52 protein-coding genes, 1 tRNA gene, 2 pseudogenes and 1 riboswitch (1 of these 56 only partly in view) are annotated in these 56,227 nt (G+C 72.2%); of the genes and pseudogenes, 26 read left to right on the top strand and 29 right to left on the bottom strand.

Annotated elements, in window-relative coordinates; genetic code table 11:
- Window positions 1–63: 63 nt before the first annotated feature.
- On the top strand, window positions 64–606 hold the full coding sequence (locus CP984_RS28405; RefSeq protein ID WP_003984237.1) for a GNAT family N-acetyltransferase: 543 nt from the start codon (window positions 64–66) through the stop codon (window positions 604–606).
- 43 nt (window positions 607–649) lie between these two features.
- Here the strand turns inward: CP984_RS28405 and CP984_RS28400 are convergent, their stop codons facing one another.
- Window positions 650–2,701 (bottom strand): MDR family MFS transporter, encoded by a 2,052-nt coding sequence (locus CP984_RS28400; RefSeq protein WP_003984238.1) that lies wholly within the window; start codon window positions 2,699–2,701, stop codon window positions 650–652.
- A gap of 273 nt (window positions 2,702–2,974) precedes the next feature.
- Between CP984_RS28400 and CP984_RS28395 the strand changes: the two genes are divergently transcribed.
- Together CP984_RS28395 and CP984_RS28390 are read left to right on the top strand one after the other, a co-directional pair.
- Window positions 2,975–4,030: a peptidoglycan-binding protein gene (locus CP984_RS28395; RefSeq protein WP_050498777.1), complete on the top strand. Its 1,056-nt coding sequence runs from the start codon at window positions 2,975–2,977 to the stop codon at window positions 4,028–4,030.
- A 156-nt stretch (window positions 4,031–4,186) separates the two neighbouring features.
- Window positions 4,187–4,849 (top strand): HAD-IA family hydrolase, encoded by a 663-nt coding sequence (locus tag CP984_RS28390; RefSeq protein WP_003979670.1) that lies wholly within the window; start codon window positions 4,187–4,189, stop codon window positions 4,847–4,849.
- 47 nt (window positions 4,850–4,896) lie between these two features.
- Here CP984_RS28390 and CP984_RS28385 read toward each other — a convergent pair whose 3' ends face one another.
- Both CP984_RS28385 and CP984_RS28380 read right to left on the bottom strand, forming a co-directional pair.
- Window positions 4,897–5,478, bottom strand: a complete 582-nt coding sequence (locus CP984_RS28385; RefSeq protein ID WP_003979671.1) for a TMEM165/GDT1 family protein — start codon at window positions 5,476–5,478, stop codon at window positions 4,897–4,899.
- Between the two features lie 240 nt (window positions 5,479–5,718).
- Window positions 5,719–6,477: an ABC transporter permease gene (locus CP984_RS28380; RefSeq protein WP_003979672.1), complete on the bottom strand. Its 759-nt coding sequence runs from the start codon at window positions 6,475–6,477 to the stop codon at window positions 5,719–5,721.
- Window positions 6,478–6,708: 231 nt separating this feature from the next.
- Between CP984_RS28380 and CP984_RS28375 the strand changes: the two genes are divergently transcribed.
- The 3 genes from CP984_RS28375 (at window position 6,709) to CP984_RS28365 (ending at window position 9,905) form a co-directional block, all read left to right on the top strand.
- Complete coding sequence (locus tag CP984_RS28375; RefSeq protein ID WP_003979673.1) at window positions 6,709–7,353, top strand: HNH endonuclease family protein; 645 nt, start codon at window positions 6,709–6,711, stop codon at window positions 7,351–7,353.
- A 229-nt stretch (window positions 7,354–7,582) separates the two neighbouring features.
- Window positions 7,583–9,253 carry an alkaline phosphatase D family protein gene (locus tag CP984_RS28370; protein ID WP_003979674.1) on the top strand — a complete coding sequence of 557 codons (1,671 nt, stop codon included), beginning with the start codon at window positions 7,583–7,585 and terminating at the stop codon, window positions 9,251–9,253.
- A gap of 178 nt (window positions 9,254–9,431) precedes the next feature.
- On the top strand, window positions 9,432–9,905 hold the full coding sequence (locus CP984_RS28365; RefSeq protein WP_003979675.1) for a DoxX family protein: 474 nt from the start codon (window positions 9,432–9,434) through the stop codon (window positions 9,903–9,905).
- A gap of 91 nt (window positions 9,906–9,996) precedes the next feature.
- On the opposite strand, the gene CP984_RS28360 is transcribed toward CP984_RS28365, so the two are convergent.
- Entirely contained in the window at window positions 9,997–10,767 is a 771-nt protein-coding gene (locus CP984_RS28360; RefSeq protein ID WP_226048710.1) for a superoxide dismutase family protein, read from the bottom strand.
- Between the two features lie 295 nt (window positions 10,768–11,062).
- On the opposite strand from CP984_RS28360, the gene CP984_RS28355 reads away from it, so the two are divergent.
- A complete protein-coding gene (locus tag CP984_RS28355) occupies window positions 11,063–11,722 on the top strand; it encodes a DedA family protein (RefSeq protein ID WP_030180907.1) in 660 nt (219 codons plus the stop codon).
- A 202-nt stretch (window positions 11,723–11,924) separates the two neighbouring features.
- Window positions 11,925–12,461, top strand: a complete 537-nt coding sequence (locus CP984_RS28350) for a GNAT family N-acetyltransferase (RefSeq protein ID WP_003979678.1) — start codon at window positions 11,925–11,927, stop codon at window positions 12,459–12,461.
- A gap of 62 nt (window positions 12,462–12,523) precedes the next feature.
- Here the strand turns inward: CP984_RS28350 and CP984_RS28345 are convergent, their stop codons facing one another.
- Window positions 12,524–13,510: a universal stress protein gene (locus CP984_RS28345; RefSeq protein ID WP_003979679.1), complete on the bottom strand. Its 987-nt coding sequence runs from the start codon at window positions 13,508–13,510 to the stop codon at window positions 12,524–12,526.
- A gap of 147 nt (window positions 13,511–13,657) precedes the next feature.
- Here CP984_RS28345 and CP984_RS28340 point away from each other — a divergent pair, with 147 nt between their 5' ends.
- Complete coding sequence (locus CP984_RS28340) at window positions 13,658–14,878, top strand: methyltransferase (protein WP_003979680.1); 1,221 nt, start codon at window positions 13,658–13,660, stop codon at window positions 14,876–14,878.
- A gap of 63 nt (window positions 14,879–14,941) precedes the next feature.
- Window positions 14,942–15,601, top strand: coding sequence for a nucleoside/nucleotide kinase family protein (locus CP984_RS28335; protein WP_003979681.1), 660 nt, complete (start codon window positions 14,942–14,944; stop codon window positions 15,599–15,601).
- Window positions 15,602–15,619: 18 nt separating this feature from the next.
- Here the strand turns inward: CP984_RS28335 and CP984_RS28330 are convergent, their stop codons facing one another.
- Entirely contained in the window at window positions 15,620–17,170 is a 1,551-nt protein-coding gene (locus tag CP984_RS28330; protein WP_003979682.1) for a glycosyltransferase family 39 protein, read from the bottom strand.
- Between the two features lie 136 nt (window positions 17,171–17,306).
- Here CP984_RS28330 and CP984_RS28325 point away from each other — a divergent pair, with 136 nt between their 5' ends.
- From CP984_RS28325 to CP984_RS28310, 4 genes are all read left to right on the top strand, one after another.
- A complete protein-coding gene (locus tag CP984_RS28325) occupies window positions 17,307–18,602 on the top strand; it encodes a glycosyltransferase family 87 protein (protein WP_003979683.1) in 1,296 nt (431 codons plus the stop codon).
- Window positions 18,603–18,774: 172 nt separating this feature from the next.
- The gene (locus CP984_RS28320) at window positions 18,775–19,332 is read left to right on the top strand and encodes a MarR family winged helix-turn-helix transcriptional regulator (RefSeq protein ID WP_003979684.1); all 558 of its coding nucleotides are present in this window, start codon (window positions 18,775–18,777) and stop codon (window positions 19,330–19,332) included.
- Window positions 19,329–20,219, top strand: coding sequence for an alpha/beta fold hydrolase (locus CP984_RS28315; protein WP_003979685.1), 891 nt, complete (start codon window positions 19,329–19,331; stop codon window positions 20,217–20,219). The genes CP984_RS28320 and CP984_RS28315 overlap by 4 nt, the downstream gene beginning before the upstream one ends.
- A 61-nt stretch (window positions 20,220–20,280) precedes the next feature.
- On the top strand, window positions 20,281–21,048 hold the full coding sequence (locus CP984_RS28310) for a hypothetical protein (RefSeq protein ID WP_030180895.1): 768 nt from the start codon (window positions 20,281–20,283) through the stop codon (window positions 21,046–21,048).
- A gap of 205 nt (window positions 21,049–21,253) precedes the next feature.
- On the opposite strand, the gene CP984_RS28305 is transcribed toward CP984_RS28310, so the two are convergent.
- Window positions 21,254–21,451, bottom strand: a complete 198-nt coding sequence (locus tag CP984_RS28305) for a zf-HC2 domain-containing protein (RefSeq protein WP_003979688.1) — start codon at window positions 21,449–21,451, stop codon at window positions 21,254–21,256.
- Window positions 21,452–21,512: 61 nt separating this feature from the next.
- Here CP984_RS28305 and CP984_RS28300 point away from each other — a divergent pair, with 61 nt between their 5' ends.
- Window positions 21,513–22,121, top strand: a complete 609-nt coding sequence (locus CP984_RS28300; RefSeq protein WP_003979689.1) for a sigma-70 family RNA polymerase sigma factor — start codon at window positions 21,513–21,515, stop codon at window positions 22,119–22,121.
- A gap of 69 nt (window positions 22,122–22,190) precedes the next feature.
- On the opposite strand, the gene CP984_RS28295 is transcribed toward CP984_RS28300, so the two are convergent.
- From CP984_RS28295 to CP984_RS28285, 3 genes are read right to left on the bottom strand one after another with little or no spacing between them, the layout of a single operon-like run.
- Window positions 22,191–22,682: a copper chaperone PCu(A)C gene (locus CP984_RS28295; RefSeq protein WP_003979690.1), complete on the bottom strand. Its 492-nt coding sequence runs from the start codon at window positions 22,680–22,682 to the stop codon at window positions 22,191–22,193.
- Window positions 22,683–22,713: 31 nt separating this feature from the next.
- On the bottom strand, window positions 22,714–25,200 hold the full coding sequence (locus tag CP984_RS28290; RefSeq protein ID WP_003979691.1) for a heavy metal translocating P-type ATPase: 2,487 nt from the start codon (window positions 25,198–25,200) through the stop codon (window positions 22,714–22,716).
- Entirely contained in the window at window positions 25,197–25,418 is a 222-nt protein-coding gene (locus tag CP984_RS28285; protein ID WP_003979692.1) for a hypothetical protein, read from the bottom strand. Before CP984_RS28285 ends, CP984_RS28290 begins: the two co-directional genes overlap by 4 nt.
- Window positions 25,419–25,808: 390 nt before the next feature.
- On the opposite strand from CP984_RS28285, the gene CP984_RS28280 reads away from it, so the two are divergent.
- Both CP984_RS28280 and CP984_RS28275 read left to right on the top strand, forming a co-directional pair.
- Window positions 25,809–27,242, top strand: a complete 1,434-nt coding sequence (locus CP984_RS28280) for a cytochrome P450 family protein (RefSeq protein WP_003979693.1) — start codon at window positions 25,809–25,811, stop codon at window positions 27,240–27,242.
- Complete coding sequence (locus CP984_RS28275; RefSeq protein ID WP_003979694.1) at window positions 27,239–28,249, top strand: L-tyrosine/L-tryptophan isonitrile synthase family protein; 1,011 nt, start codon at window positions 27,239–27,241, stop codon at window positions 28,247–28,249. The genes CP984_RS28280 and CP984_RS28275 overlap by 4 nt, the downstream gene beginning before the upstream one ends.
- Here the strand turns inward: CP984_RS28275 and CP984_RS28270 are convergent.
- From CP984_RS28270 to CP984_RS28260, 3 genes are all read right to left on the bottom strand, one after another.
- The gene (locus CP984_RS28270) at window positions 28,219–29,004 is read right to left on the bottom strand and encodes an ABC transporter ATP-binding protein (protein WP_030180889.1); all 786 of its coding nucleotides are present in this window, start codon (window positions 29,002–29,004) and stop codon (window positions 28,219–28,221) included. The two genes, CP984_RS28275 and CP984_RS28270, sit on opposite strands and share 31 nt — an antisense overlap.
- Window positions 29,005–29,087: 83 nt before the next feature.
- Window positions 29,088–30,317, bottom strand: a complete 1,230-nt coding sequence (locus tag CP984_RS28265; protein ID WP_003979696.1) for a FecCD family ABC transporter permease — start codon at window positions 30,315–30,317, stop codon at window positions 29,088–29,090.
- Window positions 30,317–31,414: an ABC transporter substrate-binding protein gene (locus CP984_RS28260; RefSeq protein WP_003979697.1), complete on the bottom strand. Its 1,098-nt coding sequence runs from the start codon at window positions 31,412–31,414 to the stop codon at window positions 30,317–30,319. Before CP984_RS28260 ends, CP984_RS28265 begins: the two co-directional genes overlap by 1 nt.
- Window positions 31,415–31,617: 203 nt before the next feature.
- A riboswitch (cobalamin riboswitch) is annotated at window positions 31,618–31,830 on the top strand.
- Here CP984_RS28260 and nicT point away from each other — a divergent pair.
- Complete coding sequence (gene nicT / locus CP984_RS28255) at window positions 31,829–33,046, top strand: Nickel transporter NicT (protein WP_043977738.1); 1,218 nt, start codon at window positions 31,829–31,831, stop codon at window positions 33,044–33,046. (Overlaps the previous riboswitch by 2 nt.)
- Before the next feature lie 115 nt (window positions 33,047–33,161).
- Here nicT and CP984_RS28250 read toward each other — a convergent pair whose 3' ends face one another.
- From CP984_RS28250 to CP984_RS28235, 4 genes are all read right to left on the bottom strand, one after another.
- Window positions 33,162–33,662, bottom strand: a complete 501-nt coding sequence (locus CP984_RS28250; RefSeq protein ID WP_003979699.1) for a VOC family protein — start codon at window positions 33,660–33,662, stop codon at window positions 33,162–33,164.
- Window positions 33,663–33,728: 66 nt separating this feature from the next.
- A complete protein-coding gene (locus CP984_RS28245) occupies window positions 33,729–34,280 on the bottom strand; it encodes a DoxX family protein (protein WP_003979700.1) in 552 nt (183 codons plus the stop codon).
- A gap of 169 nt (window positions 34,281–34,449) precedes the next feature.
- Window positions 34,450–34,674 (bottom strand): hypothetical protein, encoded by a 225-nt coding sequence (locus tag CP984_RS28240; RefSeq protein ID WP_030183481.1) that lies wholly within the window; start codon window positions 34,672–34,674, stop codon window positions 34,450–34,452.
- A 188-nt stretch (window positions 34,675–34,862) separates the two neighbouring features.
- Window positions 34,863–34,934, bottom strand: a tRNA-Val gene (locus tag CP984_RS28235).
- 187 nt (window positions 34,935–35,121) lie between these two features.
- Between CP984_RS28235 and CP984_RS28230 the strand changes: the two genes are divergently transcribed.
- The 5 genes and pseudogenes from CP984_RS28230 to CP984_RS28210 all read left to right on the top strand — a co-directional run bounded on the left by CP984_RS28230 (window position 35,122) and on the right by CP984_RS28210 (window position 40,455).
- Window positions 35,122–36,516: a coiled-coil domain-containing protein gene (locus tag CP984_RS28230; protein WP_031024279.1), complete on the top strand. Its 1,395-nt coding sequence runs from the start codon at window positions 35,122–35,124 to the stop codon at window positions 36,514–36,516.
- A 495-nt stretch (window positions 36,517–37,011) separates the two neighbouring features.
- Window positions 37,012–37,671: a DUF4383 domain-containing protein gene (locus tag CP984_RS28225; protein WP_003979702.1), complete on the top strand. Its 660-nt coding sequence runs from the start codon at window positions 37,012–37,014 to the stop codon at window positions 37,669–37,671.
- Between the two features lie 113 nt (window positions 37,672–37,784).
- Window positions 37,785–38,930 carry a galactonate dehydratase gene (gene dgoD / locus CP984_RS28220; RefSeq protein WP_003979703.1) on the top strand — a complete coding sequence of 382 codons (1,146 nt, stop codon included), beginning with the start codon at window positions 37,785–37,787 and terminating at the stop codon, window positions 38,928–38,930.
- A pseudogene (locus CP984_RS28215) lies at window positions 38,924–40,294 on the top strand (sugar kinase). Before dgoD ends, CP984_RS28215 begins: the two are co-directional and overlap by 7 nt.
- The gene (locus tag CP984_RS28210; protein WP_030183475.1) at window positions 40,243–40,455 is read left to right on the top strand and encodes an FmdB family zinc ribbon protein; all 213 of its coding nucleotides are present in this window, start codon (window positions 40,243–40,245) and stop codon (window positions 40,453–40,455) included. Before CP984_RS28215 ends, CP984_RS28210 begins: the two are co-directional and overlap by 52 nt.
- Before the next feature lie 159 nt (window positions 40,456–40,614).
- Here the strand turns inward: CP984_RS28210 and CP984_RS28205 are convergent, their stop codons facing one another.
- Genes CP984_RS28205 through CP984_RS28195 form a run of 3 tightly spaced genes read right to left on the bottom strand, consistent with a single transcriptional unit; the run spans window position 40,615 to window position 43,067 of the window.
- Window positions 40,615–41,274, bottom strand: a complete 660-nt coding sequence (locus CP984_RS28205; protein WP_003979705.1) for an O-methyltransferase — start codon at window positions 41,272–41,274, stop codon at window positions 40,615–40,617.
- A 9-nt stretch (window positions 41,275–41,283) separates the two neighbouring features.
- Entirely contained in the window at window positions 41,284–41,940 is a 657-nt protein-coding gene (locus CP984_RS28200; RefSeq protein WP_003979706.1) for a response regulator transcription factor, read from the bottom strand.
- Window positions 41,931–43,067 carry a sensor histidine kinase gene (locus CP984_RS28195; protein WP_030183472.1) on the bottom strand — a complete coding sequence of 379 codons (1,137 nt, stop codon included), beginning with the start codon at window positions 43,065–43,067 and terminating at the stop codon, window positions 41,931–41,933. The genes CP984_RS28200 and CP984_RS28195 overlap by 10 nt, the downstream gene beginning before the upstream one ends.
- A 108-nt stretch (window positions 43,068–43,175) precedes the next feature.
- Here CP984_RS28195 and CP984_RS28190 point away from each other — a divergent pair, with 108 nt between their 5' ends.
- Window positions 43,176–43,805 carry a DedA family protein gene (locus CP984_RS28190; protein WP_003979708.1) on the top strand — a complete coding sequence of 210 codons (630 nt, stop codon included), beginning with the start codon at window positions 43,176–43,178 and terminating at the stop codon, window positions 43,803–43,805.
- On the opposite strand, the gene CP984_RS28185 is transcribed toward CP984_RS28190, so the two are convergent.
- The 3 genes and pseudogenes from CP984_RS28185 to CP984_RS28175 form a co-directional block, all read right to left on the bottom strand.
- Entirely contained in the window at window positions 43,768–44,589 is an 822-nt protein-coding gene (locus CP984_RS28185; protein ID WP_003979709.1) for an HAD family hydrolase, read from the bottom strand. The genes CP984_RS28190 and CP984_RS28185 overlap by 38 nt on opposite strands.
- A pseudogene (locus CP984_RS28180) lies at window positions 44,586–47,225 on the bottom strand (phosphoribosyltransferase domain-containing protein). The gene CP984_RS28185 and the pseudogene CP984_RS28180 overlap by 4 nt, the downstream one beginning before the upstream one ends.
- 72 nt (window positions 47,226–47,297) lie before the next feature.
- Window positions 47,298–48,470 (bottom strand): HpcH/HpaI aldolase/citrate lyase family protein, encoded by a 1,173-nt coding sequence (locus tag CP984_RS28175; RefSeq protein ID WP_003979710.1) that lies wholly within the window; start codon window positions 48,468–48,470, stop codon window positions 47,298–47,300.
- 219 nt (window positions 48,471–48,689) lie between these two features.
- Here CP984_RS28175 and CP984_RS28170 point away from each other — a divergent pair, with 219 nt between their 5' ends.
- Window positions 48,690–49,994 (top strand): TerD family protein, encoded by a 1,305-nt coding sequence (locus tag CP984_RS28170; RefSeq protein ID WP_003979711.1) that lies wholly within the window; start codon window positions 48,690–48,692, stop codon window positions 49,992–49,994.
- 216 nt (window positions 49,995–50,210) lie between these two features.
- On the opposite strand, the gene CP984_RS28165 is transcribed toward CP984_RS28170, so the two are convergent.
- The 6 genes from CP984_RS28165 to CP984_RS28140 form a co-directional block, all read right to left on the bottom strand.
- Window positions 50,211–50,948: a TerD family protein gene (locus CP984_RS28165; protein WP_003979712.1), complete on the bottom strand. Its 738-nt coding sequence runs from the start codon at window positions 50,946–50,948 to the stop codon at window positions 50,211–50,213.
- A gap of 176 nt (window positions 50,949–51,124) precedes the next feature.
- The gene (locus CP984_RS28160; protein ID WP_003979713.1) at window positions 51,125–52,282 is read right to left on the bottom strand and encodes a DUF475 domain-containing protein; all 1,158 of its coding nucleotides are present in this window, start codon (window positions 52,280–52,282) and stop codon (window positions 51,125–51,127) included.
- Between the two features lie 55 nt (window positions 52,283–52,337).
- Window positions 52,338–52,913 carry a TerD family protein gene (locus CP984_RS28155; RefSeq protein WP_003979714.1) on the bottom strand — a complete coding sequence of 192 codons (576 nt, stop codon included), beginning with the start codon at window positions 52,911–52,913 and terminating at the stop codon, window positions 52,338–52,340.
- Window positions 52,914–53,167: 254 nt separating this feature from the next.
- Window positions 53,168–53,743 carry a TerD family protein gene (locus CP984_RS28150; protein WP_003979715.1) on the bottom strand — a complete coding sequence of 192 codons (576 nt, stop codon included), beginning with the start codon at window positions 53,741–53,743 and terminating at the stop codon, window positions 53,168–53,170.
- Window positions 53,744–53,922: 179 nt separating this feature from the next.
- Window positions 53,923–54,381, bottom strand: a complete 459-nt coding sequence (locus CP984_RS28145) for a peroxiredoxin (RefSeq protein ID WP_003979716.1) — start codon at window positions 54,379–54,381, stop codon at window positions 53,923–53,925.
- A 205-nt stretch (window positions 54,382–54,586) separates the two neighbouring features.
- Window positions 54,587–55,027, bottom strand: a complete 441-nt coding sequence (locus CP984_RS28140) for a DUF3052 domain-containing protein (RefSeq protein ID WP_003979717.1) — start codon at window positions 55,025–55,027, stop codon at window positions 54,587–54,589.
- Window positions 55,028–55,496: 469 nt separating this feature from the next.
- Between CP984_RS28140 and aceE the strand changes: the two genes are divergently transcribed.
- A protein-coding gene (gene aceE / locus CP984_RS28135) for a pyruvate dehydrogenase (acetyl-transferring), homodimeric type (protein WP_003979718.1) crosses the window boundary here: on the top strand, window positions 55,497–56,227 show its 5' end (the start). 2,002 nt of this gene lie beyond the right edge of the window; 731 of the gene's 2,733 nt are visible here — the first part of the coding sequence; the start codon lies at window positions 55,497–55,499; its stop codon lies beyond the right edge, outside the window.

The raw sequence follows: 56,227 nt of genomic DNA, 5'->3' as shown, positions 1-56,227 counted from the left end.
TGAGCAGTGGGTACCGGAGGATATTCGGGCGCGCCGCCCGCGCACCACCGGCACAATGCCGCCATGACCGACACCGCGACCCCGCGCCACCCCGAGACCGGGCGCCGGTCCGAGACCTGGCAGCTCTCGGCCGTCCCCGACGACTCCCCCGTCGCCACGGCCCTGTTCCGCGAGTACTACTCCGAGGTCGCGGCGCGCTACCACGTCGTGCACGGGTTTCCGCCGATCACGCCCGAGGAGATCGACGAGGGCTTGGCGGAGTACCCGGTGGGGCAGTTCGTGCCGCCGCGCGGCGAATTGTTCATCGTGCGGCAGGGCGGGGAGGCCGCCGGGTGCGGCGGGCTGCTGCTCCTCGACGGCGGGCGTACGGCGGAGCTGAAGCGGGTGTTCATCCGCGAGCCGTGGCGTGGGCGGGGAGCCGCGGGCGCCCTGATGCGCGGCCTCGAACGGCGCGCGGCGGAACTGGGCGCCGAACGGCTCCGGTTGGACACCCGGAGCGACCTGGTGGAGGCCGTCGCGATGTACCGGGCGTACGGGTACGGGGAGATTCCCGCGTACAAGGAGGACCCGTATTCGGACCTCTTCTTCGAGAAGGCGGTGTCCTGAGGTTCGCTTCTTCGAGAAGGCGGTGGCCTGAGGCGCGCGCCGCTCAGCGTGGCGCCGCCCCCGGCCGCCATCTCCAGGGCTCCGCGCCGTGCGGGCTCTCCGCGTCCGAGCCGCACAGTTCCGCCGACAGCTCGTCGACCAGTTCCGTGAGGTCGGTCGGCCGGTCCTCGGTCCACCAGTCGCCGAGCAGTTCGGCCAGCGAAGCGCGGCGGGCGGCGGACAGCCGTTCCGCGACCGCGCGTCCCCGGTCGGTGAGGACCAGCGGCAGTCCCTCCCGTACGGCCAGGCCGCGTTCCTCGATCTGCCGGGTCGCCTCGGCGATCACGCGGAGCGGCACGATGCTGCGCTCGGAGAGCAGGGCGGGCTCCACCGAGCCGTACCGGTTGATGCGCAGCAGCATCCAGCTGGCCGCCGGTTTCAGGTCCAGGCCGGCCGTCTCGGTGATCCGCTCGTACACCGCCTTGCGGCCCTCCAGGCTGCCGAGCCTGGACAGCGCGCGGCAGACCTCCTCGTAGGAGGAGCGCTGTACGGGGTTGGGGGACAGCACCTCGGAGTTGTCGGGCGCGGTGACGCCGCGGCGCAGCGGTTCCTCGCGCAGGAACCAGGCCAGCACGAAGGCGATCAGCACGACCGGAACCGCGTAAAGGAAGACGTCGGTGATGGAGGTCGAGTACGCGTCGAGCACGCCGGACGCGGCGTCGGGCGGCAGTTGCCCTACGGTACGCGGGTCCTCCGCGATCTTCGACGGGTCGGTGCCGGGCGGCAGCCGCTGTCCCGCGAGGGCGTCGGCGATCCGCGGCCCCAGCTTGTTGGCGAAGATCGTGCCGAAGATCGAGACGCCGAAGGAGGAGCCGATCGAGCGGAAGAAGGTGGCGCCCGAGGTGGCGACGCCGAGGTCCTCGTAGGCGACGGCGTTCTGCACGATCAGGACCAGGACCTGCATGACCAGGCCGAGCCCGAAACCGAAGACGAAGAAGAACACGCTCATCACGGCGGTGCCGCTCGACAGGCCCAGCTGGTGCAGGAGCAGCAGGCCGACGGCCGTGACGGCGGTGCCGGCGATCGGGAAGACCTTGTAGCGCCCGGTGCGGCTGACCAGCTGCCCGGAGCCGGTCGAGGACAGCAGCATGCCGATGACCATCGGCAGCATGTGCACACCGGACATGGTCGGCGAGACGCCCTTGACGACCTGGAGGAAGGTCGGCAGGTACGTCATCGAGCCGAACATCGCGAAGCCGATGACGAAGCCGATCACGGCGGTGAGGGTGAAGGAGCGCAGCCGGAACAGGCGGAGCGGCAGGACCGGTTCGGCGGCCCGGCGCTCGACGGCGATGAACACCGCCAGCAGGACAAGCCCGAGCACCCCGAGGCCGATGATCTGCCAGGAGCCCCAGCCGTAGCTGACGCCGCCGAGCGAGGTCATCAGGACGAAGCACGCGGCGACCGCGGCGATCAGGACGGTGCCCGGGTAGTCGATGCGGTGCGGGGTACGGCGGGCCGGGATGTGCAGCACCGCGGCGATGACGGCCAGCGCGACGATCCCGATGGGCAGGTTGATGTAGAACACCCAGCGCCAGCTGAGGTGGTCCACGAACAGGCCGCCGAGCAGCGGCCCGAGGACGCTGGTGGCGCCGAAGACCGCGCCGAACAGGCCCTGGTAGCGGCCGCGGTCGCGGGGCGGCACGATGTCGCCGACGATCGCCATGGACAGCACGATCAGGCCGCCGCCGCCCAGGCCTTGGACGGCGCGGAAGGCGATCAGCTGCGGCATGTCCTGCGCGATGCCGCACAGCGCGGAGCCGATCAGGAAGATCACGATGGCGGTCTGGAAGAGCCGTTTGCGTCCGTACTGGTCGCCGAGCTTGCCCCACAGCGGGGTCGCGGCGGTGGAGGCCAGCAGATACGCGGTGACCACCCAGGACAGGTGGTCCAGGCCGCCGAGGTCGCTGACGATGGTGGGCAGCGCGGTGGCCACGATGGTCTGGTCGAGTGCCGCGATCAGCAGGCCGAGCAGCAGCGCGCCGATCGCGACGAGGACCGTCCGCCGGGATTGGCCCTCACCGGGGACGGCCGGAGCGCCGGTGTCCTGCGCCATGAGCGTCTCTCTTCGTGCGGGCGGGAACGGGCTGCCGCGAAGCCGGACCGACAGGGCCTGGCCGCGCGGCGTGGGGCGAGGCCGGGCCTCGCGGGGCCGGGCCGCCACGGGACGGGTGCCCGCGTCGGCCTCTTCTCCATCCTGTTCGTTTTGGACGGATACGGCCTGCTGAGGACCGTGGGGCCCGTTGGCGCCCGGCTGCTCCCTGTGCAGGAAGGGGCCGAACCCGGATAATCACTGACCGATCGAGGGCTTCAGGAGGGGGAATCGCTCGTGACGGCTGAGACCTGCCCGCACTGCTCGGCACCCGCGCGCGCCGACGGCCGGCCGAGGTGCCTGTGCGAGGCGGCCGGTGCCGAGGACTTCGATCCGCTGCGGGTACGCCCGTACGTGCGGCTGCCGGAGGGGGCGGACGCCACGGACGCGACGCCGGGCGGCACGGCGGAGGCGATGCGGCCCGATCCGCGCCCCGCGCCGCGGTTCGGCTCCCGTACGGTGCCGCCGGCCGGATCGCGGACGGGGGCGCGTGCCGGGTCCCGCGCGGGGCCGCGCTCCGGGGCACGGGCGAATTCGCACGCCGGTTCGCATGCCGGTGTGTACGGCGGACCGCACGCCGGATCGCAAGGTGGCCCGCACGCGGGCGCCCGTACCGGTTCCGGGGCGGAGGGCGGAACCGGGGCGGAGGACGAATCCGGCGCGTACGACACCGGGCGCCGGCGCTGGAGGCAAGCGGGCCTGGCCGCCATGGCGGTCTCCGCGGCGGCCCTGGCGGCGGGCGCGGTCATGCTCAGCGGCGCGCTGCTCTCCGACTCGGACCAGGACCGCGCCCTGCCGGAAGACCACCGGCACCTGCCCTCCGTCGCCCGGACGTCGGACGGCGGCAGCGCCCACGCCCCCGGAGGAGGCGGCACACCGGGCCACCGCACCGCGGCCCCCTCCGCCGCCCCCACGCACGCGCCGTACCGGGCGTCCCAGGCACCGCCCGGCCCGTCCGGCACCCCGTCCCCGTCACACGCCCCGTCGTCGCCCCCGGGCACGGCCACGGCGTCCGGCAGCATCACCAGCGCCCCGGAGAGCCGTACGCCGAGCAGTCCGCCGGACGGGCCGATCGTGCTGCGGGAGGGGGCCAGCGGGCCGGAGGTGCTGGAGCTGCAACGGCGGCTGGAGCAGATGGCCGTGTACCCGGGTCCCGAGGACGGCCGCTTCGACCGGGCCGTGCGCGAAGCCGTCATCGCCTTCCAGCGCACCTTCGGGCTGCGGGAGGACCCCGCAGGCGTCTACGGCGTACAGACCCGCAGGTCACTGGAGGCTCGTACGGTCGAGCCGTGAGCCGGGGCACACGCCTGGGCGGCCGGTGAACCGGGGGGCGGTTGGCCTCTCACCGGGGGCTCTTTGTATCGTGTAGGAACAAAGTGGTTCCGCCCGCACTCCCTGACCGGCGGGCGGAGCCGCTTGACTCTTTCCCCAGCGCCCAGGAGCCCGCCGATGCCGGCCACCACCCCGCTCATAGCCCGCGCCCTGCTGCTGGACATGGACAGCACCATCGTGAACTCAGAGGCCGTCGTCGAGCGCTGCTGGCGCCGCTGGGCCGCCGAGCAGGGGCTGGACGCGGACGAGGTCCTCAAGGTGGTGCACGGCCGGCAGGGCTGGGCCACGATGGCCGCGCTGCTCCCCGACCGTCCGATGGAGCTCAACCACGAGGACAACCGGCGGATGCTGGAGCAGGAGACCGCGGACGTGGAGGGCGTCGTGCCGGTCCCCGGCGCGCCCGCCTTCATGGCGGCGCTCGCCCAGCTCCCGCACGCCCTGGTGACCTCCGCCGACCGCGCCCTCTCCGACGCCCGGATGGGCGCGGCCGGGCTGCCGATGCCGGACGTACGGATCACCGCGGAGTCCGTGAGCGCCAGCAAGCCGGACCCCGAGGGCTTCCTCAAGGGCGCCGCCGAGCTGGGGTACGCGCCCGAGGACTGCGTGGTCTTCGAGGACTCCGAGGCGGGCATCGCGGCCGGTCGCGCCGCGGGCATGCGCGTGGTGGGCGTCGGCGAGCGGGCCGCGGCGTTCGGCCCGGACGTCCACGTGCGCGACCTGCGCGAGGTCCGGGTCGAGGCGCTCGCGGACGGGTCGATCGCGCTGCACATCGCGGCCTGAGAAGCCGCACGCTCCGGGGCGGACCGTCCGGCCCGCCCCGCCCGCGCTCAGCCGGTGATCGCCTCGTACAGGCTGAACCCGGCCATCAGCACCATCACGGCCGCCGCCACCTTCGTGATCAGCCCCAGCGGTACGTACTTCATCAGGGTGCGCCCGCCGAGGATGCCCAGCCCGGCCACGGCCCACAGGGCCAGCACGGCGCCGACGCCGACCGAGAACGGGTCGTCGTAACGGGCGGCGAGGTTCGCGGTCATGATCTGGGTCAGATCGCCGAACTCGGCGACCAGGATCATCATGAAGCCCGCTCCGGAGACCTTCCAGAAGCTCTGGTCGGCGGGCTTCTTGACCTCCTCCTCGTCCTCGCCCTTGCGGAAGATCAGAACGGCCGCGCCCGCGAGGAAGAGCACGCCCACGACCGCCTGGACGAGGCGGTGCGGGAGCAGGGACAGCACGCTGCCCGCGGCGATGGCGAGCGCGACGTGCACGGCGAAGGCCGCGGCGACGCCGGCGAAGACGTACGAGGCGCGGTAGCGGGTGCCGAGCACCAGCCCGGCCAGTGCGGTCTTGTCCGGAAGTTCGGCGAGGAAAACGACGCCGAAAACGACGGCGGCGACGGTGAAACTGAACACGGGGTGTCTTACCTCGATCGGTCGGGCCGCGCCGAGGGGCCCGGAAAAGGGGTCGCTTCGGCACGGCAGCGTCTCTTGCGCAGACGTACGTCTGCGCAAACACTGCGGCCGAAGGTCTCGCTGGCGTGGCAGGGACACCGGTCACCTGCCGCGCTCCGGGCGCCGGCCCACCTCGGGCGGCCGGTCACCTGGGCGGTGGCGGCCGTCGGGCGGGCAGTATGTCGACGGTCCGGCGAAGAGCTACTCCCCTTCTGCTGTGGGCAAGGGTACGCGGTGCAGGCGCCCGCGGGCCACCAGCTCCAGCACCACCGCCACGGCCGCCGCCTGTACGGCCAGCAGCGCCACCAGGACGAACAGCTGCACCGCGCCCGCCTGAACGGGTGAGGCGCCGCCCAGCAGCATCCCCACGAAGGCCCCGGGAAGTGTGACAAGGCCCACGGTGCGGGTCTGGTCCAGGCCCGGCAGCAGCGCGTCGGACGCGGCCGGACGGGCGACCTCCAGCCGGGCCTCCCGGTCGAGCAGGCCCAGCGCCAGCCCCGCCTCCACCTCGCCGTGCCGCGTCGTCAGCTCGTCCAGCGCCCGCCGCCCGCCGAGAACGGTGGCGGTCAGGGCGCCGCCGATGAGGATGCCCGCGACGGGGATGAGGGTAATGCCGCGCGGCGGTACCAGGCCGGTGAGCACCAGGGCGCCGACGACCGGCACGACGCCGGCGGCGAGCGGGGCGGCCGCCCACCACCAGGTGCGGTTCGGGGTGAGACGGCGGCCCGCGGTCCGTACGGCGACGACGAACATCAGTACGAGAAAACAGAGCAGCCAGGGCACGGACCGCACGACCCAGCCGATGAGGTACGAGACGGCGGCGAGCTGGAGGGCGGCGCGCACGCCGGCGAGGGCGATGGCCCGCGCGTCATCGAGGCGCGCGAGCGCGGCGACGGCCACGGCGGCGGCCAGCAGGACGGCGAGAACGACCCCGAGGGTGGCGTTGACCGGCAGCAGCACGCGATCACTGTAGGCCCGGCCACCCGCCGGCGGGGCCCGTTGCCGAGGGGCGCACGCGCCCGCGCGGGCCACACCCCGGCCCGCCGGGGGAAGATGACGTCATGTCAACCCCTTGAAGTGACGTGAGCATGTCGCCACTCTGTTACCTGAGGACCGCCCCCTGGTAACCCCACGGCATCACCATGGGGCCCGTCCCGCACGTCAACTTCCCCCCACAGCAAGGGAGTTCCGATGCCCAAGGTCTACGCGCGTCGTGTCACGGTCGCCGCCGGGTCGGCCGCCGCACTCGTCTGCACGCTGGTGCTCGGCACCCAGCCCGCCCAGGCGGCACCGCCCACCCCGCCGGACACCGCGACGGCGCGTACGTACCTCGCCCAGCTCACGGAGCAGGCCGAGGGAACGCTGGACGGCTACAGCCGCGGCAAGTTCCCGCACTGGTCCGACCAGGGCAACAACTGCAACACGCGCGAGGTCGTGCTCAAGCGGGACGGCGAGAACGTACAGACCGACGGCAAGTGCGCGGCCACCAGCGGCACCTGGAAGTCGGCCTACGACGACGGCGTGTGGACCAAGGCGTCGGACGTGGACATCGACCACGTCGTGCCGCTGGCGGAGGCGTGGAGGTCCGGGGCCCGGCAGTGGACCACCGCGCGCCGCGAGCAGCTGGCCAACGACCTCACCCACTCGCAGCTGATCGCCGTCACCGACAACGTGAACCAGGCCAAGGGCGACAAGGACCCGGCCAAGTGGCTGCCGCCGAAGACCTCGTACCACTGCACGTACGCGCGGATGTGGGTGTCGGTGAAGCATGTGTACGGGCTGACGGCCGACAAGACCGAGAAGGCGGCGCTGAAGAAGATCCTGGACCGCTGCTGAGCACCGCCGTTGCCATGAGTGCCGCCACCGCCGTCGCCGGGCGGGACGGCGGCCCGGCGGGCGTTTGATCACTCCTGACCGTCCTGCGACCGAGTGGCGCAACCGTACGACCGGACGGCTCCGTCTTTCTCCGATGAGGAGGCCGGAGCCGTCCCCTCGCCCTGTGGCCGGCTCCTATTCTCTGAGCACATACGTACGGGCACCGGCCCCGTGCGGGGGAGGATCGCCGATGGCCGTGCTGCGCCTGGGGCCGCTGCTGCGGTACGTGGACGAGATCAGCGCGACGGTGTGGGTGGAGACCGACCGGCCGTGCGAGGTGCACGTGCGGTGCGAGAGCGGCGCGGGCGGCGCCGAGCGCACCTGGCAGGTGGCCGGGCATCACTACGCGCTGGTACCGGTCTCCGGGCTGACGCCGGACAGCGAGACCCCGTACCGGGTCCTGCTGGACGGCGAACAGGTCTGGCCGCTGCCCGGCAGCCGCTTCCCGGAGAGCACGATCCGCACGCCCGCCGCGCCGGGCGGCGACCCGGACGAGCAGCGCCTGCGGGTCGCGTTCGGCTCCTGCCGCTGGGCGGCGCCGCCCACCGACGCGCACGACCCGGTCGGCCCGGACGCCCTGGACACCCTCGCCGCGGCGCTCGCCGCCGACCCCGAACACCAACGCCCCGACCTGCTCGTCCTGTTGGGCGACCAGGTCTACGCCGACCAGACCTCGGATGCCACCGCCCGGCTGCTCGCCACCCGCCGCGACACCTCCGAGCCGCCCTGGCGGCAGGTCGCGGACTACGAGGAGTACACCCACCTCTACGCCGAATCCTGGCTCGACCCCGAGGTGCGCTGGCTGCTCTCCACCGTCCCCAGCTGCATGATCTTCGATGACCACGACGTCATAGACGACTGGAACACCTCCGCCGCCTGGCTGACCCGGATGCGCGCGACTTCGTGGTGGCGTGAGCGGGTACTGGGCGGCCTGATGTCGTACTGGGTGTACCAGCATTTGGGCAATCTTTCCCCCGCCGAGCTGGAGAAGGACGAGCTGTACGGGCGGGTGCGCGCGCTGCCGGACGGCACGGGCCTGGTGCGTGAGTTCGCCGCCGCCGCCGACGCCGATCCGGTCTGCGCGCGCTGGAGCTACCGCCGCGACGTCGGCCGCGTACGGCTGGTCATGGTCGACACCCGCGCCACCCGCGTCCTGGACGAGGGGAGCCGGGCGATGCTCGATCCGGCCGAGGCCGACTGGCTGCGCGAGGCGGTGCTGGCCGATCCCGGCGCGTACGACCACCTGCTGATCGGCAGTTCGCTGCCGTGGCTGCTGCCGAACCTGATCCACGACGCGGAGGGCTGGAACGCGGCCCTGTGCGCCGGGGCGCGCGGCGCGCGCTGGGCGCGCTGGAGCGAGTCGCTGCGGCAGCGCGCGGACCTGGAGCACTGGGCGGCGTTCCCGGATTCCTTCGCCGCGCTCACCGACCTGCTGGTGGAGGCCGGTTCGGGGGACGCGGCACCGGCGACGGTGTGCGTGCTGTCGGGCGACGTGCACCACGCGTACGTGGCCGAGCCGCACTGGTACGACGGCACCCGCCCCACCAGCAGGGTGCTCCAGCTCACCTGTTCGCCCGTACACAACAGCATCCCCGCCTCGATGCGGGCCGGTTTCCGCTTCGGGTGGAGCCGGCTCGGCCGCCGCCTGGGGCACGCGCTGGCCCGGCACGGACGGCTGGCCCGCCCCTCGATCGGCTGGCGCCGCACGGGCGGCCCGTGGTTCGGCAACCAGCTGATGACCCTGTCGCTGCACGGGCGCGCGGCGCGGCTGCGGCTGGATCAGGCGGTGCGCGGACAGGGCGGCGGCGCGCGGCTGGCGGCGGCGTGGGACGAGCGGCTGACGGGTGGCCGGGGCGTCTAGTCGCGCTCCGGAGGCCGGGATTCCGGCGTGACTGCGGCCGTACGGGCGGCACTTCGCGCCATGACCACTTTCAGCCAACGGCCGGATATGGCCAGATGTTGAACTTGCAAGTACCTATTAGGTCTCCCTAACCTGTCACCTTGTCGGTTCCCGTCCCCGAAACCGCAGGAGTTCCACCATGTCCGCTCAGTCTCCGGTGACCGAGTTCACCGAACGATTCAGGCCGCACGTCCTGTCCCTGTTCCGCATCGTCGTGGGGCTGCTCTTCGCCTGCCATGGCGCGTCCTCGCTGTTCGGCGTCCTCGGCGGCGCGATGGGCAAGGGGCTGACCGTGCCCGCGGGCAGCTGGCCCGGCTGGTACGCGGCCGTCATCCAGCTCGTCGGCGGCGTCCTGGTGATGGTCGGCCTCGGCACCCGCAGCGCCGCCTTCATCAGCTCCGGCTCGATGGCGTACGCGTACTTCTCGGCGCACGCCGGCACGGCGCTGTGGCCGCTCCAGAACGGCGGCGAGCTGTCCGCGCTGTTCTGCTGGGCGTTCCTGCTGCTCGTCTTCACCGGTCCCGGCGTCTGGTCGCTGGACCGCCTGTTCTTCGGCGCCCGGCGCCCGGCGGAGGCCGGCGCGGGCACCCCGCGCGAGCCGAGCGCCGTCTGACGGCAGCGCCGCGGCCGCCGGGCCGCGAGACGGCGAGAGCGGCGGCCTCCGGAGTTCTTCCGGGGGCCGCCGCTCTTCCGCACGGCCGCAGTCAGAAGATCTTCGACAGCACGCCCGCGACGGCCTTCCCGGCCTCCTTGGAGTTGTTGAACGGCACGCTGTAGCACGCCACCACCCGGCCGGCGGTCCCCGCCACTCCGGGCCCGGTCGCGGTGCGCCGCTCGTGGATCGCCACCGACCGCGCCTCGCCGGGCCGGAAGCTCCAGGCATGCCGGGACTCGGCCGAGCCCTCGCCGTTCGCGTTGGTCGTGAAGTCCAGCCAGACCTCGTTCTTCGGGTTGGCGTAGGCCGGGTCGACGGACGGCGAACGCGGGTCCTTGCGGTGCTGGTAGTGCACGCCCGCGTCCGTGGGGCGGACACCGCAGGCGCCGGTGTGGACGTGCGCCCCGTACGTGCGGTTCGCCGGCAGGTCGGTAACCCGCAGGCCGACCCGGGTCTGCTTGCTGTCGGAGCGCTCGCTGACCGTGACGTGGGACCCGACGGGCACCAGCTTGGGGTCGTAGGTGAGCGCGCTGCTCAGCATCTGCGCGTTCGGCCGCGCGAACTGCGCGGCGATCGCCACGGAGTACTGCGGGTCGACGGTGTTCTTCTGGACCTTGTCGTCGTCCGCCGCCATGGCCGCCGGGGCGAGCAGGAGCGCGCCCGCCGTGGCGAGGACCGCCGCGCAGGCGCCCGCCGCCCTGGTGGTCGTCCGCACCCGCGCCGCGCCGCCCCCGGCCCGCCCCTCGTCGGCGGCCGGTTCGGCCGCGCTCCCCGGCGTCGTCGATGACCCCCTCGTCGATGACTCCCTCAACGTCTGCATCCATGTCTCCATTCGTGTGCCGTTCCGCTCCGGAGCATCCTGTTCACGCGATCACAGAGCGCGCATTTCGGCATATAACGTTCCCTAAGCCGCGCTCTTTTGCGCCACGGCCGCAGCAGACGGGTGACGGCCGTCGCGGGGACGGTTCCGGGCCGGTTACGGCGGATGTGAACCCAACAACACCGTGCGCCCCGGAACGTCACCGTGCGCGCGCCAGGCGTACGCTGTATGGCGGTACAGCCGCCCCAGCCGCCGATGCGACGTCGCGGCCAGGGGTCCGGACGGGAGAAGGACGTTGTTGGAAAGCCTGGGGTCGTTGAGCGACACCCCTTGGGTCTACGCGATCGTCGGTCTCTCCGTACTCCTCGACGTCTTCGTGCCGATCCTGCCCAGCGGCGTCCTGGTGATCACCGCGGCCACCACGGCGGCGGGCACCGGCACCGCGGCCGGCGCCGTCTCCGGCACGGTGCGCGGCGACGTGCACATCGCCGAGATGCTGGCCCTGGTGCTGTGCGCCGCGACCGCCTCGGTCCTCGGCGACCTGGTCGCCTACCGGCTCGCCTGGCGCGGCGGCGACCGCTTCGACCGCGCCATCGCCCGCTCCCGCCGCCTGACCGCGGCCCAGGAGCGCCTCGGCGCGGCCCTGACCCGGGGCGGCGGCGGCATCGTCGTACTGGCCCGCTTCGCGCCCGCCGGACGCTCGGTGGTCAGCCTGGGCGCGGGCGTCGCGCACCGTACGGCCCGGGAGTTCCTGCCGTGGTCCGCGCTGGCCGGGCTGGCCTGGGCCGCGTACGGAGTGGCCCTGGGCTATGTGGGCGGCCAGTGGCTGGGCGCGTCGTGGATCAGCGCCGCCGTCTCGGTGTTCGCGCTGTTCGCGGCGGGGTCGGCGGCGGTCTTCCTGATGCGGCGGCCCGAGCGCCGGGCGGCGGCGTTCGCCGCGACGGGTACCGACTGACCTGCGTCTCGCCGGGACCGCGCACGGTGCGACGGGGACCGGCCACGAACCGGCCGACCGGATTCCGCCCAGAACACGGAGGGGCGGGGTGAAGTGGACTGGTCGGTTGAAGCGCGGGGAAACAAGCTGATCGGAGCCGGGGTGGCCCGCGGCGCGGGGAAACCCGGGGCTGGTTGTCAGACCCCGGTGCGACCATGACGGCATGAACATCTGGCAGTGCCGTCCCGAGACTTCCGAGGACATCCCGGCCGTCCGCCGGGTCAACCTCGCCGCCTTCGAGACCTCCGGCGAGGCCGACCTCGTCGACGCGCTGCGGCGTGACCCGGCGGCCTGGCTGCCCGGCTTCTCGTACGTGGCCGAGCCCGCCGCCGGGCCCGCGGGTTCTGGCCCGGCGCCCGCGCCCGTCGCCGCGTACGCCCTGCTCACCCGCTGCCACATAGCCGGCGAACCGGCCGTCGCGCTGGCGCCCTGCGCCGTGCTGCCCGAGTACCAGAAGCAGGGCGCGGGCAGCGCCGTCACCCGGGCGGTGCTGGACGCGGCCCGTGCCGCCGGCGAGCGGACGGCCATCGTGCTGGGCCATCCGTCGTACTACCCCAGATTCGGCTTCGGCCCCGCCTCCCGCTTCGGCATCCTGCCGCCCCAGAAGTGGCCGGACGAAGCATTCCTGGCCCTGCCCCTGGACGGCGGCACACCCCCGCGCGGCACGGTGCGCTACGCGGAGGCATTCGGCATCGGCTGACGCCCCTTCCGGGGCCACGCCCCGGCCGCTTGCCCTTCCTCGGCCCGTTGCTCACCCTCGCCCTACTGGCCCGACTGGTCTTCCGCCGCCCCGTCGGGCTCACCGGTCCGCTCCGGCTCCCCGACCTGCTCCGGCTCCCCGGCCCGCTCCGGCTCCTCCGGTACGACCGCGATCGGGCAGACCGCGTGCAGCAGTACGGCGTGGGCGACCGAGCCGAGCCGACGGCCGATGGGCAGGCGCCTGCGGTGTCGGGCGACCACGACCAGATCGCTGGCCTTGGACGCCTCGACGAGTTGTCCGGCCGCGTCCGCGTTGCGCAGTTCGACCGTCACCGGCACCTCGGGGTGCCGTTCGCGGTGCGGGGCGAGCGTCCGCGTCAGCTGTTCGGCCAGCGCGTTCTCGTACTCCTGCTGGGTGCCGTCATAGGCCGCGATGTACTCGAACGACGGCGGGGTCATCATCGGCCAGGAGAAGCCGGAGACCACCAACAGGCGCGCGTCGCGGCGGCTCGCCTCGGCGAAGGCGAAGCCGATCGCGCCGGGCTCGTCGGAAGAGGCGTCCACGCCCAGCGTGACCTGCGACGGGGTGGGGCGGACCAGCTCGCCGTCCGGGCCCCGTTCCGCGTCGCCGCGGTCCGGGCGGGGGACCACCACGACGGGCCCTTCCGAGTGCGCCGCGCAGGCCATGCCGTTCGAACCGAGCAGCAGGCTGGCGAAGCCGCCGCGCCCGCGCGAGCCGAGCACGAGCAGCTGCGCCTCGGCACCGAGGGCGGGCAGCAGCGTGTCGGTGAGCCCGCTGAGGCTGCGGAATTCGACGCCCGGCAGCCCGGCCGTGCCGGCCTGCCCGTCCAGCTTCTTGCGCAGTTCGTCCAGGACCGGGTCGCCGATGCCGGATTCGGCCGCCGCGCGGCCCTCCGTGGTGACGTACGGCCAGACGTGCACGATCTGGAGCGGCGCGGAGCGCAGCCGGGCCGCCTCGATCGCCCAGCGCAGGGCCCGTTCGCTGTCGGGGGATCCGTCCACCGCGACGATGACCGGCAGGGTGTCCATGTACGCCTCCATACGACCAACAGCGTGTGCTATGCCCAACTATTTCCATACTCCTACCCCGCGCGGCCCCGGCGACAGGGGACGAAGGTCCCCGCCGGACACGGAGTAGAGTCGAACGTCACTTCTCAGCCCCTTACCTGGGACGCAATGAACACACTTCAGGCCCCGCAGTCCGTCGCGTGGACCGAGGCCGGCGCGGCCCGCTCCGCGCGCTGGCGTTCCGAGAGCGGCGCGCCGCCGCCCCGCCGCGTCGCCGTGGCGGACGACCGCACGAAGGCCGACGACGCCTACAAGCTCGCCTGCGAGGGCACCGCCCTGCTGTGGCGCGGCGACTTCCACAACGCCCGCCAGCTGCTGACGGCGCTGGCCCGCCGCATCGACCGCCGGCCCCGCAAGCGGCCGCCGGCCGACCCCGCGCAGGCGTTCCACCTGCACCGGGCCGCGCAGAACCAACGCGCCCGCATCCTGGGCATGCTGCTGGTGTCCCTGGAGCCCGGATACGACCTCGTGCTGCGCCGCGCGCCCGACGTACGGGAGGCGTGCCTCCAGGCGTACGGTCCGGACGACGCTGGGAGCCCGGCCGACGGGGCGGCAGCACCCGCCGGGACGCACCCCGCCCTCCCCCAGCTCGTCTCGCTGCGCGAACTGCTCGGTGTGATCGGCGCGTACGAATGGCGCAGAAAAGGTGTCGCGATACCGGCGCTCGGCGGTGACCGCGTCCACCCGTATTACGGCGTCTTCTCGCCGGTGCGCGGCGAGTACGTGGACCTGGTGGCCGAGGCCCCGCTGCCGTCCGTCCCGGGCCCGGCGTTCGACATCGGCACCGGTACCGGCGTGCTGGCGTCGGTGCTGGCGCGGCGCGGTGTGTCCCGCGTCGTGGCCACCGACCAGGACCCGCGGGCGCTGGCCTGCGCGCGGGAGAACGTCGCCCGGCTCGGCGTGGCCGACCGCGTGGAGGTCGTGGCGGCCGATCTGTTCCCGGCCGGACGCGCGTCGCTGATCGTCTGCAACCCGCCGTGGGTCCCCGCGAAGCCCACCTCCCCCGTCGAGTACGCGGTCTACGACCCGGGCAGCCGGATGCTCCGCGGCTTCCTGGACGGCCTGGCCGCGCACCTGGTCCCGGGCGGCGAGGGCTGGCTGATCATGTCCGACCTCGCGGAACACCTCGGACTGCGCTCCCGTACCGAGCTGACCGACGCGTTCGAGGCGGCGGGCCTGACGGTGCTGGACCGGCTGGACATCCGTCCGCGTCACGGCCGCTCCCACGACACCGCCGACCCCTTGCACTCGGCCCGCACGGCCGAGGTGACCTCGCTGTGGCGGCTGGGCGCGGCGCAACCGGTCGACGGCATACGCAACGCCCCGTAGATCGGTCTCGGCAAGCCGTCGAGCCGCAACCGGCCCCGGACCAGGAGGATCAGAACCGCGACCATGGAACCGCAGCAACTCATCGCGCGTGCCCGGCGTCTCGCCGCCACCGCGGGCCCGGACCGCCGCCGCCTGCTCGGCATCACGGGGCCGCCCGGCGCGGGCAAGTCCACCCTGGCCGCCCATCTGGTGTCCGAACTGGCCGGATCGGCGGCGCTCGTCCCCATGGACGGCTTCCACCTCGCCGAGGCGGAGCTGCGCCGCCTGGGGCGTACGGACCGCAAGGGCGCTCCGGACACGTTCGACGCGTCCGGGTATGCCGCCCTGCTCGCCCGGCTGCGCTCCCCCGCGCCGGACACCGTCGTCTACGCCCCGGCCTTCGACCGCCGCATCGAGGAGCCGGTGGCCGGCAGCATCCCCGTCCCCCACGACGTGCCGCTCGTCGTGACCGAGGGCAACTACCTGCTGCTCGACGACCCCGCGTGGGCACGGGCCAGGGAGTGCCTGGACGAGGTCTGGTACGTGGAGCTGGACGCCGCGGAACGGGTACGGCGCCTGGTCGACCGGCACGAGCGCTTCGGCAAGCCCCGCGCGCAGGCCGAACGTTTCGTCCACGCCTCGGACGAGGCCAATGCCCGCCTGGTGGCGGCGGGACGGGAGCGCGCGGACCTGGTCGTCACCTTCCCGCCGGACGCGGCACCGGTGCCGTACGACGGAGGGTGAGCCCCGGGAGGCAGCAGATCACCGCACCTTCTCGTACACCTCCACCCGCCGCCCGACGCTGTCCGTCCGTTCGGTGAGCTTGAAATGGCGGGCGAGGACGCGAAGCTTCTCGGCCTCGCGGGCGGGTGCGGGCGGCGCGGCCCGGCGGGTGTCGGTGACGACCACGATGCGGTGCTCGGCCAGCATGGCCGCGCGTATGTGCTCCGGGCTGCCCTCGACGCCCTTGATGGTGCCGGAGGACACCGGGTCCCGGGTCAGCGCGAGGTCGTCCAGACCGGTGAAGGCCGACGGCGTCACCAGCGCCGTATCGCGCCGCGCCGCCGGTACGAACAGCACGCCGTCGCCGGACCGCGCGCTCGCCGCCACCCGGTGCGCCGCCCGCAGCACGTCGTCCGCCCGGCTCGTCGGCTTGCGCAGACCGGTCTCCACCGGCAGCAGCGCCACGAAGCCCAGCGCCGTGACGCCCGCGAGCAGCACCCAGGTGCGGACCGGGAGGGCCTGGACGGCAGCGGCTACGCCGACGCCGAGGAGCAGGGCGAAGCCGATGTTCGTGTAGAGGACGTAGCGGTCGAGGTAGAGCGGCTCCACGACGACCGATGCCAGCAGCAGGCCGCACTGCGGGATCACGAGCAGCGGCAGCCCGACGGAGGCCGGTGACATGGCCGCGCGCCCGCGCCCCGGGTACGGAACCCGGGCACACACCAGCGCCACGAGCACCAGCACGGCGATCCCCAGCAGCGTGGAGACGGCGACCGGTTTGATCCACGACACCTGGCCCGCCTGGGCCCGGCTGGCCTGGATCAGCGGCAGCGCGCCCGCCACCACCACGGCGGCGGCCACCGACCACGGTGCCACCAGCGGGCGCGCGCCGCGGCGGCGGGCGACGAGGACCGTGACGGCGTGCGCGGGCAGGACGAACAGCGAGAACCAGTTCAGCAGGGCCGAGGTCAGCATGACGGCGGCGTAGGCCGCCCAGCGCGGCCAGCTGCGCCGCGCGTCGGACGACGCACCCACGAGGAGTTGGGTGGCCACCGCCACACCGGCCGTGACCAGGGCGTATGCCCGTCCCTCCTGCGCGTAGTGCTGCATGTTGGGTATCAGCGCGAGCACCAGTCCGGCGGCGAGCCCGGCCCACGGACCGGCGAGACGGCGCCCGGCCGCGGCGGTGGCGGCAGCGGCCAGGGCGACGGCCAGGACGGACGGCATGCGCAGCACGGCCGGGCCGGTGCCGAAGACCTCGAACACGCCGTGCATCAGCACGTAGTAGAGGCCGTGCACGACGTCCACCTCGCCGAGCATGTGCCAGATCTCCGCCACCGAACGCTGCCCGACCTGCCAGGTCACCGCCTCGTCCCGCCACAGGCTGTCGTCCCGCCGGATGCCCCACAGGCCGAGCGCCAGCGCCAGCAGCGCGGGGAGCGCCGGGACGGCCGGCCGCGCGAGCGCGGAAACGGATGGCGCGGCACCCGGAAGCGCGGCGGGTTGTGCGGTGCGTCGTACGGGGCCCTGTGCGGTGCGTTGCGCGGGGAGAGCTGCGGCCGGTGGGGCGGGGGCGGCTTCTACGGGCATGCGGAGGACTCTACACTGCACGTATACATCGCATGCATACTTGCGATGTATACACCCCGTGGACAGCGACCGGCCGTACGTCTCAGCAGCTCAGCGGGGTACCGCCGCCCCCGGTACGAACGGAGCCCCCGGCGCAGTGCTCGACCAGACCACGGATCGGACCACGGATCGCCCCCCGGACCGGCCCACAGACCGACCTGGTGCACCGGTCCCGCATCGGACCCCGGGCGCCCGCACCGCGACCCTCCCCCTCCTCGCCGTCTGGCTGCTCACCCGGCTCTGGCTGGTGCCGGCCGCGCTGAAGATCAGCCCGTTCGTGGGCGGGGGCGGTCTCGACCCGTCCGTGAGCAAGGTCTACACCGGCTGGTACGCGGTCCTGAGCGGCGGCAGTTTCCCGCTGCACGACGTGAGCTGGCAGTACCCGCCCGGCGCGGCGCTGCCGATCCTGGCGCCCGGCCTGGCCCCCGGCCTCGACTACGACCACGCGTTCATCGTGCTGGCCGCCCTGTGTGACGCCGCGGTTTTCGCGCTGCTCCTGTGGGCGGCGCGGCGGCGCGGCCGTTCCCTGGCCGCGCCGTGGCTGTGGACCGTGGGCCTGGCCGTTCTCAGCACCATGCCGTGGAACCGGTTCGACCTGCACGTGACCGCCCTCGCGATACTCGCCCTGGTAGCGGCCACCGCGCGGCGCGCCTGGGCGGACCGGGCCTTCGGGGCCGTGACGGCGGTCGCCGCGGTCGTCAAGGTCTGGCCCGCGCTGTTGCTCGCCGGTACGTCGCGGGGACGCCGCACCCGTACGGCCTGGACGGCCGCCGCCGTCACCGGCGCCACCGTGACCGCCGGGTTCGCCCTCGCCATGCCGAACGCCTTCTCGTTCCTCGCCGCGCAGGAATCGCGCGGTATTCAGATCGAGTCGGTCGGCTCCCTGCCGTTCCATGTGGCGCGGCACTTCGGCTGGAGCGGTACGTGGGCGGCGAAGGACGGCTCGCACGAGTTCGTCGGCCCGTGGGTGCACGGGGTCAGCATCGCGATGCAGACATCGACCGTGCTGGCCTTCGGCTGGCTGTTGTGGTGGCGGCGCCGTTCGGACCGCACCGCCGCCCGTGTGCTGCCGGACGCCGCACTGACCGCCACGCTGCTGTTCGTCGTCACCAGCCGGGTCATCAGCCCGCAGTACCTGGTCTGGCTGATCGGCCTGGCCGCGGTCTGCCTGCTGCGCGGCGACACGACCCAGCGCCCGGTCGCCCTGCTGATCCTCGCCGCCTGCCTCTTCACCACGCTGGACTTCCCGCTGCTCTACCGCGGGCTGCGGGACCACGCGTCCTGGCTGTCCATCGCCAATCTGTACGTACGCAATCTGCTGCTGCTCGCCGCCGCCTGGCTGTCCGCCCGCCGCCTGCGGCGCGGGACCGTACCCGCACGCCGTCCCGTCTGAGATATCCGGTGCGAAGCGGGAACTTCGGCGCGCCCCTATCCGTACATTCCACGCGCAGGCTTATCCGTACATACCGCGCGCACGTTTCCACACGTTCCGTGCACGGGGGCCGTGCGGGCGCACCGCGCGTGGCGTTCTTCCGAAACGACACCGTCGATGTCATCATGACACCATGAGTGTCAGTGAAGGCGGCGCGGACTCCACCGAGCACCTCGCGTACGAGGTGATCCGCCGGTTGTGGCCCCTGCACCGGACGGTCGTACGCGCCGTGGAGCGGGAACTGGCCGGTACGGGCCTGACGGCCGGTCAGCACGCGCTGCTCGACGCCCTCCGCACGCACGGCCCGCGGACCGTCCCGGAACTGGCCCGCGCCCTGGAACTGGACCGGCAGCCGGTACAGCGCTGGGTGAACCACGCGGTGGAACTGGGCCTGGCGGAGACCGTCCCCAACCCCGCCCACCGGCGCTCCCCGCTGGTCCGGCTGACGCCCGAGGGCGCCGACGTCATGGGCTCCCTCCAGGAGTCGGAGGCGGCCGGGCTGCGCCGCGTACTGGCCGGGGTGCCGGCTGCCGATGTGGCCACCACCCTGCGCGTACTGGACCGCCTCGGCGAGGAGTTCCGGGCGCTGGGCCGCAACACCCCGGCGCCCCCGGACGCCCCCGGGAACCCCTCGGCCCCCTCGAAGCCCCATCCGACCCCAGCACCTCACACAGGACGGCACGGAGCATGACCACCCAAGGAATCGCAGGACACCAGGAATCCGGCGCCTGGCCCGGGACGGAGGTCGAGAACGGCACGATCCCGATCGAGAACGGCGAGCTGTTCTACGAGGCCGCCGGCACGGGGCCCGAGGGCCCCTCGGTGGTACTGCTGCACGGCGGGATGCTCGACCAGCGCATGTGGGACGAGCAGTTCGCCTGGCTCGCCCACTCCGGCCTGCGCACCGTCCGCTACGACGCGCGCGGCCACGGCCTGTCCTCCACCGTCGACGGCGACTACGCCAACCACGAGGACCTGCGCGAACTCCTCGATCACCTCGGTATAGCCGACGCCATCCTCGTCGGGCTCTCGCACGGCGCCCGGGTCGCCCTGGACATGGCCCTCGCCCACCCCGACCGGGTCTTCGCGCTGGCCCTGGCCTCGCCCGGGATCAGCGGCCGGGCCTTCACCGACCCGTTCGTCCTGGAGCACATCAAGGAACAGGTGGCCGCCGTCGAAGCCGCGGAGGAGGACAGCGCGGAGCGCTACATCGAGCACTTCCTGCGCATGTGGGTGGACGGCCCGCACCGCGAACCGTCGGCCGTGGACCCCGTCCTGCGCGAGCGGATGCGGGCCTCGGCGGACGCCAACGTGGTCGTGCACGCGGGCGGGATGGGCGCCGGGATGCCGATCGAGGTCGGGGCGTACGAGCGGCTGGCGGAGATCCGCGTACCGACCCTGGTCCTGGACGGCGACCTGGACTGCTCCGACATCTCCGCCAACGCCCACGCCATCACCCTCGCGGTGCCCGGCGCCCAGCGGGTACGGATCCCGGGCGCGGCCCACATGGTCAACCTGGAGAACACACCGCACTTCGACCACGCCCTGCACGCGTTCCTCTCCGGCCTGCCGTACTGAGCGCCGCTCGGCCCGCCCTGCCCGTCCGGCGCGCGGGGCGGGGTGCAACGATGAGCGGGTCATGATTGCGGGGCGTGTTCTCAGGGGCTTGCGGGCCGGGGTGTTCGCGGCGGTGTGTGTGCTGCTCGCCGCCCTCGGCCACGCCCTCATGTCCGACGCGCCCGTGCCCGTATGGGTGGTGCTCGGCGCGGTCGCGGTGACGGCCTGCGGAGCGTGGTGCCTCGCCGCGCGCGAGCGAGGGCCGCTGTTCGTGACCGCGTTGACGCTGACGGCACAGGCCGCCCTGCACACCGCGTTCTCGTTCGGACAGTCGGTGGCGGCCGGAATGTCCGCCACCGGAACGGAGGGTGCGCACGCGTCCCTGGCGCAGCGGTGGGCGGCCTCGCTGGTGTGCGGCATGGGCGGCCGCCCGATGCCGCAGCACGACGCCGAACGGATGCTGTACGACGTGGGGCTCGGGCGTCGGTACGGCGAGGCGATGCATGCCGGCCACGACGTACACGCCATGTCCGGCATGCATGACATGCACGGCATGGGCGCCATGGACGGCATGGGCGGCAGCATGACCGGGATGGTCGCGGCGCACGTGCTCGTCGCGCTGCTGAGCGCGTGGTGGCTGTGCGGCGGCGAGCGGGCGGCGTTCCGCGTCGTACGGGCCGTATCCGTACGGCTCTTCGTACCGCTGGCGCTCGTCCTGCGCGCGGTACTGCCCGAACCGCCGCGCCCGGCCCGCCCGGTGCGCCGCGAACCCCGGCGCCCGCTGCGGCGGCTGCTCCTCGTCCACATCATCTGGCTCCGCGGGCCACCACGGGAGACGGCTGTCCGCTGACAGCACGGTCACACCCGGGGCTCATGCCAAAGACATATGCGAGCCTGCCCAGCCGCCAGAACGGCGGGCGGTCCGCGCCTGGCCATGGCCCTGGTCCCTGTAATCGTCACCGGCCCGGTCCGGCGTGCGTCCAGTGCGCGGCGGGGCCGGTTCTCCCCAAGGAGCTTTGATGATGACTCCTGTCCCTGCGGGCGGCTGCCGCCGCTCAGGGCCGCTCGCCGTCACCGTCCGCGTCCCTCGCCGCCCGGATGAGGCGCTGCAACCGGGCGGCACCCTCCGACCAGCGGCGGCAGTCCGCACACCCCGCCAGGTGGGCGTCGAGCCGACCGTCCGTGACGCCGGGCGGCAGCTGTTCGCCGTCCAGGCGGGCGGAGAGGGCGGTTCGTACGCGCGAGCACTGCATGGCCCCATCCTCCCCGAAGTCCGCGGCGCCGGTTCCGCGGCGGGCGGCCGGGAGGTGCGCGGTGCGCGATGACGGCGCGGTGACGGCCTGGGCCCTGGCGGCCCGTACCGGGGACGAGGCCGCCGTCGAGCGGTTCGTCCGCGCGACGCAGCTGGACGTACGCCGCTACGTCACGCACCTCAGCGGCGACGCGCAGGCCGCGGACGACCTGGTGCAGGACACGTATCTGCGGGCCCTGCGCAGCCTGCCCCGGTTCGAGGGGCGGTCGTCGGCGCGTACCTGGCTGCTGACCATCGCCCGCCGTACGGTCGCCGACCGGCTGCGGTCGCTGGCCAGCAGACCGCGGCTCGCCGGGACCGACGACTGGCAGAGCGCGGCGGAGAAGGCGCAGCCGCGCGGCGTGCCCGGTTTCGACGAAGGCATCGCCCTGGCCGAACTCCTGTCGGCGCTGCCCGCGCCCCGCCGGGAGGCGTTCGTGCTGACCCAGTTGCTGGGACTGCCGTACGCGGAGGCGGCGGCCATCGCCGACTGCCCGGTGGGGACGGTGCGTTCCCGGGTGGCGCGGGCGCGCGAGACGCTGGTGGCGTTGCTGGAGGAGGAGGCGGACGGTACGGCCGACCCGCTTTCCGTGCCGGCCGACGCCCGTGCGCTGGCGGGCTCGGCCGCCTGAAACGGTCCGGTGCCCCGGGGTTCGGTGGAACTCCGGGGCACCGGGCGCGCTGTGTGCTGCCCGGCCGCGTTACGGCTCCAGGCGTCCCGGGCGTACGGCCACGGCCTCGGCCTCGACGGCCCCGCTGTCGCGGAAGTGCAGCGTGAAGACGACCCGGTCGCCCGGTGCGAGCCGCGGCGGCGGGCTGACCATGACGTCCAGGTCCGTGGGCGCCATACGCAGCGCACCGCGCGCCGGAACGCCGATGGCCCCGGCCATCTCCATACGGTGCGCCCCTGGAGCCACCTCGACATCACGGCCGACCATGGCCCGGTGTCCGGCCGGGCCGGTGACGCCGGTCAGTTCGTCGGCGGTGGTACCCGTGTTGCTGATGGTGAAGAAGGCGGCCGTGGCTTCCGTGTTGGAGGGGACGAGGATGCGGCCCTCGGTCACCCGCACCTCGGCCGGGGTGCCCGCGTTCCCGGCGAGGGTCCAGGCGGTGAGGCAGCCGAGCGTGAGCACGCCCGCGAGGAGAGGCGCAGCGGCGGAACGGAGGGCGGTGCGTGCGGCAGAGGTGATCATGCGCTCCTCCGAGAGCTTGTGGAGGGGAGGTTCATACGCTCTCCCGGGAGGTCTCGATGGAGAAGGCGCGGCGCCCGGCCGCCCCACGCCCGGCCGTCTTGCGTCCGTCCGCCGTGCGCCGGTCCGTTCCGCGCCCACCCGGCCGCCACGCCCGCAGCCGCAGGCTGTTGCCCACCACCAGCAGCGAACTCGCGGACATCGCGGCAGCCGCGATCATCGGGTCCAGCCGTCCGACGGCGGCGAGCGGCACGGTCACCAAGTTGTAGCCGAAGGCCCACACGAGGTTGGCGCGGATGGTGCCCAGCGTGCGCCGGGCCAGCCGTACGGCGTCCGGTACGGCCTGGAGGTCGTCGCGCAGCACGGTGACGTCGGCGGCGCCGATCGCGGCGTCCGTACCGCTGCCCATGGCGATGCCGAGGTCGGCGTGGGCGAGGGCGGCCGCGTCGTTGATCCCGTCGCCGACCACCGCGACCCGGCCGCCCTGCTCCTTCAACGTGGTGACCAGCGCGGCCTTCTCCTCCGGCAGCGCGCCCGCGTGGATCTCCGTGATGCCGAGGTGTCCGGCGACCGCGCGGGCCGTAGCCGCCCGGTCCCCGGTGGCCAGCACCGGCCGCAGGCCCAGGCGGCGCAGGTGGTCGACGGCCCGGTAGCAGTCGGGCCGCAGCGTGTCGCCGACGGCGACGACTGCCTGCGGGGTGCCGTCGGCCGTGACCAGTACGGCGGTGTGCCCCGCGTCCTCCGCCGTACGGACCGCGTCCGCCAGCGCGGCGGGCAGCTCCGTCAGGTCGCCCGGCCGCCCCACGGTCACCGTCCGCCCGTCCACCTCGCCGGTCACGCCGTACCCGGCGGTCGCGGCGAAACGACGGACCGCGGGCAGCGGCCGGTGGTCACCGAGGGCCGTGCGGCGCGTGTCGCCGTACGCGGTGATGGCACGCGCCAGGGGGTGTTCGGAGCCGTGCTCGACGGCGGCGGCGAGGCGGACGGCCTCGTCGGGTGTCAGGCTTACGGTTTCCTCGGCGGCCCGGACCGCGGCTTCGGCCTGGGCGGTGTCCAGGCGTACGGCCTCGGCCTCAGCGGTGCTCAGACGTACGGCCTCGTCGGCGGCGTCCACCGCGGAACCGGTGTCCGTACGCCCCGCCACGGCCCCCGCGTCCGTACGCCCCGTAACGCCCACCACGCTCATCCGCCCGGTGGTCAGCGTCCCCGTCTTGTCCAGCACCAGGGTGTCGATGCGCCGCAGCCGTTCCAGGGCCTGCGGACCGCTGACGAGGATGCCCAACTGCGCGCCCCGTCCGGTGGCGGCCAGCAGGGCCGTGGGCGTGGCGAGTCCGAGCGCGCAGGGGCAGGCGACGACCAGGACGGCCACCGCAGCGGTCACGGCCGCCTGCGGGTCCGCGCCCGCGCCCAGCCAGAAGCCGAGCACGGTCACGGACACCGCCAGCACGGCCGGCACGAAGACCCCGGCCACCGTGTCGGCCAGGCGCTGCACCCGGGTCTTGCCGGTCTGGGCCTCCTCCACGAGGCGGGTGATCCGGGCCAGCCGGGTGTCCGCGCCGACCGCGGCGGCGCGCACTTCGAGGAGCCCGCCCGCGTTCACCGCACCGCCGACGACCGCTGAGCCCGGCCCGACCTCCACCGGGCGGCTCTCGCCCGTGACCAGCGACAGGTCGAGGGCTGAACTGCCGTCCACCACCGTGCCGTCGGTGGCCACCCGCTCCCCGGGGCGGGCCAGGAAGCGGTCGCCGACCTGGAGGTCGGCCACCGGAATCCGGCGCTCCACGGTGGCGGCGGTACCGGCGGCCCCGCCCTCGGCCGGTACCCGTACGGACACGTCCTTGCCGACCAGTTCGGCCAGCGCCCGCAGCGCCGACCCCGTACCGCGGCGCGCCCCCGCCTCCAGCCGTCGCCCGGCCAGGACGAACAGCGGTACGCCGACGGCCGCCTCCAGATAGCTGTGCGCGGTGCCGCCGCTCAGGAAGAGCGCGTACGCGGACCAGGCGAACGAGGCGGCCACGCCGAGGGAGACCAGCGTGTCCATGGTCGCGGCGCCGTGCCGCAGGCCGCGTGCCGCGAGCAGGTGGAAGGGCAGCGCGCCCCACACGGCGACCGGCGCGGTCAGCGCGAAGCAGAGCCACTGCCAGTTGCGGAACTGCCAGGCCGGGACCATCGACAGGACGAGTACGGGGACGGACAGGAGCGCGGTGACGAGGAGGCGGGTGCGGTCCGCGTCAGTGGGCCGGTCTTCGGGCGCGGTGGTTCCCCCTACGGGTTCCCTGACCGGAGCCCCGGCGGGTTCCCGTACCGGCTCCGGAAGTTGCGCCGTGAAGCCCGCGGCCTCCACGGTCGCCACGAGGTCGCTCACGGCGAGCGTGGCCGGGTGCTGGACGCGGGCCTTGCCGGTGGCCAGGTTCACCGTGGCGGTCACCCCGTCGAGGCGGCCGAGCTTCTTCTCCACCCGGTTGACGCAGGCGGCGCAGGTCATGCCGCCCACCGTCAGTACGGTGACGTGCTCGCTCATCCCATCCCGCCCATGCCGCTCATACCGTCCATGCCGCCGCCGTCCGCCGGTTGTTGCGGAGCCCCGGGGGCCTGGCCCCCCGGCCGCATCCCCGGCGCCACGGGCCCGGCGGCCGCCCCCGCCCCGTACGCGCACACGAACAGGACGACGAGCAGCGCCACGAACCCGAGCACCGGTTTCGCGGGCAGTACGGATGACAAGCGCCGGACGAGAGACATGGCCGCTCCGATACACAGACGGGGAAGGGGAGGGAGGGCGGAGGAGAGAGAACGGGTTACCGCGGCGAGCGCAGCGCAGCGCGCAGCGCGAACGGCAGCCGCACGGAACGCGCTGCTCGGCGCTGCCATCGTGGCACGCCCAACCGCCCCCGCCCCCACTCCGATCGCCTACCGGCCCACGTGAGGTTTGTCCTTCCCGCCCGCCGGAACCAGCCCGGCCGCCGCTCCGACTACCTGGGTTTCCGCCGCCGTTCCGGTCGCCCGCGCGGCCCCGTTCCGCCATCCGGCGGGAACTCGGCGCCCGCTCCGCCCGACCACTGAGTGAAGCGTGCGCCCGACCGGCACCGGGCGTGTACGCGGACACCTACCGACTGCCGAGGAGCACCGTCCATGCGCCCACCCCGCCTACCCGAACCGCTCCCCCTCTACGGGGAGGACTACAAGCGCGACCCGTACCCCCTGTACGCCGAGCTGCGCGAGCGCGGCCCCGTCCACCGGGTCAGGTTCCCGAGCGGCGTGCACGCCTGGCTCGTCACCGGATACGAGGCCGCTCACCGGGCGCTGAACGATCCCCGGCTGGGCAAGCACCACTCCCGCGGCAACGCCGCCTGGCGCGCCCGTGCCTCGATCATGCCCGAGCCGCAGCATTCGCGGCTCCAGGTCCACCTGCTGCACCAGGACCCGCCCCGGCACACCGCCATGCGGCGCCTGATCACCGACGCCTTCGCACCCAGGCGGATCGCCGGACTCCGGCCGCGGTTCGAGCGCTTGGCGGAGGCGCTGTTGGATGAACTGCCGCCCGCAGGGCCGAGCGGCGAAGGCGGTCCGGAGCGGGGCGCCCGCGCCGACCTGGTCGCCTCGTTCGCGGCGCGCTTCCCCTTCCTCGTGCTCGCCGAGGTCATCGGCCTGCCGGACGCGTTCACCGCGCGCTTCGACCGCGACTGGGGCAAGGTCGTCCAGCCCGTCGGCCCGGACGATCCCGGCCGTCCGGCGTACGAGGCCCGGCTGCGCGGCTTGCAGGGCTATATCGCCGACCTCGTACAACACAAGCGGCGGGAACGCGGCACCGACCTGCTCTCCCGTCTGGTCACCGCCCGCGACGCCGGGGAACTGGACGATGCCGAGCTGGACTCCATGATCTTCCAACTCCTCGTCGCCGGACAGGAACCCGTCACCAACCAGATCACCACAGCGCTGACCGCCCTGCTCCGGCACCCGGAACACCTCGCGCGGCTGCGCGACGACCCCGCGCTCCTCCCCCGCGCGGTGGAGGAACTGCTCCGCTACGACAGTGCTTTCGAGCTGACGACCTGGCGGTTCCTCGCGGCGGACGCGGACGTGTCGGGCACGCGGATTCCGGCCGGCGACTCCGTGATCGTCTCGCTGTGCGCGGCCAACCGCGACCCCGCCCGCTTCCCCGCCCCCGACACGCTCGACTTCGACCGTACGCCCAACCCGCATCTCGCCTTCGGCCACGGCATCCACTTCTGCCCGGGCGCCACGCTCGCCCGTACCGAACTGCACATCGCTCTGGAAACGCTGCTCCGCCGCCTGCCGGGCCTGCGCCTGGCCGTGCCGGATGCCGACTTGAGGTGGATACCGGCGGTGCTGGCGCGCGGGGTGGATGAGCTTCCGGTCTCGTACGGGGCGGTTGGCGGGGCTGCGGGCAGCGATGGCGGGGTGGGTACAGAACCGGCCGGATCGGGTACAGAACCGGCCGGTACTCCTGCGGGCAGAGGCGGCGGGTCGGGTACAGAACCCGCCGGACCGCCTCCGTACGCCTGCCCCTTCAGCGGCTCTGCCGGAGAGGCCGCCACCCGATGAGACACCCGGCACCCAGCGCACCGGCCACCATGGCCGCCGACATCCTCGCCGCCCTCCTCCCCCACCACCGCACCCTGGAGGCGACGGCCCCGGCACACGAGGCGGCGCCCACCGACTTCCCGTACCAGCTCCGGCAATTGGAGCACCTGATAGCGGCGCGCCGCCCGATCGTCCTCACCCTCCCCGGCTTCCCCTGCAAGTCCCCCAACCCCGCCAAGGTCATCGGCCACCTCCCCGACGAGGGCGAACGCCTCGCGCTGCGCTTCCTCGACGGGCTCTGCGCCCGGATCGGCGAGCGGTACGCGCCGGGCGCGCGGCTCGTCATCTGCTCCGACGGGCACATCTTCAGCGACCTGATCGGCGTCCCGGACCCGCACGTCGACGCGTACAACGACGCGCTGCGCGCCATGATCCGTACGGCCGGACTGTCCCACCTGAGCACCTTCGACCTCCGCGACGTCTACGGGGACCTGCCCTGCGACGCCAAACGCGAGCAGGTACTCCGCCGGTACGCCCCGTCCCTGGACGCCCTGCGCGCCGAGACCAGGGACACGGCGGCCCACGACGGCGAAACGCTGCGCCTGTACAGGGGCATCACCCGCTTCCTGTTCGAGGACACCACCGGCTTCGAGGGCACCCGTTCCGCGCTGCAACGCGCCTGCCGCAGCCGCGCCTACGGAGTCATCCGGCGCAGCCGCGCCTGGGGCGCGCTGATCGCCGAGCACCACCCCGACGCCGTACGGCTGTCCATCCACCCGCAGCCGCGCGGCGCGGCCAAGTTCGGCATCCGGCTGCTCGACGCGCCCGACGCCTGGATGACGCCGTGGCACGCGTGCGTACTGCGGCAGGCCGACGGCGGCGTACGGCTGCTGCGCGCGGCGGACGCGGCGCGGCTGGGGCGCCTCGTCCACCGGGACGGCCGCCCGAGCCACTACGTGGAGGGAGCTGGGCGGCCGGCGCCGGTCCGGATGACGGCTCAGGTGCCGCCATCCGCGACCCGCCGCTGATCGACGGCGATCAGCGGGTCCCCCGTCAGCGGATGGTCGACCACCGTCGCCCGTACCCCGAACACCTCGGCCAGCAGCTCCGGCGTGAGCACCTCGCGCGGCGCGCCGGACGCCACCACCGCCCCCTCGGACAGCACATGCAGCCGGTCGCAGACCGAAGCCGCCGCGTTCAGGTCGTGCAGCGAGACGAGCGTCGTGCAGGCCCGGCCGCGCAGCAGGGCCAGCAGCTCGACCTGGTGCCGTACGTCCAGGTGGTTCGTCGGCTCGTCCAAGACGAGCACGTCCGGGGCCTGGGCGAACGCGCGGGCCAGCAGCGCCCGCTGCCGCTCCCCGCCGGACAGCGCCGAGAACCGCCGCCCGCCGTACCCGGCCAGTCCCACCTCGGCCAGGGCGCGGGCCACCGTCTCCCGGTCGGCGCGGTCGTCACCCGCGAACGCCCGCTTGTACGGGGTGCGGCCCATCGCCACCACCTCGTGGACGGTGAGTTCGAAGTCGCCGCCGCGTTCCTGGGGCAGGGCGGCGATGTGCCGGGCGGTACGCGTCGGCGGCATGGACCGGATGTCCTCCCCGGCCAGCAGCACCCGGCCCGCATCCGGCCGCAGGTGCCGGTAGACGGTACGCAGCACCGTGGACTTGCCGCTCCCGTTCGGCCCGATCACCCCCGCGATCTCCCCCGGCGCGGCCATCAAGTGCACACCGGCCACCACGCACCGGCCGGCGTAGGACACGTGCAGGTCCTCGATGTCGATACGCAGGCCGGGGGTGGGGCTTTGGTCTTCTACACGGGCATCCGTGAGTGCATCCGCATCGATGTCCGCTGCCGTCACCGGTTTCCGGCTCATGCCCCCACTCCCAACCGCCGGTCCAGCACGTAGAGCAGCACCGGCGCACCGATCAGCGCCGTCACCACGCCCACCGGCAACTCCTGGCCGTCCATGGCGGTACGGCACACGATGTCGACCACCACCAGCAGCAGCGCCCCGGTGAGCGCGGCCAGCGGCAGCAGCCGTCGGTGGTCGCCCCCGACGATCAGCCGGCACAGGTGCGGCACCATCAGGCCCACGAAGGCGATGGCCCCGGACACCGCGACCAGTACGCCGGTCAGCAGGCTGGTCACCACGAACAGCAGCCGGCGCAGCCGGACGACGTCCACGCCCACGCTCGCCGCCGTCTCGTCCCCCATGGTCAGCGCGTTGAGCGCGCGGGCACGTGCCTGGAGGACCAGCAGCCCGGCGGGCACGGCGAGCACCGGCAGGGCGAGCGTGCCCCACGTGGCACCGCCGAGGCTGCCCATCAGCCAGAACAGCACGCCGCGCGTCTGCTGTTCGTCCCCGGCCTGGAGGACCAGATAGCTGGTGAACCCGGCCAGGAACTGCCCGATACCAACGCCCGCGAGCACCAGCCGCAGCGGCGCGAAGCCGCCGCCGCGCCGCGCCAGCGTCCAGACCAGCGCGAACGCGGTGAGCGCCCCGGCGAAGGCGGCCAGGGACAGCCCCAAGCCCCCGCCCAGCCCGAACGCTCCTCCCGCTCCTCCTGCCCCTCCTGTTCCGAACAGCCCGTCCATCCCGGCCATGGCCCCCGCGCCCAGCACCATCGCGGCCACCGCGCCGAGCGAGGCACCGTTGGAGATGCCCAGCAGGTACGGGTCGGCGAGCGGGTTGCGCACCAACGCCTGGGTGGCCGTACCGACGAGCCCGAGCCCCGCGCCGACCAGCGCGGCGAGCAGCGCCCTGGGGACCCGCAGCTGCCAGACGATCAGATCGTCCGTACCGGGCCGCGGCGGCTCCCCGCCCAGCCGCCGGAACACCACCGACCACACCTCGCCCGGCGCGATGTCGGTGGCACCGAGCGAAACGGCGGCGGTCAGCGCGACGAGCAGGGCGAGGAGGAGCCCGACGGCGATCCAGAGCGTGTGGGCGGGGCTTGGGGGCGTACGAGTGGGGTCCGGGGCCTCATCGGTGGGGCCCGAGGCCGTACCGGCGGGGCTCGCGTCCGTACGAGCGGGCCTCGCGCCCGTACCGGCAGGCCCCGCGTCCGTACGGGCCCGCCCCGCAACCAACCGCCCCATCAGCGGCCCGCCCCGCCGGCAGCCACGCCATCCGTGCCCTCTCCGCCGCCCAGCCGGTCCGGATACAGCGTCGCCGCGATCCGCCGTACCGTATCGGCGTTGCCGACCCCCGCGATGGTCGTCCGCTCCGAGCCGATGCGCAGGAATTTCCCTTCCTTCACCGCGCGCAGCCCCGCCGTGGCCGGGAACGTCCGGAGGAATTGCTCGGCCTCACCGAACGCCTTCTCATTGGCCGCGGCGCTGCCCCGGTTCCGTACACCGAGCTGGATCCAGTCCGGGTCCTTGCCGACCACGTCCTCCCACGAGACCCGCTGGAAATCACCCGCGCAGTCCGCGAAGACGTTCCGCGCCCCGGCCTCGGTCAGCACCGCGTTCGCCACCTGCCGGTTGCAGACGGCCACGGGCTGCTTCGTTCCCGCGTCGAAATCGAAGAAGAAATACGACGGCCGTTTCTCCGCCGGTACGTCCGCGATGGCCTTCCGTACCCCGGAAACCTTCTTCTCCATCTCCGCCACCAGCTGCAACGCCCTCGGCGATGTGCCCGTGACCTGCCCGAGGCGCCGGATGTCCCCCTCGACCGCGGACAGATCCCGCTGCGGCACCTTCTTGCGCGGCGCGCATGCGGTCGAGGCCAGATAGACGTGCTTGATGCCCGCCGCGGCGAATTCCGTCTCGGTGGGGCCGGTCGCCGCCCCGCCCATGTTGCCCATCGAAGCGAACGTGTCGATGTAGAGATCGGCCCCGGAGCCGAGCAGTTTCTCCTTCGGGATCACCGTTTTGCCCAGGACCGGCACCCGCTGCGCCCGAGCATCGAGTTCACCCGGCAACGTGCCCTTGCCCGGCGGGAATCCGGTGCCGACAATCCGGTCCTCGACACCCAGCCGAAGCAGCATCTCCAGACTCGCCGCATTGCTCGTGACGATTTTCCGCGGCGCCGTGGAAAAGGTCGTCTTCCGCCCGTCGCAATCGGTGACGGTGACCGGAAAGCCACCCGCCGCGTCGTCCCGGCTGCCCGCCCTCCCGGACTCCCGCCCGTCGGCACTGCCGCACCCCGCGGCCAGCGCGGCCACCGCCAGCACCGTCACCGCCGCCGTCACCGTCCGGCCCTTCGCCCCCAACCCCGGTCCCGGCCCCACCACGTGCCCATTCATGCGAGGACGCATATGCCCGCTCTCCCTGCCTCTCGACTGTCCGACGGCCCGCCGGCGCGGGCCCGGATCAGGTAGTCGAGCAACCGGCGCCCCGGGTTCCCGAGGCAGTGGCCCGGTGGCCGGGGCGCTGACCGGCGGCAGCGACGGCGTTAGAGTGTCCGGGCCGTGGTGTTCGGGAAGACCGGTGACGACCGTAAGGTCCAGGCCGGAGCGGCCCTCGCCACTGTGATCGGGAAGTTCCCGCCCCTGTCCGTACGCGCCCTTCGCCGTACGGAGCCACTGGCCGCAGCCCGCGGCCGGGAAGGTTGGGGCGGGCGCGCACACCCGTCAGCCAGGAGACCGGCCACGGCATCTCACGAACTGATCCACGAGGTGCTGGAGCGTGACCACCGGATGCCCCTGTCCACAGATCCCCCCTACCCTTCTTCCCCTTCCCCCACTTCGGCCGCGTCGTCCTCAGCCGCTCCCGCCTCCCCCCTGCCCGACTTCCGCTGGCGGCGGCAGGACACCGTGCGGACCGCGGGGCTGATGGCGGTCATCGCCGGGCTGCACATCGTGGCCTTCGGCGTGCTCTTCCTGCTGGTCGTGCCGCACCACTACGCGGTGGGCTCGCAGGTCTTCGGCGTCGGCCTCGGCCTGACCGCGTACACCCTCGGCATGCGGCACGCCTTCGACGCGGACCACATCGCCGCCATCGACAACACCACCCGCAAACTGATGGCCGACGGCAAGCGGCCGGTCTCCGTGGGCTTCTGGTTCGCGCTCGGGCACTCCAGCGTGGTCGTCGCCATGGCGGCGCTGGTCGCCGGCGGCGCGCAGCTCGCGGGCACCCTGCTGGACGACGATTCGCGCGCCCACCAGGTGCTCGGCACCGTGGGCACCACGGTCTCCGGCGGCTTCCTGTACCTCATCGCCGCGCTCAACCTGGTCGCGCTGGCGGGCATCTGGCGGGTGTTCCGCGCCATGCGAGAGGGCCGGTACGACGAGACGGAGCTGGAGCAGCACCTCGACTCGCGCGGCTTCATGAACCGCGTACTGGGCCGCTTCACCCGCTCCATCACCCGGCCCGGCCAGATGTACCCGCTCGGTCTGCTCTTCGGCCTCGGCTTCGACACCGCGACCGAGGTGACGCTGATGGTGATGGCGGGCAGCGGCGCGGCGGCCGGTCTGCCCTGGTACGCGATCCTGGTGCTGCCGCTGCTGTTCGCGGCCGGAATGAGCCTGTTCGACACCCTGGACGGCACGTTCATGAACTTCGCGTACCAGTGGGCGTTCTCGAACCCGGTACGCAAGGTCTACTACAACCTCACGATCACCGGCCTGTCGATCGCCGTCGCGTTCTTCATCGGCACCATCGAGCTGGTCACCGTCCTGCACGACAAGCTGGACCTGAAGGACGGCGTCACCGACTGGATCTCGTCCATCGACCTGGACAACGTCGGCTTCATCATCGTCGGCCTGTTCGTGGTCGTCTGGGCGGCGGCCCTGGCGTACTGGCGCTTGGCCGGGGTGGAGAAGCGCTGGTCGGCGCGGGCTTCGGGAGCGGAGGCCGGGGCCGGGGCCGGGGAGGGTGGCTGACGAAGGCCGGGGGGGGACGGCTGACGGGGCCTGTGCCGGGGCGGGGGTGAGCCGAAGCGCTACGGAGCCGGCGAGGCGGTACGCGGTACGCCCCACCCCCTGCCCCTCCCTCCCCTCAGGTGGCCGACCCCGCCGCCGCCCCCGTCTTCAGGTCCCGCCCCCAGCGGGCCAGCTCCGCTTCGAGGTCGAGCGGGCGGAGCCGGTCCGGTTCGTCCGGGCCCGGCCAGTCCTCGCGCGGCACCCGCCACATCACCTCGAACTCGTTGCCGTCCGGGTCCTTCGCGTACACCGACTTGGACACCAGGTGATCGGTGGCGCCGACCAGCGCGACCCGCTGCGCCAGCTCCGCCGCCACGTCCGCCAGCTCGCCGAGGGTCCCGACCTCCCACGCCAGGTGGTAGAGCCCCACCCGGCCGTGCTCGGGCCCAGGGGCCGCGGCCCCCACCGCGAACAGCCCGAGATCGTGATCATTGGCCGTCCCCTCCGCACTGAGGAACGCGGCCCGCCCCGGAATCTCCGTATCCACCCGGAACCCGAGCGCCTCGCTGTAGAAGGCCACGGCGCGCGCCACGTCCCGTACGTAGAGCACCGCGTGATTCAACCGCCGTACCGCCACGTCAATCCCTCACCTTCCGCTGCTTACCGACATCTTCCCGACGTGCCCGCCCCCGCCCCGCGCCGCTCACTTACGGATCAGCAGGAACACGAGCGCCACGACCACACCGAGCACCAGGGCGGCCACGCCGTACGCCAGCCGGTGCGCGCGCAGGACCGGCAGCAGCCGGTCGACCGCGTACCGGCCGGGGCCGGTCAGCGTGAGCGCCGCCGCGCCCGCCGTGAGCAGCAGCTCGTACTCGACGCCCTCGGGCGCGAAGAACCCGCCGCCCCACTTCACCCCCAGCGCGTTCACCATCGTCCCGACGAGCGCCGCCCCCGCCAGCGGCGTCAGCAGCCCGAGCACCAGCCCGAGGCCGCCCAGCGTCTCGCTGAGACCGGCGACGACGGCCATGGCCTTGCCCGACGGATAGCCGCTGGCCGTGAAGAACTGCCCGGTCCCGTCCAGCCCGCCCCCGCCGAACCAGCCGAACAGCTTCTGCGCACCGTGCGCGGCCATGATCAAGCCGACCGCGAGCCGCAACACCAGCAGACCGATGTCGTACGCGTGCGGGCTCGCGGCATGGCGGTCGTCGATGCCGCTGCCGTAGTCACGGAGGGGGCTGAGGGGGGAGGTCATACGAACGCTCATTTCTGTCTGTGACCGGGCGGCCACCATCGGAAGTACTTGAAGTTTCAAGTCACCCTTCGAAGATACACATCACTTGAAACCTGAACAACAGGCCCACCGGCCAACCTCACCCCCCGAACCCCCTCACACACCCCCCGTAACCACCCCCACCCCCCACTCACCCCGAAGCCACCCAGACGTCCTTGCCCCCGCCCCGCCACTCGATGAGCCCCGGCGCATCCAGATCAACATCCTCGGCATCCGGCGCCAGCCCCGCCCGCCGCAAGAACTCGGCAACATCCCCCCGCCCATGCGCCAGCCCGACGATCTGCCCATGAACCGTCACCCGACGCCCACCCGAAGGCGAGGGCGGATGAACAATCACCGGCAAATGCACACCCATACCTTCAGCCTGCACCGCCCAAAAGCACCCCGCATGTCGGCTATAGCAGGGAAGGCGACGACAGCCGCCTCCCCGCACAACGCGCGGCCTGTAGGCGTGTGGACTTCCCGCGGACCCCGAAAACGACGAAGCCCCAACCGACCTCGGTTGGGGCTTCGATCTCACCGCTCAGATGCGGCTTCTCACTGTGGGCACAACAGGATTTGAACCTGTGACATCTGCTTTGTAAGAGCAGCGCTCTACCGCTGAGCTATGCGCCCTGGCTGAGCGGACAGGCTACCTTGCTTTCCGGGCTGCACTGCAAACCCGGGTTGTGGACGGCTCGGGGCGGGGGCCGTGGCCGCGCCGGATCCTGTCCTTGATCGCGAACCAACCGGCCGCTGTGTTCGTTCCTACTGGGTGGGAGAATGGCAGCCGGGCCAGGGGCGATGCGATCGGGAGAGGGATGTGACGGCGACACACACGCAGCCGCGCAAGCAGCGAGCACGCCGTGCAGTACGCCGTCGCCCCCGGGGCGGACCGCTCCGGGACACCGTGACTCTGCTCCTGCTGCCGCTGCCGTTGCTGGCCGCCGCGGCCCCGGCCGCCTTCGCGGGCGGCGGTACGCGGCGCTGGTTCGGGCGCGGGGAGAGCCAGCGCGCGGATGCCCAGGCGGCCAAGGACGCTGCCGCGGCGGCGTTCTACGAGCTGGACACGGCCCAGCGTGACCTGCGGATCTCCATAGAGACGATCACCGCGGTCGACCGTTCCCCGGCGGCCGTGCGGGCCGCGGAGGAGTACGAGCGTTTCGGGCAGCGGATCGACGAGGTCAGCCAGGGCTACATCAGCGCCGTCGACGCCCACGACCTCGACCGGGACGACCTCGACGCCGGCGCGGCTTCGCGGGCGCGCGCCGACCTGACCCGGGCCAAGGACGAGCTGGAGCGGGTCAAGGCGGACCTCGACCGCTTCGCGCAGGGGCTGGGGCCGCTGCTGCAGACCGCGGAAACGCAGCTGGCGCGGCTCGCGCCGGCGGTCGAGCGGGCCCGGCAGGCCCTGCTGGCCGCGAGCAACGCGCTGGATGCCGTCCGCGCGCAGAACTACAAGGCCGACGGCCTGGCGGCCCGGCTGGCCGCCCTGTCGCCCGAGCTGACCAAGCTGAACCAGGGCGCCGGGCAGCACGGCGTGCAGGAGACGATCCGGCGCGCCGACGACGTACTGCGCCAGGCCGAGGCCCTACGTACCGAGGCGGAGCGGCTGCCGGAGAAGGCCGCGGAGATCGACAAGCGGCTGGTGTCGCTGCGGACCCGGGCGCAGGCCATCACGACGCGGGCGGCCAAGGTCGATCCCGTACTGAGCGAACTGCGCCGGCGTTACAGCGCGGCCTGCTGGCAGGACCTCCAGAACGTACCGGACCAGGCCGCCGACGCCGTCGCGCAGGCGGAGACCAAGGTGCGCGAGGCCCAGCAGGCCCGCGACGAACAGCGCTGGGCCGACGCCACGAGCCTGCTGGCGACCGCGCGGGCCCTGCTGAACACGACCGACGAGGCGGTCTCGGCGGCCGGTGACCGGCTGCGGCGGCTGGACGAGGTGTCCTTCGACCGCGAGAAGGAGGTCGAGCGGACGCGCTTCGCGGTACGGGACGCGCAGCGGCTGGCGATGGCCGGCCGCAGTACGCCCGACCCGCGCCACGCACGCCCGCTGGACGACGCGGTGGCGCGCCTGGAGCGCGCGATCGCCGGCCTGGAGGGACGGCACCCGGACTGGTGGCACTTCCTGACCGAGATGGAAGCGGTACGGCAGACGGCGGCCCGCGTGGTGCAGGAGATCCGCGAGGAGCGGGGTGGAGGGGCGGCGGGGTGAGGGGGTGACGGTGCCCGGCAGTGGGTTCGGGGCTGGTGCGGGTGGGGTGGTGTGCGGCGTGCGGTGGGGCGGTGTGCAGTGAGGTTGCGTGCAGCGGAGCGGCTGATCGGCTGGCGATAGGTCCCGTTGGCTCGGCGGTCTGTGGGTCGGGCGGGCCGGTGGCCCGGCGGGCCGTAAGTGCACGGCCCGCAGTGGTGCAGCGGTCAGGCGGCGATGCCGCGGGCGGCCGTGGTTGCTCCCGTCGCGCAGGCGGCGTGGCCGCAGGGCGACAGCCGTAACGATCAGTGCGTACGGGCGGCTGCCCCCGCCCCGGCGAAAGCCGAGACCCCGCAGCCCCGTCCCACGACCGGCCGCCACCCCCGCCCGCCCTCTGGCCTCCCCCTCCCCTACCCACTGACCTGGCACTTTGGCGTCCCGCCGCGGACAGGCGGATGCTGGAGTCAAGCACGGTCCAGGCGGCTCATCGGCGGCTCATCTGCGTGAAGGAGGCCGGACATGGACGCTGGCCAGGCTCTGCACGGGCCCTCCCGGACGCTGCGCGGCAAGGTGCGGCACACACGGCTCGACGAACATCTCCCCGTCGATCACCGGCTCAGCCAGATCTACCGTTTCGGCGCGGGTCTGGTGGGGCTGGTACTCGTCGCTTTCGGCATTCTCGGCCTGATCGACAAGATCGGGTTCTTCGACACGGGCGGCGACACCGTCGCCGGGCTGAACACCAACGGCGCGCTGAGCGTGCTGTCGATCATCGTGGGCCTGGTGCTCTTCGGCGGCATGGTGATCGGCGGGAACTTCGCCTCGACACTCAACATCGTGCTCGGCGTCGCCTTCCTGCTCAGCGGCTTCGTCAATCTCGCCATTCTGGAGACCGGCTTCAACTTCCTGGCCTTCCGCATCCAGAACGTTCTGTTCAGCTTCCTCGTCGGCCTGATGCTGCTGGTCTTCGGCATGTACGGTCGTGTCTCCGGCGGCCTGCCCCACGACAACCCGTACTGGCGCGCCCGCCACCCGGAAATCGCAAACCGAACCGCGCGCCCCCTGCCACCCCGAACCGGCGCACACGCGGCCCCTCGCCACGAGGCTCCCACAACCCACGGACACCGCTCCCGCTTCCGTTCCCACTCCCCGAAGCACCGCCGCCGGCACGCCATGTAGTGCACGGACTACCGCAAACAGCGCCCCCACTCCAGGCAGCCCATTGCGGTCGCTGCATCGCCCATACCGTTACGGAACGGCATTCCCCCCCCTCGTAGAAAGGGCCGCCCCGCGTGCAGATCACCCGCGTCGAAACGTTTCTGGCACCGCCGCGCTGGATGTTCGTCCGGGTGGAAACCGACACCGGCCTCGTCGGCTGGGGCGAGCCGGTGGTCGAGGGCCGCGCCGAACCGGTACGCGCCGCCGTCGAGGTCCTGGCCGAATACCTCCTCGGCCGGGACCCGTCCCGTATCGAGGACCACTGGCAGGTCATGACCAAGGGCGGCTTCTACCGCGGCGGCCCGGTGCTCTCCTCCGCCGTCGCCGGGCTGGACCAGGCCCTGTGGGACATCAAGGGCAAGGAGTACGGCGTCCCGGTCCACCAACTCCTCGGCGGCCCCGTACGGGAACGGGTCCGCGCGTACTCATGGATCGGCGGCGATGAACCGGCCGAGATACGGGACGCTCTGACCGCCCAGATCGAGGCGGGTTTCACCGCCGTCAAGATGAACGGCTGCGGCCCGATGACCCCGGTCGCCACCCGCGCCGAGATACGGGACTGCCTGCGCCGCGCCGAGACCGCACGCGAGGTACTGGGCGACGAGCGGGACTTCGGCCTGGACTTCCACGGCCGTGTGTCCCCCGCCAACGCCCGGCGCCTGCTCCCCCTGCTCGCCGAACACGCGCCGATGTTCGTCGAAGAACCGGTCCTCCCCGACTATCCGCACTCCCTTCCCGACCTGGTCAACGCCTCCAATATCCCCCTCGCGCTCGGCGAACGGCTCTTCACCCGCCAGGAGTTCCTGGCTCCTCTCCAGGCCGGCGTCGCCATCCTCCAACCGGATATCTCGCACGCGGGCGGCATCTCCGAACTCCGCCGGATCGCCGCTCTCGCGGAGACTTACGGAGCCCAGCTCGCCCCGCACTGTCCGCTCGGCCCGATCTCGCTCGCGGCCAGCCTCCAAGTCGCCTTCACCACCCCCAACTTCCTCATCCAGGAACAGTCCATCGGCATTCACTACAACCAGGACGCCGAGCTGCTCGACTACGTCATCGACCCCGCCCCCTTCCGCTTCCAAGGCGGCTCCCTCGCGCGCACCGACCGCCCGGGGCTGGGCATCACGGTCGACGAGCCGGCCGTACGTGCCGCCGACAAGAAAGGCCACACCTGGCGCAACCCCGTCTGGCGCCACGCGGACGGCTCGTTCGCCGAATGGTGAGCCGCACGCCAGGACCGGACAAGCCGGGCCAAGCCCCTCGGCCCCACGCCGAAAACGCACGGACAACCGGCACCAGCACGCGCCCGCACGCGAACACGCCCCCTCACACAGCCACCGGTCCTCCCCCGCACACAGACCAAAACACAGCGGCGAGACCACGAGCAGGCGCATCCGCATCCGCAGACCGACCCGGCGCGGGCCACCAAAGCACGAGCGCCGAAGCCACCACCCACACCTGCCCTGACACCAACACCAACACCGACGTGCTCACCTCCGGCGAGACCATGATCGCGCTGCGCGGCACCGGCCCGCTCAAGCTGGGCGGCACCATGAACGTCTCCATCGCGGGCGCCGAGAGCAATGTCGCCGTTGGCCTCGCCCGGCTCGGCCACGACGTCCAGTGGGCGGGCATCGTGGGCGACGGCTAAGCCGGTCAGCTGGTGTTCCGTACCCTGCGGGCCGAAGGGGTGGACATCTCCCCGGCCTCGTCCGATCCCGACGCCCCGACCGGGCTGATCCTCTTCGAGCCGCGGCTCCCGGACGTGACCCGCATCCACTACTACCGCGCGGGCTCGGCCGGGTCGCGCATGGCCCCGGACGTGCTCGACCGGGCCTTCGCCACCACTGCACCCCAGGTGTTGCACCTGGTCGGCATTACCCCTGCTCTGGGCCGCGCCCCGTCCACGCACGCCCTTCACCTGGCCCGCGAACGCGAGACAACGGTCTGCCCCGACGTGAATCACCGCTCCCGGCTGTGGACGGCCGACCAGGCGTCGGCGGTCCTGCGGGACTGGATCCCGTACGTGGACATCCTGATCTCCTCGACCGACGGGCTCTCGCTGTGCCTCCCACCGGGCTCGCCAGCCGACATCACCGCACAGGCCGGACAATGGCCGGCCGCAGGCGTCACCGAGATCGTCGTGAAACTCGGCCCGGACGGCGCCACCTCCTATACGCACCCAGAGCCCCACCCCGCCAACCAACGCCCGTGCCACCCGCACCACGCCATCGACGGCTCGCTGCACCAGCCCGCCGTACCTGTACAAGCCGTGGACCCAATGGGTGCCGGTGACGCGTTCGTAGCGGGCTATCTCTCCACTCTGCTGGACGGCGAGGGCGTCGTCGGGCGCCTCGAACGGGGCGTGACCACCGGCGCCTTCGCGGTGACCTCCCCCGGCGACTGGAAAGGCGCTCCCACACGTGCCGAACTGCGCCTCCTCGGCGCACCACCCGGCACGGTCGTACGCTGGCCCACTCCGTTCTCCCCCCACGTTCTGCCCCCTTTCTCCCCCTCGCGGGCTAATCTGTGGCCATGCCTCGTTACGAATACCGCTGCCGTTCCTGCGGCTCGACCTTCGAGCTGAACCGCCCGATGGCCGAGTCCTCCGCTCCGGCCACCTGCCCGGACGGGCACGAGGACACGGTCAAACTGCTGTCCACGGTCGCCGTCGGCGGCACCGCCGCTGCCCCGGCCCCCAGCGGTGGCGGCGGAGGCGGCTGCTGTGGAGGCGGCTGCTGCGGCTGACCATCGGCCGCAGCGGGTCCCCAGCGGTTCCCTCTCCTCCGACTGCCGTTACGCCGCTCTAGGGCCGTCCGATGGGTTGCGCAGCACGCGCCGGTGCGTTGCACACGCCCCGGCGGCCCTGCTCTCAGTTCGCGGCCCCGGCTACCGGCGCTCGCCTCGTCACCGCCTGCGTGCCACGGTCAGTCCGTCTGCCACGGTGAGCATCACCGCCTCCATCCGCTCGTCCGCCATGACGTGATCGTTGAATTCCTTGATCGCCGCGGCCGGTCCTTCCGCGTGCGGATCGGCCACCTTCCCGCCGAACAGGACGTTGTCCGCGACGATCAGTCCCCCGGGCCGCAGCCGCGGGACCAGTTCCTCCCAGTACGCGACGTAGTTGCCCTTGTCCGCGTCGAGGTAGGCGAAGTCGATCCGCGGCTCGGCGGGGATCGACCGCAGCGTGTCCAGCGCGGGGGCGATCCGCAGGTCGATACGGTCCGCGACACCGGCCTTCGCCCATGCCTCGCGACCGTACGCCGTCCACTCCTCGGAGATGTCGCAGGCGATCAGCGTGCCGTCCGGCGGCAGTGCCTGCGCCATCGCCAGGGCCGAGAACCCGGTGAAGGTGCCCACCTCCACGACCCGCCGCGCGCCGCACAGCCGGATCAGGAAGGCCAGCAGCGGGCCCTGCTCCTGCGCCGACTGCATCCGCGCCGCGTCGGGGAAGCGCTCCAGCGTGGTCCGTACGAGCTCCCGCTGCACGGTGTCCAGCGGCGGATTGTGCGCCAGGACGTAGTCGTACAGCGCCTCCGTGATCGTCGTGGTCTTGCTCTTGGTCACCGGTGCTCCTCAGGTCCCCAGGTAACGCAGTACGGCCAGGACGCGGCGAGAGTAGCCGGAAGTGCCGGTCAGGCCGAGCTTGTCGAAGATCGCGTTGGTGTGCTTCTCCACGGCGCTCCGGGAAATGTGCAGCCTGTCGGCGATGGCCGTGTTGGTGTGTCCTTCGGCCATCTGGGCGAGCACCTCGCGCTCACGGGCCGTGAGCGCGTTCAGCGGATCGGCGCGGCTGCTGCGGGAGAACAGGACCCGTACGACCTCCGAGTCGAAGGCAGCCCGCCCGGAGCCGACCCGCTCCAGCGCGTCCAGGAACTCGTCCACCTGCACGACGCGGTCCTTGAGGAGGTAGCCGACGCCCTCGCTGTCCTCGGTCAGCAGCTCGGTGGCGTACCGCCGCTCGACGTACTGCGACAGGACGAGTACGCCGACGTCCGGCCAGCGCTCGCGGATGCTGACCGCGGCCCGCAGTCCTTCGTCCGTGTGGGTGGGCGGCATCCGTACGTCCACGACCACCACGTCGGGCCGCTGCTCCGCCGGTGCGCGCTCCAGCACCGTCATCAGTTCCGCGGCGTCCCCCACCGCGGCCATCACCTCGTGATCCTCTTCGGTCAGAAGTCGCACCAAGCCCTCCCTCAGCAGGGTCGAGTCGTCGGCGAGTACTACGCGCACGGCAGCTCCGCGGTGATCGTGGTGGGTCCGCCGGCCGGGCTGGCCACCCGGAACCGGCCGTCCATGGCGGCGACCCGGCGGGCCAGCCCGAACAGTCCGCTACCCAAGGCATCCGCACCACCCCCGCCGTTGTCCTGGATCCGAAGGAACAGGGTGTTGTCTTCACGGTTGACGGTGACGGCTATCCGGTCCGCGCAGGAGTGCTTGACGGCGTTGGTGACCGCCTCGGATATGACGAAATAGGTGACGGTCGCCACGGCGGTGTCGGGTTCACGAGCGAGGCGGTAGTCGAGGCGGACGGGCACCGCGGAACGCTCCGCGACGGTTTCCAGAGCGGTCCGGAGCCCGGCCTCGTCCAGCACGGTCGGATAGACGCGCCAGGCGACTTCGCGCAGTTCGGTCAGCGCCTGGCGGCTCTGCTCGTGGGCCTGTCGCAGCAGTTCGACCGTGCGGGTTTCGTCCTTGGCGCGCAACGCGCGGCCGAGCAGCATGCCCAGGGCCACCAGTCGCTGTTGGACCCCGTCGTGCAGATCGCGCTCGATACGGCGGCGTTCGTCGTTGACCGCCGCGACGACCCCGGCCCGGCTGGAGGCCAGTTCCGCGACCCGCCGCTGCAACTCCTTCTCGTGCGTGGGGCCGAGGAAGTGTCGCGCCAGCCGGGCTTCCAGGGTCGCCATGCCGAAGACCGCTTGCAGGCTGAGGAAGAGCAGGAACACGGCGCCCACACCTGTCTCCGCGACGTCCACCGGGTGCTCGATGGTGGAGAACATCCACGCCGTCGACGCCCACAGGACGACGGTCGCCCCCGCGAGCGCGGAGATCACGACGCAACCGCCCAGTAGCCCCAAGGCCCAGCGGACCGCCAGGTATTTGAGCGCGCGCTCGGTGTCGTACCCATAGGAGAAGTCGGCACCGCCGAACCACAGTCGGCGGCGCGCGGACTCGGTGAGGCACCGGGCCACGGCCGTCACCGGCTCCAGCACCTTCCGTCTCCCGCGCGGCCACATGTATACGCAGAGCAGCGCGAGCCCCGAGAGCGCGATGAACGGCAGCTCGACCGCCACCATGCCCGCGCCGACCAACAATCCGACCGTGAGGCGCATCCCGCGCCGTGTCATCCCCCGCATGATCAAAACGCTAGTGGCTGCGCCATTGCCTCCACACTGCGGTAAACCACAGTGTTCCGTGCGGTTTTCCGCAATGTGCCCGCGCCCGCGGATTTCTACCGTCGAAGCATGAACGAACTCGCGGAAACAAGCTGGATCACCGGACTCATGGACACCCTCGGCGCGCCCGGCGCGGGCCTGGCGATCGCCGCCGAGAATCTCTTCCCGCCGCTGCCGAGCGAGCTGATCCTGCCGCTGGCCGGCTTCGCGGCGGGCCAGGGCCGGATGTCCCTGTTCTCCGCGCTCGCGTGGACGACGCTCGGCTCGGTGCTCGGCGCGCTGGCGCTGTACGGCGTGGGCGCGGCGCTCGGCCGGGCCCGCATGCTGGCGATCGCGGCCAGGCTGCCGCTGGTCAAGGTGTCGGACGTCGAGAAGACCGAGCGCTGGTTCCAACGACACGGCAGCAAGGCGGTGTTCTTCGGCCGGATGGTCCCGATCTTCCGCAGCCTGATATCGATACCGGCCGGCATCGAACGCATGCCGATACCGGCCTTTCTCCTCCTGACCACGCTCGGAAGTCTGATCTGGAATGCGATCTTCGTTCTCGCCGGCTACGCGCTCGGCGAGAACTGGGAGGAAGTGACCGGCTATGCGGACACGTATTCAAAGGTGGTCCTGGTGGCTGCCGGACTGGCGGTGCTGGCCTTCCTGGCCGTGCGGCTCAGCAGGAGCGGTCCGGGGCAGCGGCGGCGCGGGTGAAGGCCCGCAGGATCTCCTCGCCGGCCGCGACCCCGTGCTCGCTCAGTGCGGTGACGTGCTCGGCGTCCCACCCGGAGGACGCCAGCTCCCCGTGGCCGGGGCGCCAGCCGTGGTCCGCCGCCAGCAGCAGGTCGGCGTCCAGCAGCGAGTCCCCGGCGGCGAGTGTCTGCGCGGCCCCGGTTCGCCGGGCCACTTCCGCCACGGCGGCGCCCTTGGTGAGCGGCTTCGGTACGGCGTAGATCTTCCGGCCCTGGAGCGAGACGGTCCAGCCGCGGGCGTCCGCCCACTCGGCGAGTTCCTTGACCCAGGTCTGCGGCAGCAGCGAGCGCTCCACGACCAGGTAGGCGAAGAGGTCCTCGGCGACGCGCTCCTTGAGCAGCCAGGCCGGATCGGCACTGTGCAGCAGATGCGCACGGACCTCGTCGAGCGTGGCGCATTCCGCGGTCAGCCGCGCGGCGACGGTGCGCTGCCAGTCGCGGTCGGACTCACCGTCCACGAGCAGGTGGCCGCCGTTCGCGCAGATGGCGAAGCGTGGTGCGCGGCCCGGGAGGTGGATGCGCCCGTACTGCTCACGGGTGCGTGTGGTCGTCGGGACGAACGTGGCGGTGTCGGCAAGTGTGGCCAGCAGCCCGGCCGCCGTCTCCGTCATGTAGGAGAGCGGTTTGCGCTCGTAGACCTCGACACAGAGCAGGCGCGGCGCCTCGGCGTCGGGCATGGCCAGGTCCAGCGCGGCGGCCGAATAGATGAGGGTGCGGTCCAGGTCGCTGGCGACGAGTGTGCTCACAGCGCGGTCACCGCCTTGCCGTCCGCACCCGTCGCGCCCCGCGTGTAGCGGGGGTGGATCAATCCCACACAGGAGTAGGGCAGTTCGTCGACCTCTTCGACGGGTACGCCCCGCTGTTCAGCCAGGAGACGCACATGATCAAGGTCCGTACCGGCGCCGCGCCGGGCCAGAATCTTCCAGGGGACCCGCCGGAGCAGTACCCGCGTGGTCTCACCGACCCCCGGCTTCACGAGATTGACGTCGTGGATGCCGTACGCCTCACTGATCCGCTCGACCGCGGCCCAGCCCGCCCACGTGGGCGTCCGGTCGGCGGCGGCCAGTTCCTTCACGTCGGAGGCGACCTGCTCGGCGACCTCGTCGAAGCGCGCGACGACCGTGTCGACGAACGTCCGCGACAAGTCGGCGCCGGCCAGCTCGCGGTAGAACTTGGCGCCGTGGAAGTCGTCGGGCCCCACGAGGTCGTCGCGCAGTACGGTGCGCGAGACCAGGCCGGAGACGGTGGAGTTGAGGCAGGCGGACGGGATGAGGAAATCGTCGCGGGTGCCGTAGGTATCCACGCAGCCACCGGGATCGGCGAGGACGGCGATCCTCGGGTCGAAGCCGGGGAAGTCCCGAAGCGCTTCCGCGAGTTCGCGGGTGATGGCGCCCTTGCCCGTCCAGCCGTCGACGAAGACGACGTCCGCCGGATCGTGGTGGGCGGCCAGCCAGCGCAGGGCGGTGGTGTCGATGCCGCGGCCGCGCACGATCGAGACGGCGTAGTGCGGCAGATCGAGCCCGTCGGCGTACTGTGCCCAGCGGCGCATCAGGACGCCCACCGGGGTGCCGGCGCGGGCCAGGGAAACCAGTACCGGCCGGGGGGATCGCTCGGCGAGCACGGTTTCCGTGACGGTGCCGACGGCGCGCGCGATGCGGGCGGCGGAGGTCGCCAGGGCGCTGTGGAACAGCGCCTGGTACTGCTCGCTCGGCTGGTACTCGACGGGCAGCGATTCGGCGTAGTGGGCGCCACCGGCCTGAATCGCCTCCTCGCGCTCCTCGGTCGGCGCTTCCAGGCTGACCGAGGACAGGTCCTGGAGCAGCCAGCCGACCTCGTCGGGGGCGTAGGAGGAGAAGGCGGGGCCGCGCAGCGGCTCGGGGAGGGGCATCGGTCAGACCTGTCGTTGCGTGGCGTCGGGCGTGGGCTGCGGAGCGGGCTCCGGCGTCTGCGGCAGTGCGTACGCCGGTGTGTAGGAGGGGACGACGGCGAGCAGCAGCCGGTCGGTTTGCGGGGTGAGCTGCGCCAGGAGGCCGTCGGGACCATGGAGTTCCGGAGTGTCGCCGTGCGAGTCGGTGACGGCGACGATCGCGTCGAAGCGGCGCCGAGGGTCCGTACCTGGCGCGACGTTGTACGCGTACCGCTCCCCCGGCCCGTCGGCCGGCCTGTCGTGGGCGGGGAAGGTCAGCCAGGTGCGGATGGCGTAGCCGGGATCGTCCACGGCCAGGACCGGCGAGCGGGTGGTGGTCGAGAAGCAGACCTCGGCCGGTGTCGCGTCGTCCAGGGCGCCGGCGAGGCGCAGCGGCGCGTACATCAGCTCTTCGTTGCCGAGGACCAGCACCCGGCGGGCACCGGCGAGCCGGTCGGCGACGCGGGCCGCCATGCCGGGGAGCGCGGCTTCCAGGAGGGCCCGGTGCTCGGGCGTGAAGCCGTGCCGACCGCCGTCCGGCACGCTCTCGGGCCAGCCGAGGTCGATGCGCTCGGGGAGTGGCCGATTCGTGGGACCGACCGCGGCCGCAGTGCTGCCCGAGGCCGCGGCCCCAGCCCGAGCCGCGACTCCACCCAAGACCGGACCCCCACCGGAAGCCGCCCCCTCGGCGGAAGCGGCCACGGTCCCCGACACGCCAGACTCTTCCGTCGGCGCGGTGTCCAGGTGGGCCGCGACGAGGGCCTGGCCCCGTTCGAGTACGTCGGCCGGGAGCTGTACGCCTCCGGCGGCCAGGGATATGAGATCGACCCGTGCTCCCAGGTCGGCGGCGAACTTGTCCAAGTGGTTGCGGTCCGCCTCCGAGCGCATGTCGACCAGGGCGACGACGACGTACCGCTCGCGCGGGAAGCGGGCGTGCAGGGCCTTGATGGTGTTCAGGACCGTACGGCCGGTGGAGAACTCGTCGTCCACGAGGACCAGGGGGCCGTCCCCGGCCAGCAACGACGGGTCCTCGGGGAGCAAAAGGTGCGAGGTCGCGTGGCTGTGCTCCTCCTCGAAACCGCCCGCCTGCGCCACTCCCTCGACCGGCCGCCGCGTGGAGTGCAGATACGGCGCGAGCGCCAGCCCGTCGGCCACGCTGTGGCCGAGCCCCGTCGCGGTCTCCGCGTATCCCAGGACGACGGCGCGCGCCGCGTCCGCGTCGCCCAGCAGTTCCCGGACCCGGCGCCCCAGGCCGAGCCCCGCGCCGTGGACCGCCTCCGGCCGCTGCGGTACATGCTTGCCGAGAACGTTCGACACCAGCAGATGAGCCCGCTTGGGGTTGCGCCGCAGCGCCAGGCCCAGCAGCCGGGACAGCTCGGGCCCGCCACTCAGCGAGACCCCGAGCCGCTGCGCGACCCACTCTCCCGTCCACACCACTGCGCCCGTCTCCTTCGTCTCTTCCACCGTCGTCGTCATCGTTCGTCGCTTCCTGGGTGTCCTCGGGCCGGTGGGGCGGCAGCCGTCCCGGTGTCCGAGGCGTGCGCCGCGTCAGGTGTGCGGGAGGCTCGCCGTCAGCAGTTCCACGAAGCCGACACCTTCGCGGGCCACACCGAACGCCTCGGCCCGCAGAAGGGTCCGTTCGGCCCAGGCCCGATGCGGTTTGATCTCGTTCATCTTGTTCGTGTACGCGGAGCGCAGGACTCCGCCGGCGCCGCGCTCGGGCCGCAGGATGTCCACCGCGTCGCTGAACTCCTCGTGGCTGACGACCGAGAGCGCGTGCACCGGCGCCACGTGCGAGGGATGGATGCAGGTCTTGCCCTGCAAGCCGTTGGCGCGGTCCAGTTCGATCTCGCGCAGCAGACCGTCCATGTCGTGCTCGATCAAGGCCGTCCGGAGTTCCTCCGCCCGGCCCAGGAAGGGGCTTTGCCGCAGCTGCGGCTTGAACATCCGCTCGTGGAGGCGGAAGTACTCCCACACCGGACCGGTGACCGTGAACCCGGTGCCGTCCGCCCGTCCGAGCACGTTCACCACATCGGCGATCACGGACGCGACGATCTGCACGTCGTACGCGGTCATGTCGGGGGCCCGGCGCAGGCCGTAGGCCGAGCAGAAATCCGTGACGCCGAGGCGCAGGGCCAGTATCCGGTCACGGTATTTGTCCACCGTGCGCGCTATGCCCCGCAGTGTTTCGCCGCGGCTCTCCAGGTGGAGCAGTTCGGGCGACTCCAGCACCGGCATCGCGAACAGCCGCCGCCCGCAGTCCGCCTCCGCGCCGGCCAGCGCCTCCAGGAACGGAACGCCCCGCTCCTCGGTGAACTTCGGCAGTACGAATCCAGACAACAGCCGCACGGCAGGGCCCAGTCGGCCCACCAGGTCCGGTATCTGGGCTGCCGCGCGGACCCGTATGAAGAGCAGCGGGAGGTCCGTACCGTCCCCCGATTCCTCGGCGAGAACCGCGAACTGCCGCACGAGGTTCTCCTCACCGGCCACCACATCGGCGTCGCTGATGGAGTCCTCCAGGCAGAGCACCATGGACACCACGCCCCGGCCTGCCTGTTTGACGATGTCCTCGGCGAGCTTGGGGCGGGTGGCGGGGCTGTAGAGCGTCGCGCCGAGGGCCACCGAGAGCGTGCCGGGCGGGGAGTCGGCGGTGAACTCGACCGGCTCCTTGTGGAACAAAGCGTTCCGGATATCGGGCGCAAGGTGCCCAAAATGACGCATAGAACTCCCCGTGAGCAGGCGGGGCCGGGGCCACCCCGCGGCGACTCGCTGTCTGGATCCGGCCGGTAATCGTACGTGTGGCCGCGACGGGAAAGTTCCCGCCGGGGTGAAAAGCACGTAACCCGCACGCGACGGCCGGGTGCCGCGGAGACCGGCCGGGCCACGCCGGTGAGGCCCCCGCGTTGTCCCTCCGACCTCCGGGAAGGCAGGATTACGGACATGACGCACGCGATGCTGAAAGGGTCGAACGTACCCCTCGACACCACGGCGGTACGGGCCGTAGTGCGCTGGACGCCCGGCGCCGGAGTGCCCGATGTCGATGCCTCGGCCCTGCTTCTCGCCGCCGACGGCCGCGTGCGTTCCGATGCGGACTTCGTCTTCTACAACCAGCCCCGCCACCCCAGCGGCCTGGTGCGGCACCTGCCGAAGACGCGGCTGACCGACGGGCTGGCCGACACGATCGAGGCGGATCTGTCCGCCCTCGAAGCGTCGGTGGACCGTGTCATGCTCACCGCGTCGGCGGACGGCGGAACCTTCGCCCATGTGCGGGACCTGCGCGTACTGCTCTACGACGCCTCCTCCGGGGACGACGAGCCGATCGCGGTGTTCGACGTGGTGCCGGAGACGGGCAAGGAGACGGCCCTGATCTGTGGCGAGTTGTACCGGCGCGGTGATCGGTGGAAGTTCCGTGCGCTGGGGCAGGGGTACGAGCAGGGGCTGAACGGCCTGGCCACCGAGTTCGGGATCTCGGTGGAGGAGGACGACGCTGCCGCGTCCGCCGACACCGGCACGGCCGCCTCCGCGCCGTCCGCCCCGAGCCCGGCCACGACGCCCGCGGGCGCTACCGGCACGCCCGCAGGCACGCCCGCACCCACACCCGCCACCACGGACAGCAACGCCGCAGCGACCAGCAGCACAACACCCGCCGGCAGCACAGCACCCGCCCCCACCAGCACCGCAGCAGCGGCAAGCACCCCCCGCGAAGCAGGTGCCCCCTCGGCCGCCCCGCACCCCGAGGCCGCCACCCACCACCTCCCGGACCCGGCCCCGTCGCAGGCCCCGGCACCGCCTACGAGCCCGAACCCGACCCCCTCCACACCGCCCTCCCAGGCAGAGCCGGACTCCTTCCCCCTGTCGCCTCCCGCCGCCCCGCCCACGAGCACGCCGCCGTCCACGGCACCGCCCGCAGGGGCGTCGGCTGCCGCGTTCCCGCCGCCGCAGCCCACCGGTGGCGGCTACGGCTATCCGCCCAACGCCCCGCAGTTCCCGCCGCCCCCGGCGCAGCCGCCTGCCCAGCCCGCGTACGGTTATCCCGGCCCGATGCCGCAGCAGCCGCAGTCGCAGCCCTCCTACGGCTATCCGCAGCCTCCGCAGCAGCCTCAACACCAGCCGTATCCGACGGGACCGGCGGCCCCGGCCGTCCCGGCCCCTCCGGCCTACGGCTATCCACAGCAGCCCCCGGGCCCCGGCCCGGACCCGAACTTCGTCCTGCCTCCGCAGGGACCGCAGTTCCAGCACCGCTGACCGGCGACCGGCAGCCCGCCGCCTCAGGAGACCGCACCTACGGTCGGCGGGCAGCACGGCGCCCTACGAGCGAACTGCACGCAAACAGCGGCCTGAACCCCCGCACGGGCACGAGCACGGCCATGGCCACAAGCACGCCCGCGAACACCGGCCACGCAGGTACCGAACCGCACGCCCCCGCCGTGACGTTTCCCCCGCGCCTCGCCGCCCCGTCTCTCACACCTTCGACTTGTACCCCCGCCCCCACTGGAGGCCCCAGCCGTACAGCCGGTCCAGTTCGGACTGGAAGCCGTAGACGTATTTGACCTCGCGGCGGACGGTCAGGTCGCCCTTGTTGTTCTCCAGCATGAAGATGGCGCAGGAACGGGCCTGGGGAGCCCGTTCGTCGAGGCCGATCTCCACCCGGGGGCCGCTGCTCGGGTAGAGCGTCACGATGGCGTGCGTGCGGTCGAAGGCCGGGGTTCCGTCGTAGATGTAGACGAAGATCAGCAGGCGCTTGATCTCGTCGCGGTGGTCGAGGTTGATGTAGAGCGTCTCACCGGAGGGCGAGCCGAACCGGTCGTCGCCGCTGAGCTTCACATACGGCGCGGCGTTGATGTCACCGAGGAAGTTGCCCAGCGGCTGCACCACGCCCTTGGTGCCGTCCTTGAGCTCGTACAGGCAGGCGAGGTCCAGGTCGATCTTGACGACCGCCGGTCCCTGCGCCTGCACCACCTCCGGCTTGAACATCTTGCCGGGGTTGCGCAGCAGGCTGCCGCCGCGCTGCGAGCCGCGCATGCCGATGTCGGTCGTGCGCATCTGCCACGAGAGGTTGACCCGCAGGTGCCCGGAGGCCGCGCCCTGCTTGGTCAGCGAGACCACCGGGTTGCGCTTGGTCAACTCGACCACGTACGACGCGCCACCGGCTTCGAACTTCGGCGCCCCGCCCCGCCGCCAATTGTCGAAGAATGACACCTTGCCCCACCCCATCGATCCGACTCGAAGGCCGCCCGCCCCGATGGCCCACGGCCCGACTTGCTGCGTGCTTCCGCCCTACCCGGCCACCCCTTGGCCCGGTACGGCCGCGGGGCGGCCATGGAGTGAGCACTCCATGGCCGCCCCGCAGAGAGCGTTCCTCAATCAGCCCCTCGTCACACTCCGGAGGTGACTTCCGGCTCTGCCCGGGAGCCCTCCCCGGGCTTGCCTTCCAGCCGGTTCTTGCGCACGGACGACCAGAACGACAGCAGGATCAGGCCGACTCCGACCAGGCCGGTGACGACCTCGGGGATCTCGTACTTGATCGAGGCGAGCAGGATGACCGCCAGCGCGCCGATGGCGTAGTGCGCGCCGTGCTCCAGGTAGACGTAGTCGTCCAGGGTTCCCTTGCGGACCAGGAAGACCGTCAGCGAACGGATGTACATCGCGCCGATGCCCAGACCCAGCGCCATCTCGAAGATGTCGTTGGTGACGGCGAAGGCGCCGATGACGCCGTCGAAGGAGAACGACGCGTCGATGACCTCCAGGTAGAGGAACATGAAGAACGCGGCCTTGCCGGCCAGTCCCACGCCCGAGACCGAGCTCTTCGAGGCGCCGTTCGAGCCGGCGTCCCCGGCCGTCTTCGCCGCCGGGGCGTCGTCGTCCTCGTCGTCCTCGGCCTCCTCCAGCTTGTCCTCGAAGTAGCCGGAGATGCCGCCCACGACCAGATACGTGATCAGGCCGGCGACGCCGGAGAGCAGCACCGTCGCGCTCTTGTCACCGCCGCCGTGCGCGACGTCGGTGGCCACCGTCATGGCCGTGACCAGCAGGACGATCAGCGCGATGATGACGGACAGCATGTCCAGCTTGCCCATTTTGGCGAGCGGCCGCTCCAGCCAGCCCAGCCACTTGTGCTCGCGCTCCTCGAAGATGAAGTCGAGGAAGATCATCAGCAGGAACATGCCGCCGAAGGCCGCGATGGCCGGGTGGGCCCCCGTGACCAGGTGTTCGTACTGCGGCTTGTCGTTGATCGCCAGGTTGACGGCCTCCAGCGGCCCCATCTTCGCGGTGATCGCGACGATGACCACCGGGAAGACCAGGCGCATGCCGAAGACGGCGATCAGAATGCCGACGGTCAGGAAGATTTTCTGCCAGAAGGCGTTCATCTTGCGCAGAATGCCGGCGTTGATGACCGCGTTGTCGAACGAGAGCGAGATCTCCAGGATCGACAGGATGCCGACGATCGCGAGCCCCTGCCACCCCCAGAGGACGCCGGCCAAGGCCAGGCCCGCCGCCGTGATGGCGAACGACCAGCCAAAGGTTCTCAGGAGCACTGCCTAACCCAATCCCTCGCTGTGTGGGGTCCCCCGCGCTGGGCGCGCGGCGCCTTTACGAAACGTTGACCCCGAAGTCTAGAGCGATGCCTCGCAACCCCGACGCGTACCCCTGGCCCACCGCGCGGAACTTCCATTCACCGCTGTACCGGTAGACCTCACCGAAGATCATTGCCGTTTCGCTGGAAGCGTCCTCGCTGAGGTCGTAACGCGCCAGCTCACTGCCGTCGGCCTGATTGACGACCCGGATGAAAGCGTTGCTGACCTGGCCGAAGCTCTGGCCGCGCAGATCCGCCTCATGGATCGAGACCGGAAATACGATCTTGTCGACCTCGGCGGGAACCTTGCTCAGGTCGACGAGGATCGACTCGTCGTCCCCCTCGCCCTCACCGGTGAGATTGTCGCCGGTGTGTTCGACCGAGCCGTCCGGGCTCTTGAGATTGTTGTAGAAGACGAAGTACTCGTCCCCGAGCACCCGCCCCGACCTGCACAGCAGCGCGCTGGCGTCCAGATCGAACGGCGCACCCGTGGTCGAGCGCGCGTCCCAGCCCAGGCCGACCATGACCTGCGTGAGATTCGGCGCGGCCTTGGAGAGGGAGACGTTGCCTCCCTTTGCGAGCGTGACGCCCATGGTGTTCGCATCCTCCCCGGTGACGGTGGTGCCGCGGTGGTCCACGGCTTTCTACGGGTTCGTACACCGCCCGTACGAGAGGACACGGCCCTGGATACGGCACCTTGACGGCGCGCGCGTGGACCGTGCGCGGTGCGCGCACGCCGCTCTCCGGGGTCCGCGTCCCGTACGGGGGCGTACGGGCTTCAAGCACGCCCGGCGCCGTACGCCCCGGGACAGGGGTGTACGGCGCCGGGCGCGGAAGGTGTCTCCGGTCAGACGTTGACGCCGAAGTCCTGCGCGATGCCGCGCAGGCCCGAGGCGTAGCCCTGACCGATGGCCCGGAACTTCCACTCCGCGCCGTTGCGGTACAGCTCGCCGAAGACCATGGCGGTCTCGGTCGAGGCGTCCTCGCTCAGGTCGTAGCGCGCGAGCTCGTTGCCGTCGGCCTGGTTGACGACGCGGATGTAGGCGTTGCGGACCTGGCCGAAGCTCTGCTGACGGTTCTCGGCGTCGTAGATGGACACCGGGAACACGATCTTGGCGACGTCGGCGGGCACGGCGGCGAGGTTCACCTTGATGGCCTCGTCGTCGCCCTCGCCCTCACCGGTGGTGTTGTCGCCGGTGTGCTCGACCGAGCCGTCCGGGCTCTTCAGGTTGTTGAAGAACACGAAGTTCTGGTCGTTGGCGACCTTGCCCTGGTCGTTCGTCAGCAGGGCGCTGGCGTCCAGGTCGAAGTCCGTACCGGTGGTGGTACGCGCGTCCCAGCCCAGACCGACGAGCACCGCGGTCAGATTGGGGGCTTCCTTCGTCAGCGAGACGTTGCCGCCCTTGCTGAGGCTGACTCCCACGAGTCCTCCTTGGGTTCGAGGGGTACGAAATGTTTTGCGCCCCCATCGTGCATGGCATCGGATCAACGATTTGATCCTAGTGACCGGTTCCCACCGATTACAGGTTCCGGTCCGGACACCGCTTCGATGTCGCGGCCCGGGCCGTTCGGCCGCCCCGACCGGCCCTGCGCGCGCCCCGGTCAGAGGGTGTCGAGCGCCTTGAGGTAGTCGTTGAGGTCACGGGCGTCGGGCAGGCCGTTGACGACGGTCCAGCGCACCACGCCCTCCTTGTCGATGATGAAGGTCCCGCGCACCGCGCAGCCCTTCTCCTCGTCGAAGACGCCGTACGCCCGCGACGCCTCGCCGTGCGGCCAGAAGTCCGACAGCAGCGGGTACTCCAGGCCCTCCTGCTCGGCGAAGACGCGCAGCGAGAAGGGCGAGTCGTTGGAGACGGCCAGCAGCTGCACGTCGTCGTTGACGAACTTCGGCAGCTCGTCGCGCAGGGCGCACAGCTCGCCGGTGCACACGCCGGTGAAGGCGAAGGGGTAGAAGAGGAGGACGACGGCCTTCTCGCCGCGGAAGTCGGAGAGCTTGACCAGCTCGCCGTGCTGGTTCTTCAGCTCGAAATCCGGAGCCTTCGTGCCGACCTCGATCGCCATGGGGACCGTTCCCTTCGCAGACGCCGTGAGCGGGCGCGCCGCCGTGCCCGGACGCCGTTCCCGGCGTACGTACGGGCACCGCCGCCGACGGCCGCTCCGGCGGATTCCAACAGGTTGCGGCCAACCCTACGCGCCGGCGTGCGCACACCAAGCCCCCCACCGGATCACCCGGCGGAGGGCTGGGTACGGATCGTGGGGGCGCGGCTCAGCGCTTGCCGGACTTGGCGCCCTTGGGGGTGACCAGGCGGCTGCCGCTCCAGTCCTTGCCCGCGTTGATGCTCCGGGTCTGGCTCAGGCCCGCGGTCTGCGCGGCTTCGTTGATGTCGCTCGGCTCGACGTACCCGTCACGGCCGGTCTTGGGCGTCATCAGCCAGATCTCGCCGCCCTCGTCGATCAGACCGATGGCATCCACCAGCGCGTCCGTGAGGTCGCCGTCGTCATCGCGGAACCACAGCACCACGACGTCGGCGACGTCGTCGTAGTCCTCGTCAACGATCTCCTGGCCGATCACGGCCTCAATGGCTTCGCGGAGCTCCTGCTCGACGTCGTCGTCGTAGCCGATCTCCTGGACCACCTGTCCGGGCTCGAACCCCAGCTTGATAGCCGGGTTGGTCCGCTCCTCCGCGTGGTCCGCGGTCGCGCTCACGGATTGCCTCCTGTCATGTTTCGGTAAATGGCTTGCACCCACGCGTGCGCGGGGCATTGGGCGTAGTCCACACGGGCCGGGCGGATCGCGCAAGTACCCGGCGGCCGAGACCGTCGAAACGGTGACGTTTACCGCCGTCTCGCCGCAACTGCGACCCCGCGCACACGGCGGGAAGTGATTCACCCCACACCGTTTCGTGGTCTTTATGTAGTTTTGAGAGGGGACTGCGCCCTTTGGGGGTCGCCGCCCCGCACCCGCTCCTCTCTTCGGGGTTCGCACGACCGTACGGCAGCCGGTTTCGGCGTGGGCGTATGGTTGCGATTTGGCCGACCTGAAAAACCGGCCTTTCAGCGCCCGTCTCTTAGGGAGTGGTTACCCACCGGTAGAGATGACGTATCCCGGCGAGCCGGTACACGATGGAAGACGGCGCGACACCAAGCAGAGCAATACCGAACAGCGAAGGAACAGCGTGGCTTCCGGATCCGATCGCAACCCGATCATCATTGGCGGCCTTCCCAGCCAGGTCCCGGACTTCGATCCCGAAGAGACCCAGGAATGGCTCGACTCGCTCGACGCAGCCGTCGATGAGCGAGGCCGGGAACGTGCCCGCTACCTCATGCTCCGCCTGATCGAGCGTGCCCGCGAGAAGCGCGTGGCCGTGCCCGAGATGCGCAGCACGGATTACGTCAACACCATCGCGACCAAGGACGAGCCGTTCTTCCCCGGCAACGAGGAGATCGAGCGCAAGATCCTCAACGCCACCCGGTGGAACGCCGCGGTCATGGTCTCGCGGGCGCAGCGCCCCGGTATCGGCGTCGGCGGCCACATCGCCACCTTCGCGTCCTCCGCCTCCCTCTACGACGTGGGCTTCAACCACTTCTTCCGGGGCAAGGACGACGGCAAGGGCGGCGACCAGATCTTCTTCCAGGGCCACGCCTCGCCCGGCGTGTACGCCCGCGCCTACCTGCTGGACCGCCTCACCGAGACACAGCTGGACGCCTTCCGCCAGGAGAAGTCCAAGTTCCCCAACGGCCTGTCCAGCTACCCGCACCCGCGGCTGATGCCGGACTTCTGGGAGTTCCCGACCGTCTCGATGGGCCTCGGCCCGCTCGGCGCGATCTACCAGGCCCGGATGAACCGCTACATGGAGGCGCGCGGCATCGCCGACACCTCCGACTCGCACGTGTGGGCCTACCTGGG

The organism is Streptomyces rimosus (assembly GCF_008704655.1).
GTDB classification, from domain to species: domain Bacteria; phylum Actinomycetota; class Actinomycetes; order Streptomycetales; family Streptomycetaceae; genus Streptomyces; species Streptomyces rimosus.
Note: the sequence above shows the minus strand (reverse complement) of the source record. Positions and strands in the feature narration are given on the sequence as shown.

Bases quoted from the DNA above. Each gene is read 5' to 3' on its own strand.
- CP984_RS28225 (WP_003979702.1), top strand. From the start codon at position 37,012: ATGGACGCTGGCCAGGCTCTGCACGGGCCCTCCCGGACGCTGCGCGGC.
- CP984_RS28295 (WP_003979690.1), bottom strand. From the start codon at position 22,682: ATGATCACCTCTGCCGCACGCACCGCCCTCCGTTCCGCCGCTGCGCCT.
- CP984_RS28175 (WP_003979710.1), bottom strand. From the start codon at position 48,470: ATGCGTCATTTTGGGCACCTTGCGCCCGATATCCGGAACGCTTTGTTC.
- CP984_RS28365 (WP_003979675.1), top strand. From the start codon at position 9,432: ATGTCCGCTCAGTCTCCGGTGACCGAGTTCACCGAACGATTCAGGCCG.
- CP984_RS28285 (WP_003979692.1), bottom strand. From the start codon at position 25,418: ATGTCTCTCGTCCGGCGCTTGTCATCCGTACTGCCCGCGAAACCGGTG.
- CP984_RS28280 (WP_003979693.1), top strand. From the start codon at position 25,809: ATGCGCCCACCCCGCCTACCCGAACCGCTCCCCCTCTACGGGGAGGAC.
- CP984_RS28350 (WP_003979678.1), top strand. From the start codon at position 11,925: ATGAACATCTGGCAGTGCCGTCCCGAGACTTCCGAGGACATCCCGGCC.
- CP984_RS28170 (WP_003979711.1), top strand. From the start codon at position 48,690: ATGACGCACGCGATGCTGAAAGGGTCGAACGTACCCCTCGACACCACG.
- CP984_RS28310 (WP_030180895.1), top strand. From the start codon at position 20,281: ATGATTGCGGGGCGTGTTCTCAGGGGCTTGCGGGCCGGGGTGTTCGCG.
- CP984_RS28360 (WP_226048710.1), bottom strand. From the start codon at position 10,767: ATGCAGACGTTGAGGGAGTCATCGACGAGGGGGTCATCGACGACGCCG.
- CP984_RS28400 (WP_003984238.1), bottom strand. From the start codon at position 2,701: ATGGCGCAGGACACCGGCGCTCCGGCCGTCCCCGGTGAGGGCCAATCC.
- CP984_RS28315 (WP_003979685.1), top strand. From the start codon at position 19,329: ATGACCACCCAAGGAATCGCAGGACACCAGGAATCCGGCGCCTGGCCC.
- CP984_RS28370 (WP_003979674.1), top strand. From the start codon at position 7,583: ATGGCCGTGCTGCGCCTGGGGCCGCTGCTGCGGTACGTGGACGAGATC.
- CP984_RS28405 (WP_003984237.1), top strand. From the start codon at position 64: ATGACCGACACCGCGACCCCGCGCCACCCCGAGACCGGGCGCCGGTCC.
- CP984_RS28245 (WP_003979700.1), bottom strand. From the start codon at position 34,280: ATGACCTCCCCCCTCAGCCCCCTCCGTGACTACGGCAGCGGCATCGAC.
- CP984_RS28320 (WP_003979684.1), top strand. From the start codon at position 18,775: ATGAGTGTCAGTGAAGGCGGCGCGGACTCCACCGAGCACCTCGCGTAC.
- CP984_RS28195 (WP_030183472.1), bottom strand. From the start codon at position 43,067: ATGCGGGGGATGACACGGCGCGGGATGCGCCTCACGGTCGGATTGTTG.
- CP984_RS28330 (WP_003979682.1), bottom strand. From the start codon at position 17,170: ATGCCCGTAGAAGCCGCCCCCGCCCCACCGGCCGCAGCTCTCCCCGCG.
- CP984_RS28265 (WP_003979696.1), bottom strand. From the start codon at position 30,317: ATGGGGCGGTTGGTTGCGGGGCGGGCCCGTACGGACGCGGGGCCTGCC.
- CP984_RS28335 (WP_003979681.1), top strand. From the start codon at position 14,942: ATGGAACCGCAGCAACTCATCGCGCGTGCCCGGCGTCTCGCCGCCACC.
- CP984_RS28240 (WP_030183481.1), bottom strand. From the start codon at position 34,674: ATGGGTGTGCATTTGCCGGTGATTGTTCATCCGCCCTCGCCTTCGGGT.
- CP984_RS28190 (WP_003979708.1), top strand. From the start codon at position 43,176: ATGAACGAACTCGCGGAAACAAGCTGGATCACCGGACTCATGGACACC.
- CP984_RS28390 (WP_003979670.1), top strand. From the start codon at position 4,187: ATGCCGGCCACCACCCCGCTCATAGCCCGCGCCCTGCTGCTGGACATG.
- CP984_RS28210 (WP_030183475.1), top strand. From the start codon at position 40,243: ATGCCTCGTTACGAATACCGCTGCCGTTCCTGCGGCTCGACCTTCGAG.
- CP984_RS28290 (WP_003979691.1), bottom strand. From the start codon at position 25,200: ATGAGCGAGCACGTCACCGTACTGACGGTGGGCGGCATGACCTGCGCC.
- CP984_RS28375 (WP_003979673.1), top strand. From the start codon at position 6,709: ATGCCCAAGGTCTACGCGCGTCGTGTCACGGTCGCCGCCGGGTCGGCC.
- CP984_RS28340 (WP_003979680.1), top strand. From the start codon at position 13,658: ATGAACACACTTCAGGCCCCGCAGTCCGTCGCGTGGACCGAGGCCGGC.
- CP984_RS28155 (WP_003979714.1), bottom strand. From the start codon at position 52,913: ATGGGCGTCACGCTCGCAAAGGGAGGCAACGTCTCCCTCTCCAAGGCC.
- CP984_RS28145 (WP_003979716.1), bottom strand. From the start codon at position 54,381: ATGGCGATCGAGGTCGGCACGAAGGCTCCGGATTTCGAGCTGAAGAAC.
- CP984_RS28345 (WP_003979679.1), bottom strand. From the start codon at position 13,510: ATGGACACCCTGCCGGTCATCGTCGCGGTGGACGGATCCCCCGACAGC.
- CP984_RS28275 (WP_003979694.1), top strand. From the start codon at position 27,239: ATGAGACACCCGGCACCCAGCGCACCGGCCACCATGGCCGCCGACATC.
- CP984_RS28305 (WP_003979688.1), bottom strand. From the start codon at position 21,451: ATGCAGTGCTCGCGCGTACGAACCGCCCTCTCCGCCCGCCTGGACGGC.